Source organism: Lentzea sp. (assembly GCF_035525475.1).
Taxonomy (GTDB): Bacteria; Actinomycetota; Actinomycetes; order Mycobacteriales; family Pseudonocardiaceae; genus Lentzea.
Map to the genome: position 1 here is coordinate 1 of NZ_DATLEC010000068.1, position 45,222 is coordinate 45,222.

At 71.4% G+C, this 45,222-nt stretch carries 25 protein-coding genes; 19 read left to right on the plus strand and 6 right to left on the minus strand.

From position 1 onward, the window contains the following. Positions 1-71: 71 nt before the first annotated feature. From VM306_RS11620 to VM306_RS11635, 4 genes are read left to right on the plus strand one after another with little or no spacing between them, the layout of a single operon-like run. Positions 72-4,772, plus strand: a complete 4,701-nt coding sequence (locus tag VM306_RS11620) for a non-ribosomal peptide synthetase (protein ID WP_325514012.1) — start codon at positions 72-74, stop codon at positions 4,770-4,772. Further along, positions 4,769-17,005 carry a non-ribosomal peptide synthetase gene (locus VM306_RS11625; protein WP_325514014.1) on the plus strand — a complete coding sequence of 4,079 codons (12,237 nt, stop codon included), beginning with the start codon at positions 4,769-4,771 and terminating at the stop codon, positions 17,003-17,005. The genes VM306_RS11620 and VM306_RS11625 overlap by 4 nt, the downstream gene beginning before the upstream one ends. Beyond that, positions 17,002-23,892 carry a non-ribosomal peptide synthetase gene (locus tag VM306_RS11630; RefSeq protein ID WP_325514016.1) on the plus strand — a complete coding sequence of 2,297 codons (6,891 nt, stop codon included), beginning with the start codon at positions 17,002-17,004 and terminating at the stop codon, positions 23,890-23,892. The genes VM306_RS11625 and VM306_RS11630 overlap by 4 nt, the downstream gene beginning before the upstream one ends. Next, positions 23,889-24,260: a nuclear transport factor 2 family protein gene (locus VM306_RS11635; protein WP_325514018.1), complete on the plus strand. Its 372-nt coding sequence runs from the start codon at positions 23,889-23,891 to the stop codon at positions 24,258-24,260. The genes VM306_RS11630 and VM306_RS11635 overlap by 4 nt, the downstream gene beginning before the upstream one ends. A gap of 132 nt (positions 24,261-24,392) precedes the next feature. On the opposite strand, the gene VM306_RS11640 is transcribed toward VM306_RS11635, so the two are convergent. Next, positions 24,393-26,795, minus strand: a complete 2,403-nt coding sequence (locus VM306_RS11640) for a penicillin-binding protein (RefSeq protein ID WP_325514020.1) — start codon at positions 26,793-26,795, stop codon at positions 24,393-24,395. 279 nt (positions 26,796-27,074) lie between these two features. Here VM306_RS11640 and VM306_RS11645 point away from each other — a divergent pair, with 279 nt between their 5' ends. The 11 genes from VM306_RS11645 (at position 27,075) to VM306_RS11695 (ending at position 36,018) form a co-directional block, all read left to right on the plus strand. Next, positions 27,075-27,818, plus strand: coding sequence for a lysozyme (locus VM306_RS11645; protein WP_325514022.1), 744 nt, complete (start codon positions 27,075-27,077; stop codon positions 27,816-27,818). 3 nt (positions 27,819-27,821) lie between these two features. Continuing rightward, positions 27,822-28,211: a hypothetical protein gene (locus tag VM306_RS11650; RefSeq protein WP_325514024.1), complete on the plus strand. Its 390-nt coding sequence runs from the start codon at positions 27,822-27,824 to the stop codon at positions 28,209-28,211. 81 nt (positions 28,212-28,292) lie between these two features. Continuing rightward, complete coding sequence (locus tag VM306_RS11655; RefSeq protein WP_325514026.1) at positions 28,293-28,823, plus strand: hypothetical protein; 531 nt, start codon at positions 28,293-28,295, stop codon at positions 28,821-28,823. A 192-nt stretch (positions 28,824-29,015) separates the two neighbouring features. Beyond that, the gene (locus VM306_RS11660) at positions 29,016-29,756 is read left to right on the plus strand and encodes a pentapeptide repeat-containing protein (RefSeq protein WP_325514028.1); all 741 of its coding nucleotides are present in this window, start codon (positions 29,016-29,018) and stop codon (positions 29,754-29,756) included. Next, positions 29,756-30,478, plus strand: coding sequence for a hypothetical protein (locus tag VM306_RS11665; protein WP_325514030.1), 723 nt, complete (start codon positions 29,756-29,758; stop codon positions 30,476-30,478). Before VM306_RS11660 ends, VM306_RS11665 begins: the two co-directional genes overlap by 1 nt. 15 nt (positions 30,479-30,493) lie before the next feature. Then, a complete protein-coding gene (locus tag VM306_RS11670; protein ID WP_325514032.1) occupies positions 30,494-31,390 on the plus strand; it encodes a DUF3152 domain-containing protein in 897 nt (298 codons plus the stop codon). After that, positions 31,387-32,613: a glycosyltransferase gene (locus tag VM306_RS11675; protein ID WP_325514034.1), complete on the plus strand. Its 1,227-nt coding sequence runs from the start codon at positions 31,387-31,389 to the stop codon at positions 32,611-32,613. The genes VM306_RS11670 and VM306_RS11675 overlap by 4 nt, the downstream gene beginning before the upstream one ends. Before the next feature lie 800 nt (positions 32,614-33,413). Continuing rightward, a complete protein-coding gene (locus VM306_RS11680; RefSeq protein ID WP_325514036.1) occupies positions 33,414-33,653 on the plus strand; it encodes a hypothetical protein in 240 nt (79 codons plus the stop codon). A gap of 133 nt (positions 33,654-33,786) precedes the next feature. Further along, positions 33,787-34,167, plus strand: a complete 381-nt coding sequence (locus VM306_RS11685; protein ID WP_325514038.1) for a hypothetical protein — start codon at positions 33,787-33,789, stop codon at positions 34,165-34,167. 272 nt (positions 34,168-34,439) lie between these two features. Next, positions 34,440-34,610, plus strand: a complete 171-nt coding sequence (locus VM306_RS11690; protein ID WP_325514040.1) for a hypothetical protein — start codon at positions 34,440-34,442, stop codon at positions 34,608-34,610. Next, complete coding sequence (locus VM306_RS11695; protein ID WP_325514042.1) at positions 34,603-36,018, plus strand: serine hydrolase; 1,416 nt, start codon at positions 34,603-34,605, stop codon at positions 36,016-36,018. The genes VM306_RS11690 and VM306_RS11695 overlap by 8 nt, the downstream gene beginning before the upstream one ends. On the opposite strand, the gene VM306_RS11700 is transcribed toward VM306_RS11695, so the two are convergent. The 4 genes from VM306_RS11700 to VM306_RS11715 are packed head-to-tail and all read right to left on the minus strand — an operon-like array spanning position 36,004 to position 39,675. Beyond that, positions 36,004-36,318, minus strand: coding sequence for an NIPSNAP family protein (locus VM306_RS11700; RefSeq protein WP_325514044.1), 315 nt, complete (start codon positions 36,316-36,318; stop codon positions 36,004-36,006). The two genes, VM306_RS11695 and VM306_RS11700, sit on opposite strands and share 15 nt — an antisense overlap. 14 nt (positions 36,319-36,332) lie before the next feature. After that, positions 36,333-36,818: a nuclear transport factor 2 family protein gene (locus VM306_RS11705; RefSeq protein ID WP_325514047.1), complete on the minus strand. Its 486-nt coding sequence runs from the start codon at positions 36,816-36,818 to the stop codon at positions 36,333-36,335. A gap of 2 nt (positions 36,819-36,820) precedes the next feature. Beyond that, on the minus strand, positions 36,821-38,575 hold the full coding sequence (locus VM306_RS11710; RefSeq protein ID WP_325514049.1) for a CocE/NonD family hydrolase: 1,755 nt from the start codon (positions 38,573-38,575) through the stop codon (positions 36,821-36,823). Further along, positions 38,572-39,675 carry an FAD-dependent monooxygenase gene (locus tag VM306_RS11715; protein ID WP_325514052.1) on the minus strand — a complete coding sequence of 368 codons (1,104 nt, stop codon included), beginning with the start codon at positions 39,673-39,675 and terminating at the stop codon, positions 38,572-38,574. The genes VM306_RS11710 and VM306_RS11715 overlap by 4 nt, the downstream gene beginning before the upstream one ends. A gap of 129 nt (positions 39,676-39,804) precedes the next feature. On the opposite strand from VM306_RS11715, the gene VM306_RS11720 reads away from it, so the two are divergent. Next, positions 39,805-40,722 (plus strand): LysR family transcriptional regulator, encoded by a 918-nt coding sequence (locus VM306_RS11720; RefSeq protein ID WP_325514054.1) that lies wholly within the window; start codon positions 39,805-39,807, stop codon positions 40,720-40,722. Here the strand turns inward: VM306_RS11720 and VM306_RS11725 are convergent. After that, positions 40,712-41,338 (minus strand): DedA family protein, encoded by a 627-nt coding sequence (locus tag VM306_RS11725; RefSeq protein WP_325514056.1) that lies wholly within the window; start codon positions 41,336-41,338, stop codon positions 40,712-40,714. The two genes, VM306_RS11720 and VM306_RS11725, sit on opposite strands and share 11 nt — an antisense overlap. Before the next feature lie 482 nt (positions 41,339-41,820). On the opposite strand from VM306_RS11725, the gene VM306_RS11730 reads away from it, so the two are divergent. The 3 genes from VM306_RS11730 to VM306_RS11740 all read left to right on the plus strand — a co-directional run. Further along, positions 41,821-43,335 (plus strand): sugar ABC transporter ATP-binding protein, encoded by a 1,515-nt coding sequence (locus VM306_RS11730; RefSeq protein ID WP_325514058.1) that lies wholly within the window; start codon positions 41,821-41,823, stop codon positions 43,333-43,335. Further along, on the plus strand, positions 43,332-44,363 hold the full coding sequence (locus tag VM306_RS11735; protein ID WP_325514060.1) for an ABC transporter permease: 1,032 nt from the start codon (positions 43,332-43,334) through the stop codon (positions 44,361-44,363). Before VM306_RS11730 ends, VM306_RS11735 begins: the two co-directional genes overlap by 4 nt. A 43-nt stretch (positions 44,364-44,406) precedes the next feature. Then, on the plus strand, positions 44,407-45,222 hold an 816-nt coding region (locus tag VM306_RS11740), incomplete at its 3' end, for a substrate-binding domain-containing protein (RefSeq protein ID WP_325514062.1).

Below are 45,222 nucleotides of genomic sequence, written 5' to 3' on the forward strand. Positions count from 1 at the left end.
ATCCCGGCCGCGCCGATCATCCGGCGTTTCGCGCCGCGGACGGCGCCGTCAGCAGTGCCGAATTCCAGCGCATGGTCGGGGTGCTCGCTGTCGACCTCGCGCGTCACGTCAAAGCCGGAGACAAGGTCGTGTTCCGGATGACGAATTCGGTCGAGTTCGCGGCGGCGTTTCTCGCCTGCATCTGGATCGGCGCGGTTCCGGTTTTGCAGAATTCGCAGCTCGGCCGAAGCGAACTGGAGCATATCGTCAAGCTGTCCGATCCGACGCTGTTCCTGCTCGCCGAGCACATGCGCAACGATCCGGCGACAGACGGGCTCAGCCCCGACGTGCGCCGAATGATCGTCACCGGCAACGGACTCGTGAGCGCCTCGGGGGAAACAGCGGCGGCTGCAACGCTCCTGCCTGCCGCCTTCGAAACCAGCCACGACACACCGGCCTTCATCGTCTTCACCTCCGGCACCACCGGCAAGCCCAAGGGCGTCGTGATCACCCACCGCGGCATCCTCCGGCGGATGGCCGACGTCCAGGCGCACTACCGCCTGGGACCGGGCGACCGCGTGCTGCAGAAGACGCCGTCGGGGTTCGACCCGTCCGTCATCGAGTTCTTCCTGACCCTGGCAGCCGGGGCGACGCTGGTGATGGCCCGTCCCGGCGGCCACCGGGACCCGGCGTACCTGGCCGGGACCGTGCGCGCCGAGCGGATCACCATGATCCGCTTCGTCGCGTCGATGATCCCGCTGTTCCTGGACGAGTACCTGCGCCGCGGCGCCGACGGCCCGTTGCGGCTGGTGGCGTCCGAGGGCGAGGGGCTGCCGATCGCGGTCGCCTCCCGGTTCCGGTCGAGCCTGGACGTGGCCCTGTACAACGAGTACGGGCCGACCGAGGTGTCCGTCGGCGTCACGTGCCTGCCGTGCCGGGAGGTCGACGGCGGTGGGCTGATGCCCATCGGCCGTCCCACTCCCGGCGCGGGGATCCGGGTCCTCGACGCCTCGTTGAGGCCGGTGCCGGCGGGCGAGGTCGGCGAGCTGTACCTGACCGGTGTCCAGCTCGCCCGCGGGTACCTCGGACGGCCGGGGGAGACGGCGGTCCGGTTCGTCGCCGACCCGTCCGGCGCGCCGGGGGACCGCATGTACCGCACCGGCGACCTGGGCCGGCTGCGGCCCGACGGCGACCTCGACTTCGCCGGCAGGACCGACGACCAGGTGAAGATCCGCGGCTTCCGGATCGAACCGGCCGAGGTGGCGGGCGTGGTCGCGGCGCACCCTTCGGTCGGTCAGGCGGCGGTGACCGTGCTGACGAGCGCCACGGGCGAGAAGTCGCTGGTGGCCTACGCGGTTGCCGACGGTCCGGTGCCCACCGAGGCCGAGGTGCGCGAGCACTGCTCGTCGATCCTCCCCGCCTACATGGTGCCGTCTGACGTGCTGTTCCTCGACGCGTTGCCGTTGACTCCCAACGGGAAGCTCGACCGGCGTGCCCTTCCGGCGCCGGTCCGGGAGCACGTCCCGTCGGGCGGCCGGCCCCGCACCCCGGCGGAAGAGACGCTGTGCGCGTTGTTCGCCGAGGTGCTGGGCGTCTCGCCGATCGGTGTGGACGACGACTTCTTCGCGCTGGGCGGGCACTCGCTCGCGGCGGCACGGCTGGTCGGCAGGCTGCGGACGGTCGCAGGGATCGAGGTGCCCGCACCCGCGGTGTTCGAGGCGTCCACGCCCGCGTCGCTGGCGGCGGTGATGGACACGGCCGGCGCCGCGCGATCCGGTCCGGTGCCGGTGGCGCAGCCCGAACGTCCCGCCCTCTCGGCCGCGCAGCGGCGGATGTGGTTCGTGCAGCAGTCGGAACGCGGGCACGCCTACAACGTGCCGATCGCGATGCGCCTGCGCGGGCCGTTGGACGTCCCCGCCCTGACCGAGGCGCTGGCCGACGTCGTGGCGCGGCACGAGCCGTTGCGCACGATCTTCCCGGTGTTCGACGACGAGCCTTGCCAACGGGTTCTCGACGTGCCCGCGCTGCGACTGTCCACTGCGGACGACCTGGTGTCCCGGCCCTTCGACCTGGAGACGGAGATACCGATCCGTGCGCAGCTGATCGAGGAGGGGGAGGACGAGCACCTGCTGGTCCTCGTCGTGCACCACATCGCGGTGGACGGGTGGTCGATCACGCCGCTGTGGCGCGACCTCGCCCGTGCGTACGCCGCACGGCTCGACGGTCGTGCGCCGGACTGGGACCCGTTGCCGGTGCGGTACCTGGACTTCACCAGCTGGCACCGCGACCGGCTCCTCTCCGAGGACGCACTGCTGGCGTTCTGGAAGGCCGAGCTCGCCGGGATGCCCGAGGAGATCGCACTGCCCGCCGACCGGTCGGTCAGGTCGGCCGGTGTCCGTGAGGCGGGCGCGGTGGAGGTGCGTCTGGGCGGCTCGGTGCACGCCGCGCTGGTGGCGCTGGCCCGCGAGTCGAGGGCCACGCTGTTCATGGTGCTCCGCGCCGCGCTGGCCGGGCTGCTGTCGCGGGTCGGCGCGGGGGAGGACGTGCCTGTCGGCGGGATCGTGGCCGGCCGTGAGGACGAGTCGCTGACGGATCTCGTCGGATGCTTCGTCAACACCGTCGTCCTGCGCACCGACGTGTCCGGACAGCCCACGTTCCGCGAGCTGCTGGCCAGGGTGCGGGAACAGGACGGCGCCGCGCACCTCCACGGCGAACTGCCGTTCGACCGGCTGGTCGAGGCCCTGCAGCCGGCCCGCTCGCAGGGCCTGCACCCGTTGTGCCAGACGTTGCTCGTGCTCCAGCCGCCCGCGACCGCGCCGGAGTTCCCCGGACTGTCCTGTGAGGACGTTCCCCTCGATGCCGGTGCCGCCAAGGCCGACCTGGTGTTCGACTTCACCGAGGGCGACGGGCTGCGCGGCACGGTGAAGTACGCCACGGATCTGTTCGACGGTGCTACCGCCCGTGCCCTGGCCGCTCGGATGGTCCGGTTCCTGGAAGCCGTCGCGGAGGCGCCGGACACGTCGGTCGCGGACGTGGATCTGCTGCTGCCCGGCGAAGGTGCGGTCGTCAGCGCCCCGATCACGCGCCCAGCCGACACCGTGCACGGCTTGATTTCGCGCATCGCCAACGCCACCCCGTTCGCGATCGCTTTGATCTCCGGCGACTCCACAGTGGACTGCACCGAGCTGAACGGCCGGGCGAACCACCTGGCGCACCAGCTGGTCGCCGAGGGCGTCCGCCGGGGTGACGTGGTCGGCGTGCGCCTGCAACGCGGCATCCCGCTCGTCGTGGCGATCCTCGCGGTGCTCAAGGCCGGAGCCGCGTACACGGTGCTCGACGTCGCCTTCCCGGCCGCCAGGCTGGAGGCGGTGACCGCGCTCGCGGGTGTCCGCACCGTGATCACGACCGTCCCGGACGGCACCGCGGACGCCCCGCCCGATGTCCTCGTGACCCCGGCGGACTCGGCGTGCGTCATGTTCACCTCCGGCTCCACCGGACGGCCCAAGGGCGTGCTGACCTCGCATGGCGCGCTGGTCGGCACGCTCACCGGCCAGGACTACGTCGAGTTCGGCGCGGACGAGGTGTGGCTGCAGTGCTCGCCGGTGTCGTGGGACGCGTTCGCGCTGGAACTGTTCGGCGCGTTGCTGTCCGGTGCGACCTGCGTGCTGCAACCCGGCCAGTCGCCCGAGCCCGAGCGGATCGCGGACCTGATCGCCGCGCACCGCATCACGACCGTGCACGTGTCCGCGAGCTTGTTGAACTACATGCTCGACGAGCACCCGGACGCGTTCACCGGCGTCCGGCAGCTGATGACCGGCGGCGAGGCGGCCTCACCGGCGCACGTGCGGACGGCGTTGGAACGCCATCCGGGCCTCCGCCTGGTCAACGGCTACTCACCGGTCGAGAACACGATTTTCACGCTCTGCCACCGCATCGCCGTCGAGGACACCGCACGGCGCAGCGTCCCGGTAGGCCGGGTGCTCGCGGGCAAGCAGGTCTTCGTGCTGGACGGGTGGCTGCGACCGGTGCCGCCGGGGACGGCCGGCGAGCTCTACATGGCGGGCGACGGACTGGCGCACGGCTATCTCGGCCAAGGGGCCGCGACGGCCCAGCGGTTCGTCGCGAACCCCTTCGGCGGTGGACGGATGTACCGCACGGGTGACCTGGCGCGCCAGGACGCCGACGGGACCGTCGAGTTCCTGGGCCGCGCGGACGACCAGGTGAAGATCCGCGGCTTCCGCGTCGAGCCGGGCGAGGTTCGTGCCGTGCTCGCGGAGCACCCGGACGTGCGGCAGGTCGAGGTCGTGGTGCGGGAGGACCGGCCCGGCGACAAACGGCTCGTCGCCTACGTCGTCGGTGACGCCCAAGGGTTGCGCGACTTCGCCCGCGCACGGCTGCCCGAGCACCTGGTGCCGTCGGCGTTCGTGGTGCTGGAAGCGTTGCCCCGCACGGACACCGGCAAGCTCGACCGTCGCGCGCTTCCGGCACCCGACGCCGTTGTCGTGCGGGGCCGCTCCCCGCGCACCGCGAACGAACGCGCGTTGTGCTCGCTGTTCGCCGAAGTCCTGGGCGTGCCGTCGGTGTCGATCGACGACGACTTCTTCCGGCTGGGCGGTCACTCGCTGCTGGTGATGCGGCTGCTCGGCCGGATCCGCCGGGAACTGCACGCCGAACTGTCCGTCGCCACCGTGTTCGACGGACCCACCGTGGCCGATCTGGCCGACCGACTCGTACTCGCGAAGAAGGCCAGACCCGCGCTGCGGGCACGGGCCCGTCAGAAGGAGACGTTGTGAGCCCCCTGTCCTTCGCCCAGCGGCGGCTGTGGCTGCTGCACCGGCTAGACCCGGCCGGCGCGCTCTACAACGCCACCCACCTGCTGAGGCTGCGCGGTCCGCTCGACGTGACCGCACTGGAGTCCGCACTGGCCGACGTGGCTCACCGGCACGAGACGCTGCGTACGGTGTTCCCGGACGTGGACGGCGAGCCGCACCAGCTGCTGCTCGACACCGTTCCGGCGCTGACCCAGCTCTCCGTCTCGGACGCGGACCTGTGGGACGCGATGACCGAGGCGTCCGGGTACGAGTTCGACCTGGCGGCCGAACACCCCTGGCGGCCCACGCTCCTCCGGGTGTCCTCGACCGACCACGTGCTGCTCTTCGTGATGCACCACATCGCCACCGACGGCTGGTCGTGGGGACCTTTGACCCGCGATCTCTCCACCGCCTACACCGCGCGGCTGGCGGGGGAGACGCCGGACTGGGAACCGCTGCCCGTCCAGTACACCGACTACACGGTGTGGCAGCAGGAGGTGCTGGGGTCGGACGACGACCCGGACAGCGAGATCACCGAACAGCTCGCGTACTGGCGGAATGCCCTCGCCGATCTGCCCGAGCAGGTCGTCCTGCCCACGGACCGCCCCCGACCGGCCGCGGCAACGCATCGCGGTGCGGCGGTCGAGGTTGCGGTGGACTCCGAGGTGCACCACAGGCTCACGGCCCTCGCCGCGGAGACCGGCTCGACCCTGTTCATGGTGCTGCAGGCCGGTTTGACGGCGTTGCTGTCACGCCTGGGCGCCGGAACCGACGTCCCGGTGGGCACCGCGGTGGCCGGCCGGACCGACGAGGCCCTGGACGACCTGGTCGGGTTCTTCGTCAACACGCTGGTGCTGCGCACCGACCTGTCCGGCGACCCGACGCTCCGCGACCTGCTGCGCCGGGTCCGGGAGACGGACCTCGCCGCCTACGCCCACCAGGACCTGCCGTTCGAGCGGCTGGTGGAGGAGCTCAACCCGGAACGCTCGCGGTCGCGGCACCCGCTGTTCCAGACGATGCTCGTGCTGCAGAACGCCCCGGAGGACGCGCCGGAGTTCCCCGGCCTGGCCGTGGAGACCGGTTCGGTCGAGCTGCACCCGGCCAAGTTCGACCTCACCGTCGACCTCGCCGAGACGGCCGACGGCGTGCGCGGCTGGCTCACCTACGCGCTGGACCTGTGGGACGAGCCGTCTGCGGTCCTGCTGTCGCGGCGGTTCACGGCGCTGCTGGCCGCTTGGTCGTCGCAGCCGGATCTGCCGTTGTCGCGGGTCGGCTTGTTGTTGCCTGAGGAGCAGGTCGCGTTGGGGGAGTGGAACTCCACCTGCGTCGACTACCCGCGCGATCGGACTTTGGCCGAGTTGTTCGAGGAGCGGGTGGACGCGGATCCGGACTCCGTGGCGCTGGTGTTCGAGGACGTGGCGGTGTCGGCCGCGGAGCTGGACGCTCGGGCGAACCAGGTCGCGCACCGGTTGATCGCTCGTGGTGTCGGGCGTGGGGACCTCGTGGGTGTGCTGGTGCGGCGGTCGCCGGACTTCGTGGCGGCGATCCTCGGGGTGGTGAAGGCGGGGGCGGCGTACGTGCCGCTGGACCCCGGGCATCCGGACGACCGGATCGCGTCCGTGGTGGAGCAGGCGCGGCTGGAGCTGGTGGTGACCGACGATCCCGGCCGCTTGCCGACTGGGGTGGGCGACGAGTTCCCGAGCCGGTCCCGCGTGGCGGTGCCCGCCGGCCCCGGAGACGAGCCCACCACCCGGCCCGCCGTGGCCATCACCGCGGACGACGTGGCGTGCGTGCTGTTCACGTCCGGCTCGTCGGGTGTCCCCAAGGGCGCGATGTCCTCGCACCGGGCCACGGTCCGGACGTTCTTCGGTCAGTCCTACGTGGACTTCGGCGGCGTGTGGCTGCAGTCCGCCCCGGTCTCGTGGGACGGGTTGACGCTCGAGATGTGGCCGCCCCTGCTGCACGGCGGCACCTGCGTGCTCGCCCCCGGCCAGGTGCCCGACCCCGCGGTGATCGGGCGGCTGGTGGTCCGGCACGGCGTCACCACGCTGTGGATGTCGGCGGGGCTGTTCGCGGCCGTGCTGGACACCCGGCCCGAGGTGTTCGGCGTCGTCCGGCAGGTGATGACCGGTGGCGAGAGCCCTTCGGTCGCGCACCTCGCCAGGGTCGTGCGGGAGTTCCCGGACGTGCGGCTGGTGCACGGTTACGGGCCCGTCGAGAGCATGGTGTTCGCCACCACGCACCAGATCACCGCGGTCGACGGGCCGGTGCCGGTCGGCGGGCCGATCGCGAACACCACCGTGCATCTGCTCGACGGCGACCTGAACCCGGTGCCGCCCGGTGTCGCCGCCGAGATCTACCTCGCCGGTGACGGACTCGCGCACGGGTACCTGAACCGGCCCGGCACCACCGCCGAGCGGTTCGTGGCCTGTGCGGGCGGCCAGAGGATGTACCGCACGGGCGACGTGGGCCGGTGGACCGCGGACGGGACCGTCGAGTTCCTGGGCCGCGCCGACGACCAGGTCAAGATCCGCGGTTACCGGGTCGAGCCCGGTGAGGTCGAGGCCGCGCTGCTCACCCATCCCGGTGTCGAGCGCGCGGCGGTCGAGGTGCGGGCGGACGGGAGCACCGGCAAGCGGCTCGTCGCCTACGTCGTCGGGGACGCCGAAGGCCTGCGGGAGTACCTGGTCGCACGGCTGCCCGACTACATGGTGCCGGCGGCTTTCGTGCGCCTCGACGCGTTCCCGTTGACGCCCAACGGGAAGCTCGACAGGCGCGCGTTGCCCGAGCCCGAGCGCGTCCAGAGCCGGGGACGGGTGCCCCGGACCGCACGGCAGGAGGTGCTCTGCGGGATCTTCGCGGACCTCCTCGGCGTCGGGAAGGTGTCGCTGGACGACGACTTCTTCGCACTGGGCGGGCATTCCCTGCTCGCGGCGCGGCTGGTCGCCAGGGCGCGCACCGCGTTCGGCGTCGAGATGGCGCTGCGGGACGTGTTCGACCGGCCGACCCCGGCCGCGCTGGACGCGGTGCTCGACTCGCTCAGTCACGCGCGAGCCGCCGTGGCGCCGAGGCCGCGTCCGGAACGGATGCCGCTGTCCCACGCGCAGCACCGGTTGTGGCTGCTGGAGGACGTGCACGGTCCGAGCGCCGCCTACAACATCCCGATCGCCCTGCGCCTCGACGGACCACTCGACCGCGACGCACTGCGCATGGCCCTGGTCGACCTCGTGGAACGACACGAACCACTACGCACGGTCTTTCCCGCGGCAGAGGGCGAGCCGTATCAGGTCACACTGCCCGCGAACGTCGACCTCCTCCCGCTGGACCCCGGAACGCTGGAGGAAACGGCGACCCGGCCGTTCGACCTGCGCACCGAACCGCCGTTGCGGGCGTACCTGGCTGAGGAAGAACCCGACCGGCACGTGTTGTTGCTGGTACTGCACCACATCGCCGCCGACGGCTGGTCGGTCGCGCCGCTGCTGCGTGACCTGTCCACGGCGTATGCCGCGCGGCTCGACAATGTCGCACCGCAGTGGAAAGCCCTGCCCGTCGAGTACGCCGACCACGTGCTGTGGCAGCACGACCAGGACTTCACCGAGCAGCTCGGTCACTGGCGCACGGCCCTGGCCGGTCTGCCCGACGAGGCGAGCCCGCCCGCGGACTTCCTCCGGCCCGCCACCCCCAGCCACCGCGGCGGCCTGGTGACCGCGCACGCCGACGCCGACGTCGCCGGACTCGCGCGGTCCGGCCAGGCGACGCGGGCGATGGTCGTGCAGGCCGCGTTCGCCGCCCTGCTGTCCCGGCTCGGCGCGGGCACGGACATCCCGGTGGGCGTGCCGGTCGCCGGACGCGGCGACGAGGCGCTGGACGACCTCGTCGGGCTCTTCGTCAACACGGTGGTGCTGCGCAACGACGTATCGGGCGACCCGACGTTCCGCGAGCTCCTCGACCGGGTGCGCGAGACCGGGCTGGCCGGCTACGCGAACGCCGACGTGCCGTTCGACCGGGTCGTCGAGCAGCTCAACCCGGCGCGCACCCTGGCCAGGCACCCGCTGTTCCAGGTGATGGTCGTGCTGCAGAACAACGCCGGGGGCGAGGCCGTGTTCCCCGGCTGCGTGGCCGAGACCGTCGAGGTCGAGCGGCACACGGCCAAGTTCGACCTCACGCTGACCCTGCACGAGACCGGCGACGGCCTGACCTGCCACCTGGAGTACGCGACCGACCTGTTCACCGGCCGCACGGCCACCGCGATCCTCGACCGCTACGCGCGGTTCCTCACCGCCGTGGCGGAGAACCCGGACCTGCGAGTGTCCGAAGTGGACCTGCTGACGCCGGCGGAACGGCACAGGGTCGCCGTGGAGTGGAACGACACGGGTGACGTCGACACCGACGAGTGCGTGCACGAGATCTTCGCCGGTCATGCGAAGAAGACCCCGGGCGCGACCGCGTTGATCCACGAGAACGGACGCACCACCTACGCCGAACTGGACGCCCACGCCAACCGGCTCGCGCGGCACATCGACGCCGACGGGGGCGCGCTCGTCGCGATCTGCCTGCCCAGGGGACCGGAGCTGGTCGCGGCCGTGCTCGCGGTGCTCAAGCTCGGCGCGGCCTACCTCCTGCTCGACCCCGACCACCCGGCCGAACGGCTCGCAGCGCTGGTGCGGCAGGCGAATCCGGCGCTGACGGTGGTGAACGCGCCGACGTCCCTCCCCGGCCGGCTCGTCGACATCCGCACCACTCCGGAGCCCGGCGCCGAGCAGGTGAACCGCCGGGTCCGGCCGGACGACGCGATGTGCGTGATGTTCACGTCGGGGTCGACCGGCAGGCCCAAGGGCGTGCTGACCTCGCACCGCGCGGTCGTCGCCACCATGACCGGCCAGGAGTTCGTGGAGTTCGGCGCGGACGAGGTGTGGCTGCAGTGCGCACCGGTCTCGTGGGACGCGTTCGCGCTCGAACTGTTCGGCGCGCTGCTCTCCGGCGCGGCCTGCGTGCTGCAACCCGGTCAGTCGCCCGAACCCGCGCGGATCGTCGAGCTGATCGCCACCCACGGCGTCACTACCGTGCACGTCTCCGCGAGCCTGCTCAACTTCCTCCTGGACGAGTACCCGGACGCCTTCCGGGGTGTCCGGCAGGTGATGACCGGCGGTGAGGCGGCGTCGAAGGCCCACGTGCGGGCGCTGCTCGAACGCCACCCGGACCTGCGGCTGGTCAACGGCTACTCGCCGTTGGAGAACACCATCTTCACGCTGTGCCACCGGATCCTGCCGCAGGACGCGGAACGCCGCAGCATCCCCGTCGGCCGTCCGCTCGCGGGCAAGCAGGTCTACGTGCTGGACGAGCACCTGCGACTGGTTCCGCCGGGCACCCCCGGTGAGCTGTACATGGCGGGCGCCGGCCTCGCGCACGGCTACCTCGGCCAGGGTGCCGCGACCGCCGATCGGTTCGTGGCCAGCCCGTTCGGCGGCCGGATGTACCGGACCGGCGACCTGGTGCGCCAGGACGCCACCGGCACCGTCGAGTTCCTGGGGCGCGCGGACGACCAGGTGAAGATCCGCGGGTTCCGGGTGGAGCCGGGCGAGGTGGCGGCCGTGCTGACCGCGCACCCGGACGTCCGGCAGGCGGAGGTCGTGGTGCTCGACGGGCCGCGGCTGGCGGCGTACGTCGTCGGAACGGCCGATCCGGCCGCGCTGCGCGGGTTCGCCTCGACCAGGCTGCCGGACCACCTCGTGCCGTCGGCCTTCGTCGTGCTCGACGAGCTGCCCCGCACCGCCAACGGCAAGCTCGACCGGGCCGCGCTGCCCGTTCCCGAGGCGACGGCTTCCACCGGTGACGCCGCCAGGACGCCGCGCCAGCAGATCCTCTGCGGCATCTTCGCCGGCCTGCTCGGCCTGCCCGAGGTGTCGCTGGACGACGACTTCTTCGCACTGGGCGGGCATTCGCTGCTCGCCGCACGGCTGGTCAGCAGGGTGCGGACCGCCCTGAACGTGGAACTGGCGATGCGCGAGGTCTTCCGCACGCCGACCGTGCGGGGTCTGGACGCCCGCGTCGACTCCCTCGCCGTGGCCAGGCCGTCCGTGCGCGTGACCGAGCGACCCGACCGCGTTCCGCTGTCAGCGGCCCAACGCCGGCTCTGGTTCCTCAACGGCCTGGAGCAGGGGGCGACCTACCACGTGCCGATCGCCCGACGGCTGCGCGGACCGCTCGACGTCACCGCGCTGCAGACCGCACTCGGTGACGTCGTCGCACGGCACGAAGTCCTGCGCACGGTGTTCCCCGACCGCGACGGAGTGCCCGAGCAGCTCGTCCTGCCGCACGCCGAGTGCGCGCTGGAGATCACGACGTGCGACGAGACCGACCTGGACGCCCTGCTGGCCGCCGAGTCGGCCGGGCCGTTCGACCTCGTCCACGACCTTCCCCTGCGCGCCAAGCTGATCCGACTGTCCGAAGAGGACCATGTTCTGCTGGTGGTCATGCACCACATCGTCACCGACGGGTGGTCCTGGGGACCGCTGCTGCGTGACCTCGGTGCCGCCTACGACGCACGCCGCGCCGGTGGAGAACCTGACCTGCCGCCGTTGGAGGTGCAGTACGCGGACTACGCGCTGTGGCAACAAGAGCTTGACACCGAAGCCCAGGCCGAGCACTGGCGAACGGCGCTCGCCGGCCTGCCGGGGGAGATCGCGCTGCCCGCCGACCGGCCCCGGCCGGAGACCCCGAGCCACCGCGGCGAACAGCTGCACGTCTCGCTCGGCGCCGAAGCGCATCGCAGGCTGCTGGCCCTGGCCCGCGACTGCGACGCGACGCTGTTCATGGTGGTGCAGGCCGCGCTGGCGTTGATGCTGTCGCGGCTGGGAGCGGGCAAGGACATCCCGCTGGGCACGGCGGTGGCCGGCCGGACCGACGAGGCGCTGGACGACCTGGTCGGGTTCTTCGTCAACACGCTGGTGCTGCGGACCGACCTGTCCGGCGACCCGACCTTCCGCGAGCTCCTCGCCCGCGTCCGGGAGACCGACCTGGCCGCCTACCACCACCAGGACCTGCCGTTCGACCAGGTCGTCGAGGAGCTGAACCCGGTCCGCTCACCCGCGCGGCACCCGTTGTTCCAGGTGTTCGTCACCGTCCAGCCCGCGACCCCCGCCACCGGACTGTCTGGAATGGACAGTGAACCGGTGGAGATCGCGGTGACCTCGGCCAAGTTCGACCTGGCGTTGATGCTGAACGAAACCGTGGACGACGACGGCCACCCGGCCGGGATCACCGGCACGCTGGAGTACGCGGCGGACCTGTTCGACCCCGCGACGGCCCGGTCGCTGATCGCGCGGTTCGAACGCGTCGCGGCCGGGATCGACCCGGAGGCTCGGCTCTCCCAGACCGAAGTGCTGTCGGCTGAGGAACGCGACCGGCTCGCCGAGTGGAACGACACGGCCGCCGACTACCCGCGCGACCGGTCGTTGGTGGACCTGTTCGAGGAGCAGGCGGAAGCCCGCCCGGAGACGGTGGCCCTGGTCTTCGGCGACGAACGGCTGACGTACGCCGAGGTCGACGCGTGGGCCAACCAGGTGGCGCACAAGGTGCTCGAACACGGCGTCGGCCGTGGCGACCTCGTCGGTGTGCTGGTGGAGCGGTCACCGGCGTTCGTGGTGGCACTGCTGGGTGTGTTGAAGACCGGAGCGGCGTACGTCCCGCTGGACCCGACGCACCCGGTCGAGCGCATCGTGGACGAGGCCGGACTGGACCTGGCGGTGAGCCACCCGTCCGTCGTCGGCCTGCTGCCGGACCACGTCGACGTCGTGCGGGTGGACGACGTCGGAGGCGAAAGCCCCACCAGGCCGGGATTTCCGGTCGGCGGCGGTGACGTGGCGTGCGTGATGTTCACGTCCGGGTCGTCGGGTGTGCCGAAGGGTGTCGTCACGACGCACCGAGCGGCCGTGCGGATGCACTTCGGCCAACGGTTCGCCAGCACGGGCGGAACGTGGCTGCAGGCGGCGCCCGTGGCGTGGGACGCGGCCGCGTTGGAGCTGTGGCAGCCGCTGCTGCACGGCACGACCTGCGTGCTCGCACCGGGCCAGGTGCCCGATCCGGCGCTGGTCGCCGAGCAGGTGGCACGGCACGGCGTCGACAGGCTGTGGCTGTCGGCGGGCCTGTTCGCCGCGGTGGTGGACACGCACCCCGAGGTGTTCGGTCAGGTCCGCGAGGTTCTCACCGGTGGTGACGCCGCCTCGCCCGCGCACATCGCCCGGGTGCTGCGCGACCACCCGGACGTCCGGCTGGTCAACGGGTACGGGCCGGTGGAGAGCATGGTGTTCGCGACCACGCACCAGATCACCGAGGTGGACGGCCCGGTGCCGATCGGGTCGCCGATCGCCCACACCACCGTGCACCTGCTGGACGGCGACCTCGCCCCGGTGCCGCCCGGTGTCGCGGGGGAGATCTACGTCGGCGGCGACGGGCTCGCACTCGGCTACCTCAACCGGCCGGGCGCGACCGCCGAACGGTTCGTCGCCTGTGCGGGCGGACGTCTCTACCGGACCGGTGACCTGGGCCGGTGGCGTGCGGACGGGGTGATCGAGTTCCTCGGCCGGGCGGACCACCAGGTGAAGATCCGGGGCTTCCGGGTCGAGCCGGGGGAGGTCGAGGCGGCGCTCACCCGTCACGAACGCATCGCCGGCGCGGTCGTCGTCGTGCACGACGACCCGGCGACCGGCAAGCGTCTCGTCGCCTACGTCGTGCCGGCGGGAGGCCAGGTCACGGCCGAGGAGGCTCGGGAACACGTGGGCGCGCTCCTCCCGGCGTTCATGGTGCCCGCCGTCGTCGTGGTGCTCGACGCGCTTCCGTTGACGCAGAACGGCAAGGTCGACCGCCGGGCACTGCCCGCGCCGGCCGTCACGACGGGAACGACCGCTCCGCGCACCGCCCGTCAGGAGGTGCTGTGCGGGATCTTCGCGGACCTGCTGGGCACACCGAAGGTGGGTGTGCACGACGACTTCTTCGCGCTCGGCGGGCATTCGTTGCTCGCCGCCCGGCTGGTGGCGCGGATCCGTTCCGCGTTCGACACCGAGATCGCGCTGCGCGAGGTGTTCGACGCGCCGACCGTCGCCGCGCTGGAGGCACGTCTGGACGGAGGACGCCGCGCCAGGGACCGGATCGTGCCGGTCGAACGGCCTGAGCTGGTGCCGCTCTCCTCGGCACAGCAACGGTTGTGGACGGTCGAACAGGTCCAGCAGCCCGGTGCCGCCTACCACGTCCCGATCGCTCTGCGGCTGACCGGTGATCTCGACGTGACCGCACTCCGGCCGGCTCTCGAGGACGTCGTGCGGCGGCACGAGGCGTTGCGGACGGTGTTCCGCCAGCGGGATGGACAAGTGTGCCAGGAGGTCCTGCCGGCGGTGGTCGACTTCGCCGAGTCGCGGAGCACCGTCGCCGAGGAGTCCCGCCGGCCGTTCGACCTCACCGAAAGCCCGTTGAGGGTGCGGCTCTTCCGCACCGGTGAACGCGAGCACGTGCTGCTGGTCGTGGTGCACCACATCGCCGCCGACGGCTGGTCGATGCGACCGTTGCTGACCGACCTCGCCGATGCCTACGCCGCACGCATCCGCGGCGAGGCGCCTGTGTGGACGCCGCTGCCGGTCCAGTACGCGGACTACACCCTGTGGCAGCAACGGTTCCTGGACGACGACGCCCAGCTCGCGCACTGGCGTGGAGCTCTCGCCGGCCTGCCGGAGGAGGCGACGCTGCCGTCCGATCGTCCTCGCCCTGCGCGGCCCGCCCACGAGGGCGATGTCGTGCCGTTCACCGTCGGCGCGGACGTGCACCAGGGCCTCACGGCTCTGGCACGAGCCGCCGGTGCCACGCCGTTCATGGTGCTGCGCACCGCTTTCGCCGCCCTGCTGTCACGGCTCGGCGCGGGAACGGACGTCCCGCTCGGCACGCCGGTCGCGGGACGAGCCGACGAGGCGCTGGACGACCTGGTCGGGTTCTTCGTCAACACCCTCGTGCTGCGGACCGACCTGTCCGGCGACCCGACGTTCTCCGAGCTGCTCGACCGGGTCCGCGAGACCGACCTGGCCGCCTACGACCACCAGGACCTGCCCTTCGAACGGCTGGTGGAGGAGCTCAACCCGGCCCGCACCGCGGCCAGGCACCCGCTCTTCCAGGTGATGGTCGTGCTGCAGAACAACGCCGAGGGCGAACTGGCGCTGCCGGGCCTGGAGGTCGAGACGCTGCCCGCCCCCACCGGTGCGGCGAAGTTCGACCTCACCCTCGGTCTGCGGGAGTCGTTCGCGCAGGACGGCACACCCGCCGGCCTGACCGGGGAGCTGGAGTACGCCACCGAGCTCTACGACCGCGCGACGGCCGAGGCCGTGGTGACCCGGCTGGGCCGCCTGCTGGCCGCCGTCGCCGAGAACCCCGGCCAGCCTTTGTCCACAGTGGACATACTAGACGCGGACGAGCTGCGCACGATCACGGGGGAGTGGAGCTCTTCCGGGGACAGCACGCACCGGGACACCACACTGCCGGAGCTGATCGCCGCAGGAAGGCCGGATGCCGTGGCGTTGGTCGACGACCGCGAGGCCGTCACGTACGCCGAGCTGCACGCTCGTGCCAACCGGCTCGCCAGGAGGCTGGCGGCGCAGGGTGCCGAGGCCGGGGACACGGTCGCGGTGTGCCTGCCGCGCGGCGTGGACCTCGTCGTCGCCATCCTCGCCGTGCTGAAGGCGGGCGCGGCGTACGTCCTGCTCGACCCCGACCACCCGGCCGACCGCAGGCAGGCGCTGCTCGACCAGGCCGGGCCGGTGTTCGTGCTGGAGGACGTGGAGGGTGGTCATCACTCCTCGGACGACTTCACCCGCGTGATCACCGCGGACAGCCCGGCGTGCGTCATGTTCACCTCGGGCTCCACGGGCCGCCCCAAGGGCGTCGTCGTGTCGCACCGCGCGCTGGTCACGACGCTGACCGGTCAGGACTACGCCGGGTTCGCGCCGGACGCGGTCTGGCTGCAGTGCTCGCCGGTGTCCTGGGACGCGTTCGCGCTGGAACTGTTCGGACCGCTGCTGTCCGGCGCCACCTGCGTGCTGCAACCCGGCCAGACCCCGGACCCGGGGCAGATCGCCCGCCTGATCGGGAAGCACGGCGTGACCACCGTGCACGTGTCGGCCAGCCTGCTCAACTTCCTGGTCGACGAGACGCCCGAGGTGTTCGACGGCGTCCGCGAGGTGATGACCGGCGGCGAACCCGCCTCCATCCCGCACTTGCGCGGTTTGCTCAACCGGTACCCCGGCTTGCGGGTGGTGAACGGCTACTCGCCGCTGGAGAACACCATCTTCACGCTGTGCCACACCGTCGAGCCGCGTGATCTCGACCGGGTCAGCGTTCCGGTCGGCCGCCCGGTGGCGGGCAAGCGGGTGTTCGTGCTCGACCGGTGGCTGCGACCGGTGCCGCCGGGCACCCCCGGCGAGCTGTACATGGCCGGCGACGGCCTCGCGCACGGCTACCTGGGACAGACCGCCGCGACCGCGCAACGGTTCGCCGCCAACCCGTACGGCGCCGCCGGGGAACGGATGTACCGCACAGGCGACCTGGTGCGCCAGGACCACGAGGGCGTCGTGCACTTCCTCGGCCGCGCCGACGACCAGGTCAAGATCCGCGGCTTCCGGGTGGAGCCCGGCGAGGTGCGCGCGGTGCTGGCCCGCCATCCGGGCGTGCGGCAGGTCGAGGTCGTCGTCCGCGAGGACAACCCCGGCGACAAGCGTCTCGTCGCGTACGTCGTCGGTGCGGCGGAAGGTCTGCGGGAGTTCGCCGCGAAGTCCCTGCCCGACTACCTCGTGCCGGCCGCGGTCGTCGCGCTGGAGTTCCTGCCGCGCACGCCCAACGGGAAACTCGACCGCTCCGCACTGCCGGTTCCCGACGCTCGACGCGCCGAGGGCCGTGGACCGCAGACCCCGCACGAGGAACTGCTCTGCGGCCTGTTCGCCGAGCTGCTCGACGTGCCCGAGGTGACCGTCGACGACGACTTCTTCGCGCTGGGCGGCCATTCGATCCTGGTGATGCGCCTCGTCAGCCGCGTCCGGTCGGTCTTCGGCGCGGAACTGGGCATGCGGACCGTGTTCGAGAACCCGACGGTCGCGGGCCTGGCCGCTCACCTGCCGGTGGCCGCCCGCCCCGCTCCACGGCCCGTGCTGCGGGCCCGTCCGAGGTCCAAGGAGACGTTGTGATCCCCCTGTCGTTCGCCCAGCAGCGGCTGTGGTTCCTCGATCGGCACGAGGGAACCGGTGCCGCGTACAACATCCCGCTCGCCGTGCGGTTGCGCGGCGAGCTCGACCCCGAGGCACTGGAGCTCGCGCTCACCGACGTGGCAGGCCGGCACGAGGCGCTGCGGACCACGTTCCCCAGCCGCGACGGACAGCCGCGCCAGGAGGTCCTGGAGGACGCGAAGGTCGTGCTGGCCGCGCTCGAACCGGGTGACCCGGCGGTCGTGCTGGCCCGCGCCGCGAGGGAGGCGTTCGACCTCGCCGCCGACCCGCCGTTCCGGGCGCACCTGCTCGAACGAGGGCCGCGGGACCACGTGCTGCTGCTGGTGATGCACCACATCGTCAGCGACGGCTGGTCGCTCGGACCGCTGCTGCGCGACCTCACCACCGCCTACACCGCGAGGCTGGCGGGGGAAGCGCCGGACTGGGAGCCGCTGCCGGTCCAGTACGCGGACTACACGCTGTGGCAACAGGACCTGCTCGGCTCCGCTGATGATCCGGACAGCGTGCTCAGCGCCCAGCTGGCGTACTGGCGCGCGAAGCTCGCCGGTCTGCCCGAGGAGATCGCGCTGCCGGTCGACCGCCCACGTGACGCGGACACCGGCACGGCGGGGTCTTCCGTGACCGCGGTTCTTCCCGGCGGCACGGCACGTGCGCTGGCCGCGCTGGCGGAGGAGTCCGGCGCGACGCTGTTCATGGTCGCGCAGGCCGCGTTCGCCGCGTTGCTGGCGCGCAGCGGTTCCGGCGACGACGTCCCGATCGGCACGGTCGTGACCGGCCGCGGCGAGGAGGCGCTGGAGGACCTGGTCGGGTTCTTCGTGAACACGCTGGTGCTGCGGGTGGACGTGTCCGGCGACCCGTCGTTCCGCGACCTGCTGGCCAGGGTGCGCGAGGAGTCGCTCGACGCTTACAGCCACCAGGACCTGCCGTTCGACCGCCTCGTGGAGGAGCTCAACCCGGTGCGCGCGCCGGGCAGGCACCCGTTGTTCCAGGTCATGGTGCTGGCCGGCGCGGACGACTCCGGCGCGCTGTCGCTGCCGGGTCTCACCGCCACCGCCGAGCCCATCGGAGCGGGCGAGGCGAAGTTCGACCTCACCCTGTCGTTGCGCGAAGGCCGGGACGGGGTGACGTGCTCACTCGAGTACCTCACCGGCCTCTTCGACGAGGCCACCGCCGAGATGCTGCTGGCACGCCTGGTCCGGCTGCTGGACCAGGCCGCGGCCGACCCCGGCCGGTCCGTGTGGGACCTGGACGTGCTGTCCGCGGACGAACGCGCGGCGGTGCTCGCCACCACGGAGACGCCCGCGCCCGCTGTCACGGTGCACGAGCTGGTCGCACTGCAAGCCGCCCGCACTCCGGATGCCGTCGCTCTCGTCTCGGGCGACACCGAGGTCACCTACTCGCGGCTGGACGCAGAGGCCGACGACCTCGCTGGTTTCCTGACTTCACAGGGAGTTCGGCGCGGTGACGTCGTGGGTGTCCACATCGGACGCGGTGTGGAGATGGCGACCGCGTTGCTGGCCGTCCTCAAGGCGGGCGCGGCCTATCTGATGCTCGACGTCGACTTCCCGCCTGCCCGGCTGGCGTCGATGATCGAGTCCCTGCCGGTGCGGCTCGTCCTCACCGACCGCCCGTTCGACGCGGACGTGCCCGTGGTCGCGCTCGACGACGTCACATCGATGCCCTTCACCGCACCGGAAACCGGTCCCGAAGACCTGGCGTGCGTCATGTTCACGTCCGGTTCCACCGGTGCCGCGAAGGCCGCCGGCGCACCGCACCGCGCCCTGACCGGCACGCTCGTCGGCCAGCGGTACGCGGGGTTCGGGCCCGGCGAGGTGTGGCTGCAGTGCGCGTCGGTGTCGTGGGACGCCTTCGCGACCCAGCTGTTCGGCCCGTTGCTGGCGGGTGGCGCGTCCGTGCTGTACCCCGGTCAACGGCCGGAGCCCGCGGTCATCGCGCAGCTGGTGGTGAGCCACGGCGTGACGGTGCTGGACGCGTCGGCCAGCCTGTTCAACCACCTCTGGGACACCTACCCGGACATCTTCGCCGGGCTGCGCTGGGCGCTGACCGGGGGCGAGGCCGCTTCCGCCACCCACGTGCGCGCGGTGTCGGCCGCCGTGCCGGGCATCCGCGTGGTCAACGGCTACGGACCCGTCGAGAGCATGGGGTTCACCACCTCGTTCACCGTGCCGCCGGGCTGGGACGGCGCGGCCGTGCCGATCGGAACTCCCCTGGCGGGCAAGGGCGCCGTGGTGCTCGACCACCGGCTGTCACCCGTTCCCACCGGTGCGGTGGGGGAGCTGTACGTCTCCGGAGCGGGGCTCGCGCACGGCTACCTCGGCAGGCCGGGGCTGACCGCCGAACGGTTCGTCGCCTCGCCGTTCGCCGCCGGGGCGCGGCTGTACCGGACCGGTGACCTGGTCCGCCGCCGCGCCGACGGCACGCTGACCTACCTGGGCCGCGCCGACGACCAGGTGAAGATCCGCGGCTTCCGGGTCGAGCCCGCCGAGGTCGAGGCGGCGCTGACCGCGCATCCGGACGTGACAGCGGCGGCTGTGGTGGCGCGCGAGGACGGGCCCGGCGGCAAGCGGCTCGTCGCCTACGTGGTCGGCGTCGCGGGCGGCCTGCGGGACTTCGCCCGGGAGCGCCTGCCCGAGCACATGGTGCCGGCCGCCTTCGTCGAGCTCGACGCGTTCCCGTTGACGCCCAACGGAAAGCTGGACCGCCGTGCATTGCCCGCGCCGTCGTACGCCGTCGGCGACAGCCAGCCGCGCACGCCCCGGCAGGAGATCCTCTGCGGGCTGTTCGCCAAGGTGCTCGGGCTCGGCGCGGTCGGCCTCGACGACGGGTTCTTCGACCTCGGCGGCCACTCGCTGCTCGCGGCCAGGCTGCTGGCCTCGATCCGCACGGTGTTCGGCGTCGAGCTGGGCATCCGCGTCCTGTTCCGCGACCCCACGCCCCGCGGCCTCGACGGTCACCTGGGCGCCACCACGCCGGTGCGCGCCCTGGCCCGTCCAGGACACCGGCCACAGCGGGTGCCGCTGTCGTCGGCCCAGCTCGGCGTGCGGCTCGCGATGGAGGTCGCCGACCACGCCTACACCGCGCCGCACGCCATGCGGTTGCACGGCGACCTGGACCTGACGGCGTTGCGGACGGCGTCGCTCGACGTGGTGGAACGGCACGAGGCGCTGCGGACGGTGTTCCCCGAGGACGTCGCCGGATGGCACCAGGTCGTGCTGCCGGCGGACGAGCTGGTGTTCGACGTCGCCGACTGCGCCGAGGAAGCGCTCGACGACACCGTGGCCGCGTTGGTGGCACGCCCGTTCGACCTCGCCGCGGACATCCCGTTGCGGGTGCACGTGCTGCGCATCGGCGAACGCGACCACGTGGTGTTGCTGGCACTGCACCACATCGCCACCGACGGCTGGTCGACCGGCGTGCTGCTGCGCGACCTCGCCGAGGCCTACCGGGCCCGTTGCCGTGGTGGGGCACCGGACTGGCGGCCGCTCCCGATCCAGTACGCCGACCACAGCCTGCGGCAGCAGGAGCTGCTGGGCGCGTCCGGCGATCCGCTCGCGTTCTGGGCGGAGACCCTGGACGGCGCTCCGGACGAGCTGCGGCTGCCTGCCGACCGGCCGCGTCCGGTGGTGTCGAGCAACGTCGGCGACGAGGTCCGTGCGCATGTCGACGCTGATGCGCACCGCGGGCTGGTCGCGTTGGCACGGGCCAACAACGCGACCGTCTTCATGGCGTTGCACGCGGCCGTGGCCACGTTGCTGGCCAAGCTGGGCGCGGGGACGGACATCGTGCTCGGCACCGTGGTCGCCGGCCGAGGCGCCGAGGACCTGGACGACCTGGTCGGCCTGTTCGTGAACACGCTCGCGTTGCGCGTGGACCTGTCCGGCGACCCGGACTTCACCACGGTCCTGCACCGGGTGCGCGAGGCCGACCTGGCCGCGTACACGCACCAGGACGTGCCGTTCGACCGCGTCGTCGAGCGGGTCAACCCGGAGCGCTCCAGCACCCGGCACCCGCTCTTCCAGGTGTCGCTGGCCCTGCAGGACGGTGTGGACGGCGTCGAGGACGACGCACTGGACCTGCCCGGCCTGGAAGTGCGGACCATGAGGACCACGACGGGCGGGGCGAAGCTCGACCTGTCGCTGGGCTTCGGACAGACACCGGCCGGGCTCGAGGTGTGCCTGGAGTACGCCGTCGACCTGTGGGACCGCGGCACCGCCGAGAACCTGCTGGCCCGGCTCGTCCGGCTGATCGGCACGCTCGTCGCCGACCCCTCGGCGCCGTTGAGCCGGGTCGAGGTGCTGACCGCGGACGAGCGGGAATCCGTTCTGCGCCGGTGGAACGACACGGCCGTCCCTCACGACGACCGTCCCGTGCACGTCCTGATCGCCGAGGTAGCCGCGCGCACGCCGGACGCACCGGCAGTCGTCGCGCACGACGGCACGCTCACCTATCGGGAGCTGGACGAACGGGCCAACCGGCTCGCGCACCACCTGATCGGGCTCGGCGCGCGCCGCGGCACCGTCGTCGGGGTCTGCACGGACCGGGACACCAGCGGCGTCGTGGCGTTGCTGGCGGTGCTCAGGACCGGCGCGGCGTACCTGCCCGTCGACCCGACCTACCCGCCGGAGCGGCTGGTCTACATGCTGGCCGACGCGGACGCCCCGGTCGTCGTCACGCAGCCGGGCCTGGCGCACCTGGTCGCGTCCAGTGACGCGGCGAAGGTGGTGCTGGAGGTTCCGGAAGGTCCGGCGACCCCGCCGGAGGTGCCGACGCATCCCCGTGACGCCGCGTACGTCATCTACACCTCCGGCTCCACCGGCCGTCCCAAGGGCGTCGTGGTCGAACACCACGCGCTCGCGAGCCAGACGGCCTGGCTGGTCCCCGCACTCGGCCTCGTGCCGTCCGACCGGTCCAGCCACCTGTCCGCGCAGGGTTTCGACGCGGCGGTGGCGGAGATCTGGCCGACGCTCGTGTCCGGTGCGGCGTTGCACATGCCGTCGCAGCAGGTGATGGAGGACACCGAGGCGCTGGCCGAGTGGATCGCGGACAGCCGGATCACGGTGTCCTCGCTCGCCACGCCACGGCTGGAGGCCATGCTGGACGAACCGGCGCTGGCCGCGTCCTCCGTGCGGGTCATGCACACCGGTGGCGACGTGCTGCGCCGCCGCCCGCCCGCCGGGATGCCGTTCGAGCTCTACAACACCTACGGCCCCACCGAGTGCACGGTGAACTCGACGTGCGGCCTGGTTCCACCCGGCCAGGACGCCGACCTGCCGTCGATCGGCACACCGGTCGACAACTACCTGACCTACGTGCTGGACGAGCACCTGCGGCCCGTGGCGCCCGGTGTGGTCGGCGAGCTGTACGTGGCGGGCGCCGGCCTGGCCCGCGGCTACCTGGGCAGCCCGGGTCTCACCGCGACCCGGTTCGTCGCCTGTCCCGCCGGCGGCCGGATGTACCGGACCGGCGACCTCGTCCGCTGGCTCCCGGACGGACGGCTCGCGTTCCACGGCCGCGCCGACCAGCAGGTGCAGCTCCGCGGCCTGCGGATCGAGACGGGGGAGGTCGAGGTGGCGCTGTGCGGCCTGCCGGAGATCACGCGGGCGGCCGTGGTCGTCCGCGACGACCGGCTGGTCGCCTACCTCGTCGCGCCGGACGGGATCGACTCGACGGCGGTGCGGCGCGAGCTGGCCGCGTTCCTGCCCCGGTACATGGTGCCCGAGGCGTTCGTCGTGCTGCCCGCGTTGCCGCTGACCCCCAACGACAAGCTGGACCGGCGCGCGCTGCCCGCCCCGGAAGCGGTGTCGGCCGCGGAGCGTCCACCCGCGACGCCACTGGAGGCGACGCTCTGCGCGTTGTTCGCCGAGGTGCTCGGCCTGGACTCGGTCGGCCCGGACGACGGCTTCTTCGACCGGGGCGGCCACTCGCTGCTGGCGGCGAAGCTCGTGTCGCGGATCCGGGCGGAGCTGGGCGTGCGGCCGGAGCTGCGCCTCCTGTTCGACGCGCCGACCCCCGCGACCCTGGCCGAACGACTCGGCACCTCGGCCGCCGGCGACCCGCTGGACGTGCTGATCCCGTTGCGCACCGGCGGCGACCTGGCCCCGTTGTTCTGCGTCCACCCCGGCGCGGGCATCGGCTGGGAGTACTTCGGCCTGCTGCCGCACGTGGACCCGCGCCGCCCGGTCTACGCCCTGCAGGCACGCGGCCTCACCGGTCCGTCCGCGATGCCGCGGACCGTCGAGGAGATGGCCGCCGACTACCTGGACCAGATCAGGACCGTCCAGCCGGAGGGTCCGTACCACCTGCTCGGCTGGTCGTTCGGCGCCGTGGTCGTCCACGCGATGGCCCAGCTGCTGCGCCCGTCCGACATCGGCCTGCTGGCCCTGCTGGACGGCTACCCCGAGACCGGGGAGCACGAGCCGGTCTCACCGGACGACCCGGACCTGCTCACCCCGCTGCTGCAGTCCCTGGGCTACGAGCTGGACCACCCGGTCAGCACGCGTGCCGAGTTCGACGAGGCCATCCGCGCCCACGCCGGCCCGCTGGCGGGCTTCACCCAGGCCGCGCTGCCCGAGGTGTTCGCGTCGAACGTCAACCTCCACAACAGCTACCACCCCTCACCACTGGCCGCGGACGCGCACATCTTCGAGGCCACACGGGGCAAGACCCCGTCCGACCCCACCCCGGCCTCGTGGCTGCCGCACATCACCGGCCACGTCGAGGTCCACCGGATCGACAGCACCCACGGCGGCCTGACCGCCCGGCACCACCTGGCGTCCATCGGCGCCGTCCTGACCACCCAACTCGCAGGCGAGGAGCCCCGCTCATGACCACCACGCTGCAGAACACCCACGTCACCTCCGTCCACCGCTACTACGAGCTCGTCGACGCCGGGGACGTGACAGGCCTGGTCTCGATGTTCAGCCCGGACGCCACCTACCGCCGTCCCGGCTACGAACCGATGGTCGGCCACCAGGAGATGAGCGCCTTCTACGGCGGCGCCCGCGTGATCCGCTCTGGCCGCCACACCATCGACAAGGTGGTGGAGAGTGAGGAGGAAGTGGCGGTCTACGGGACTTTCGCCGGTGTTTTGCACGACGGTCGCAGCGTGGACCTGAGGTTCTCCGACTTCTTCGAGTTCACCGACGACGGCCACTTCGCTCGCCGGGACACGTTCTTCTTCGCACCGCTGGTGTGACGACCCGTCCCCGGCCCTCCGGCGGTCTGCGCCGGAGGGCCGGGGACGGCTCAGTGGGTCGTGGTGACCGGCACTCCCGGGGAGTGGTGCGCACCTCGCTGCGTGCTCCATCGCACGTCCACTTCGGACGCGTCAGGTCGTCGGCGGTGACGACACCGCCGCCGGTGATACCGACGTCACGGGGTTCGGCTTCGGCGCCGCGGGTGGGCCGCTGCTCACCGAGAGCGTGACGGAGCTGCCCTTGGGCGCCATGCCCTGCGGGGACTGGGACACCACGGAACCCGCCGGCTGCGGCGAGGAGACGCGCACGGTGGTCACCTGGTAACCCGCCTGGCGCAGCATGTCCGTGGCCTTCGTCAGGTCGGAACCGACCACGTCGGGGACCTTCATGTTGCCGTTGCCGTGGATGTCGCGTTCCTCCGCCTGCGGCAGGGGCTTCTCCGGCAGGTCCGCGTGCGCCTTCATCATCGTGTCGAACCAGGTGGCGGCGGGGATGGTGCCGCCGTAGATGTTGCCCTCGGGGCACAGGCGGGGCGCACCCTCGCCGATGCAGATGCCCTGGGGCGAGGTGCTGTCGTTGAACGCCTGCACCGCGGCGGCGTAGTCCGGGGTGGCTCCCAGGTACGCGGCGGACTTGTACTCCTCGGTCGTGCCGGTCTTGCCCATCATCGGGCGCGTCCAGCCCGCCTTGCGCGCCGAGGTGGCGGCGGTGCCGATTCCCTTGCTGTCCTCGCTGAGGCCGTTGGCGAGCGCGTTGGCCAGCGGTTCGGGCACCGCCTGCTCGCAGGGCGGCTGCTTCAGGTCGACGGGGTTGCCGTTGCGGTCGAGGACCCGGCGCACCGGCGTGGGCTCGCACCACGTGCCGCCGCTGATGATCGTCGCGGCGACGTTCGCGAGCTCCAGGGTGCTCGACGGCGCCGGCCCGAGCGTGAAGGAGGCGTTGCCGTTGGACTTGTAGTACTCGGCCTGGGAGACGCGGAGCTCCTTCTCCGCCTTCGGGTCCGGCTTCACGCCCGCGATGTTCGTGGCCATCGTCCTGCGCATGCCGAGCCGGGACGCCATGTCCACGACGGAGTCGAGCCCCGCCCGTTCCTCCAGCATCACGAACGCCGTGTTGGGGGAGGTGGCGAGCGCCTGCTTCAGCGGCATCTGCGGCGGGTAGTTGTTGTTGTGGTTGGACAGGCAGTACCAGTAGGTGTTCGGCTCACCGGTGGCCGGGCAGGACGCGGCGCCGCCCTTGAACACCTTCGAGGTGTAGGTGTTGGGGGAGGGGATCACGGTCTCGATGCCGATGCCCTTCTCCAGCGCGGCGGCCGCGGTGAAGACCTTGTAGACGGACCCGGTGCCGAACTTGTTCTCCACCCCGCTCGGCAGGTCGAACTGGGTCTGGAACTGCTCCTTGTCGAGGCCGTAGTCGCGGTTCGCCACCAGCGCCACGACCTCGTGCTTGTCCTTGCCGGGCCGCACGATCGCCATGGTGTTGGCGACGCCGGGCGTGTTCTTCGGCGCCTGCGCCTCGACGGCCTGCTTCGCGTAGTCGGTGATCTTCGGGTCCAGCGTGGTCTCGATCCGGTAGCCGCCGATCTTCAGCTCCTCCAGGTTGAACCCCGCCTCTTCGAGGTGCTGCACCAAGAATGAGCAGAAGAACCCGTACGACGTCCCGGCGCCGACGCAGCCGGTCTGCAGTGGATGGACGGGTTCGCTGAGGCCCAGCGGTGCGGCCTTGTGGCGGTCCGCCTCCTCGTGCGTGATCTTCCCGTCCGACGCCATGCCGTCGATCACGAGGTTCCTGCGCTCGATCGCCTTGTCCGGTCGCGCCTCGGGGTCCAGTGCCGTCGGGCTGTTCACCATGCCCGCGAGCGTCGCGGCCTGCGTGACGGTCAGCTTGTCCGGCGTGGTCTCGAAGTAGGCCTGCGCTGCGGCGGCGACACCGAAGATCGTCGAACCGAACGGCACGAGGTCCAGGTACCGCGAGAGGATCTCGTCCTTGCTCAGCGCCGTTTCCAGGCCCAGGGCGATACGTGCCTCGCGCAGCTTGCGGGTGACGCTCTGTTCCTGCGCGTCGCCCTGCGCGCTCTTGTTGTTGCGGCCGATCACGTGCACGAGGTAGTTCTTCACGTACTGCTGGGTGAGCGTGGACGCACCCTGCTGCACCGACCCGCTGGAGTTGTTGCGCGCCAACGCACGCGCGGTCGCGATCCAGTCGACGCCGTGGTGTTCGTAGAAACGGCGGTCCTCGATCGCGAGCAGCGCGTCCTTCATGTGCGGCGAGAGCTTGTCCGGTGGCGTCCGCACCCGGTACTGGTCGTACAGGTGCGCGATCGGCGCCCCGTCCCTGTCCGTCACCGTCGTCATCAACGGCGGGTCTGTTTTCAGCATGAGGGCCAGGGTCGACTTCACCTGGTCGCTGAGCGTGTTGGAGAACGCCCCGAGTGTCACCGTGGCGGGAAGGAGGAGCCCGGCCACCAGGACGCCCGCGAGCAGGCAGTACCCGGTGAGCTTGGCGGCGCAGCGCGAGATCGGCTTGCGGTTCACTGGTCGGACTCCTCTCATTGAAAGCGGCTTTCGACGGTTACCCGTCGAAACGGGGATCAGGCGACCTCATCGAATGAACCGGTTCCCGGAAATCGTCACCTACTGTGCAGGAAGCCCGTTTCAGTCACCCTGTCGTGTCAACAAATCGGTGTCCGGTTTTTCCGTTCCTGCGACGGGTAGCTGGCCACCAGAACCATTCACGTACGGGGAGGAAATCCAATGCAGCCGCGATCACGCGCCGGCCAGACCGTCATTCGCACCGCAGCGATCGCGTTGGTCATGAGCATTCTGAGCCCGGTGACCGCCGGTGCGGAAGAAGGACCGGGAGACCACCCCGCGGGCTCCCAGATCGCCAAGCACGAGGGCACCGCGGAGATGCTGCTGACCCCGCCGCAGCTCGAGGCGGGGCAGGTGGAGGGCATCGACGTCAGCAGTCACCAGGGCAACGTCGACTGGGGGCACTGGTGGCGTTCCGGCAAGCGGTTCGCCTACGTCAAGGCCACCGAGGGCACCGACTACACGAACCCGAACTTCACCCAGCAGTACAACGGTTCGGCGGCCGCGGGCATGACCAGGGGCTCCTACCACTTCGCCCTGCCGAACCGGTCCGACGGCGCGACGCAGGCCCGGTTCTTCGTGGCGAACGGGGGAGGCTGGTCGCGTGACGGACGGACGCTGCCCGGCACGCTCGACATCGAGTACAACCCGTACGGCGAGGCCTGCTACGGGATGAACCACGGCGCGATGGTGAAATGGATCCTCAGCTTCAGCGACACCTACCACGCGCTCACCGGGCGCTGGCCGGTGATCTACACGTCCGCGGCGTGGTGGGACAGGTGCACCGGCCGCACCGGCGACTTCAGCTCGACGAACCCGCTGTGGCTCGCCAGGTACGCGCCCGCGGTGGGGCCGATGCCGTACCGCTGGCCGGTTCACACGATCTGGCAGTACACGTCGTCGCCGATCGACCAGAACGTGTTCAACGGCGGTGCCGACCGGCTTGCGGCCCTGGCCTCGGGATGACCGATGCGTTCCTCGCCCCGCAGGTCGGAGGTAGTCCTGCTCGCCTTCCTCGCCGTGGTGTTCGCGGTGTCGGCGACCGTCGTGATCGGCTCGGTGGTGCACATCGAACGAGCCGGCCTGACCGTCGAGGGCATCGAGGACGGTGCGGTCGTGATGTCCACGGACGTGCCGGACATCAGCGTCACGGCCGGTGACCCGGAGATCCTCGACCAGGTCGAGGTCCTCATCGACGACACCGCGATCGCCACCCACCGCGACAGCGGCAGGGTGACCCTCCAGGACTTCGACCTGGCGGAGGGGAACCACACCTTGCTCGCACGGGTTCGCAATGCCACTCCGCTGTTGCTGGACGCCAAAGTCGAACACGCGTTCACCATCACTCGATGCGGTTGACATCGCCGAGCCGAGTGCTTTTCACACACCACCTGGGTATGAGCCGGTCGACTGCTCGGCCCGGATTCTCAGGAGGACCACATGAAGAAGAGGACGACCGCACTGGCCGCGTTGTTCGCGGCGATTCCGCTGGTGCTCGCTCCCGCAGCCGCCAATGCGGTCGCATGCCTCGGGAATTTCAGCGACACCGTGGGCATGCTCACGGAGATCACGCGTGAGGAGTTCATGTCCCGGGTCTGCGCCGCGAACCTCCAACCGGGAACAGACGGTGAGGACGCGCAGGAGCTCAAGGACGTCGTCCTCCCCCAGGCGGTGGCCGGGCTCGGCGGGATGGACCAGATCTACAAGCGCGGTAAGCCCGTTCTCGACGCCGTCGTGGAGAAGTGCTACTCGCCGGACGACTACTGCGGCCCCGACGCCGTCGGCCGGGCGACCAGGTGCATGAGGGACGAGCTCCCCGACATGGCCATGACGGCGCTCGGGCCCGACGCGCTCGCGGCCGGTTGTGAGGGGGTGAAGGCCGCCGCTGCGACGGATCCGCAGGCGCTGCGCGAGCGCGCGCGTGTCGCGGCCGAGTCGTACATCAGCTTCCTGAGGAGCGAACGGGGCTGACCCGAGCACGAACGAAGGCGCGCCGGTGCACGAACCGGCGCGCCTTCGTCGTTTTCGCGTCGATTCGCAGGTGATGACGCTCCGTGAGGAATTCACTAGACAGAGTGCTTACCTGGTCGGGAGCGACTGACGGTCCGCCATACGGGTATTGCCACGTCGACACCACCGCCCACGTTCAGGAAGGACACGGGCATGGAATTCGACGAACTCCTGGACGAGGGCCCCTCCGCGTTCAGGACCCGCTGGCTCGGCTACGACCGGAACCAGGTCGACGAGGAGTACGCGCGGCTCGAAATGCTTCTAGAGACCGCGTGCGCCGACCGCGATGCCGCGCTCGCCACGGCGGAGGACCTCGCCACGCACCTGGAGGCAGCCAGGGCGGAGCTCGCCGAGTACCGGATGATCCACGCGGGGTACAGCAAGGACAACGCTGTCTCCGGCTGCATCAGGTACCTCATGCACGTCGCGAAGCGCAAGGCGGAGGACATCGAGACCGAGGCGCGCGCCCGTGCCCAGCAGGCCGTCAGCCGGACGGAGGAGGCCGCTGCCCGGCAGGCCCGGCTCCTCGACGAGACCGAGCAGGAGACCCAGCGCCGGTTGGCCGAGGCGAGCCAGCGCGCTCGCGAGATCGTCGGCGAGGCGCTGGAGAACTCGCGCGGCCTGCTCGCCGAATTGGCCGAGCGGCAGCAGCTGCTGGACCAGTGGTACTCCGAGATCGCCACGACGCCGGACCTGCCGTTGCCCAGGCAGGCCGAGCTCTCCCAGTCCGAAGTCTCCCAGGCCGAGCTTTCGCAGGCCGAGCTTTCTCAGGCCGAGCTTTCGCAGACCCAGCTTTCTCAGGCCGAGATCCCCCAGGTCGAGATCCCGCAGCCCGAGATCCCGCAGGCCGACGGGGCCGGGAAGACACGCGCCGACATGCCGGGCGTGGCGTGATGACCGCGCTCGCACCGGAACCCGTCGGCATAGACGCCACCTGCGTGGTCGTCGACGTCGACGAGTGCGGTGTCGCCGGCGTCCGGTGGGCGGCGGCGTGCGCCGACGCGCTCGGCGTCGGCTTGGTCCTGCGCTCGGCCCCGGACGAGGACGCGGAGAACGATCCGGTGCACGCCGACGTCGAGGCTTTGCTCGCCGGGCTCCCGCATCTGTCCGTCCACATCGAACACCGCGGTCGTGCGGCTGTCTGCCGCGAGGGCGCGCTGGTCGTCATCTCACGGGCTTCCGCCCTGGCCGCACCACCTCTGGCGTGCCGCGACCGCCACGACGTGGTGGTGCTCTGCGGTTCGCGTGCCGCTCTCTCCGGCTGTTTCGGCGTCGTGACCGCGGTGATCGACCCCGTCGGGGGTGAAGGTGTCCTGCGGCGTGCGGTCGCGCTGTGCCGTGCGCGGCGGGCGACCCGGCTCCGGGTGCTGGCCCGCCCGTACTGGGCGGTGTGCGACCTGCCCGATGCCATCGCCGACGTCGTCCACGCCGCGTGCCCCGACGTGATCGTCGAACTGGTGCGGGAGGTCAGGTCCGTGCAGGAGGAGGCGCGGCTGTTCCCGAGCGACCTGCTCGTGGTGTCCGGCCGGGAGCGCGGCCCGGCGGAAGGCCTGCAACCGGCGGCGAGGACGGCGCTGCACCAAGCGGCCTGCCCGGTGCTGCTCAGCTGTTCGTGACAGGGGAGTGACAACATGACCGTCGGCAGGATCGTCGTGTACGTCTTCGCCGCGATGCTGGCCGGGGTGACGATCGGTCTGCTGAGGATCTGGCCGGTGCCGGAGTCGGCCCGCCACGCCGCGGAGCCGCAGGCTCCGGCCGTGGCGAGCATCTCGGTGAAGACGCCGCCTCCGCCGTCCCCCTCCACGCCGCCCTCGTCCGGTCAGTCCCCGGCGCCGCCCACCGGCTCGGAGGAACCCGCGGCGGTGGCCGCCCAGGCGCTGCCCCGGCTGGGGCCCGGCCCCGAGCTGCCGCCGGGTGTCCCGGTGCGCGCCTGGGGCGAGGGCTGGTGGCGCACCGTCGAGGGCACGACCGCCCAGGTCGGCACCGGGCAGGTGCACACCTACTCCGTCGAGGTCGAGCAGGGCGCGGTGCTCCCGAGCGTGCACAGGTCCTTCGCGGCGACCGTGGACGCGGCCCTCGCGGACCCGCGCGGGTGGACCGCCTCGGGCGACGTGGCCTTCCGCCGGGTGGACGTGGAGGAGCCGGACGTGCGGATCCGGCTCACCGCGACCGAGACCGCACGGGCCATCTGCGGGTTCCAGCTGCCCTACGACACGTCGTGCTACGCCGAGGGCGTCGTCTACGTGAGCGCGCCGCGGTGGTTCCGGGGCGCCCAGTCGTTCGGCCGCGATCTGGAGGGCTACCGCAGGTACGTCGTCAACCACGAGATCGGGCACTTCCTGGGGCACGGCCACGAGTTCTGCCCCGCGAACGGCGTCCCGGCGCCCGTGATGATGCAGCAGACCTTCTCGGTCTCCAACGACAGGCTGGCCGACATCACCGCCTCCACACCGCAGGGTCCCGCCGTTCCCCGGGACGGCAGGACGTGCGCCCCCAACCCGTGGCCCCACCCGGAGGTGACCAGGTGAAGATCGCGATGATCTCGTTGCGGGACAACCCGCTGACCGCGTTGAACGACACGGACTCCGCAGGCGGGCGCCGGCACGTCGCCGAGCTGTCGCAGGAGCTGCGGAAGCTCGGACACGAGCTGACCGTCTACACGCGCCAGACCGACCGTCGGCTGCCGGACCGGATGCGGGTGGACCGCGGCTTCGACGTCGTGCACGTCGCGGCAGGCCCCGCGGAGAAGCTCGGCGATGACGACGTCGTGCCCCACATCGGGGAGTTCGCGCGGTCGTTGAGCGCCCGGTGGGCGGACGACGCCCCGGACGTCATCCACGCCCACCACTGGACGTCAGGCCTGGGCGCGGTGCTCAGCGCGCGCCGCACCGCGATCCCGATCGTGCAGAGCTACCACGGACTCGTGGGCGGTGCCTCCACCGAGATCGAACGGCTGGTCGGCCGCGGCGCGGCGGGCGTCATCGCCACGTCCGGCCAGGAGGCGGACGAGCTCGCGCGACTGGGCGTGCGCCGGTCCAGGATCTCGACCGTGCCGTGGGGCGTGGACACCGAGACGTTCACGCCGACCGGCCCGGCCACGGCGCGCACGGGGAGGCTCCGCGTCCTCGCCGCCGCTCAGCTGGCCCCGGACGACGGTCTCGACGACCTGGTCCTCGCGCTCACCGCGGTGAGCAACACCGAGCTGGTGGTGGGCGGTGGTCCTGCCCGGCGCTTCCTGCGCGGCAACGCGGAGTACGAGCGCCTGACCGACCTGGCGACCCGGCACGCCGTCGCGGACAGGGTCAGCTTCCTCGGGCACGTGCCGCACTCGGAGATGCCGGCGTTGATCCGGTCCGCGGACGTCGTGGCGTGTCCCCAGCGGCAGATGTCCTTCGGAGTCGTGGCGCTCGAGGCGATGGCCTGCGGCGTGCCGGTGGTGGCGACGGCGGTCGGCGGCCTCGCCGAGTCCGTGGTGCACCAGGTGACCGGCCTGCTCGTCCCGCCGCACAACCCCGCGATGCTGGCGCGGGCACTGCGGGCGCTCCTGGTGGACGAGGTCCGGCGCCAGCAGCTGGGAGCGGCGGGCCAGGACCGCGTGCACATCCGGTACGCGTGGGACCGCGTGGCGCTCGACGTGGAACGGGCCTACCACCGCGCGGCCGGCCCCGAGCTGATCACGGCCCAGCGCACGCCCGCGCAGGTCTACGCGCGACTGCGCCAGGCCCTCACCCGCGACGAGCCGAGCGTCTGACGACGTGCCGGGAGCGTCGCGGGCCGCCGGTCGTCCCCGGCCGGGCCGGAGACCCGCGACGCGTCCCGCACCGAGGCGCACCACGCGGGCGGTCTCGTGCCCTTCGTGGACCAGGACCGCTCGCGTTGCTTCACGTCCAGTCACGGCGCGCACCTGGTGGCGTGGCTCGGAACGTCCGAGAACGCGGTCGCGGGCGGTGATGCCGGAAGGACTCCGCCGTCGTCCATTGTGGACAGAATGCCGCTGACGGCCTCGGAGAGGCGCCATCGGGGAACAGGTCCGCGAGAACGCGGGCCGGCCCGCGGAAACGTGCACGGCGTCGTAGCCGGCTGCGCATTCGCGTTCGCCCCCGGCCGCATCCGGGCTCTCGACCGCGTGGTCGCCGGTGCCCGCCTTCGAAACCGGAGACGGTGCGCCACGACGCCGGAGTTCGGCTCGATCGGCATAATGGCTGTTCAAGGCGGTAGCGTGCCTTTTCCGTCCTCGGCACCGCCTTTCTTCGTGTGGTCGTGGTGATGCCTACCAGACTCGGGGCGCGGTACCGGTGACAACTTTTCACCCCAAAGTAAGATGCGACTTGCGGCATTCACTGATCTCCCCTGCTCAGGGGTGGTGAAATCGCGAAACGCCAGTGATCAAGTATCACCTGAAAGTGTGATTGAAGACCGTCCTGACCACGCCATCGCGTGGTAGGCGATTTGGCTTGCCTTGGCCATTTGGATACGGTCCCCTCGGACTTGCGAACGGCGGGAATCGTCGGCGTAATCCGTTCTAGAACTGATTCGAACAAGGAGATTTCTGTGCTGAAGAAGGCAGGGGCGGCCGTCGCTATCGCGGGCGCTTTCCTCGGTATTGGTTCCACGGCGATGGCCGATGCCCCTGAGCTGGACATCACGGACCAGGTCGGCCTCGTCGACCTCGACGAGTCCGAGGTCGCCAGCGACCTGAACGTCTGCTTCATCGACGTCAACGTCATCGCGGTGCCGGTGCTGTCCGACAACGACAGCGGCCTCTGCGCCAACCCCGACGAAGACGAGTGATGCGGAACGGCGCCCGCTGTGGCGGTGCGCCGTTCCCCCGGTGGAGGAACGGAGGTCCGGCAGGGGTGCCGGCTCCGGTCCTCCCCTCGTTGCACGTGCAGATCACAACGACTGGTTCGTGAGGAGAAATCGCATGCTGAAGAAGGCTTTCGCCGCGGCTGCCGTTGGCGCCGGTTTCCTGATGATGGGCTCGCCCGCGTTCGCGACGCAGGGTGGCGCCATGGACGACATGGTGGACCTCGCCTCGAGGTACGACCACACCCACCAGGTGGGCCTCGTGAACATGGAAGACTCCGAGCTGCTCAGCGACATCAACATCTGCCACGTCGACGTGAACGTCATCGCGGTGCCGGTCCTCTCCAACAACGACAGTGGCTCGTGCATCAACCCCGACCTCGAGGTCGAGTACGTCTACGTGCACGACCACGACCACGGGCACGACCACGGCCACGGCCACGACCACGAGCACGAGGGCGAGCACGAGGGCGAGCACGAGGGCGACTGGGACCGCTGACTCGCGGCACCATCGCGTGAGGCCGTCGACGCAGTGGCACCTACCGGTTGATCGCTTCGGGGGCCGGTACGCCCGGAGCGGATGACGATCGCGTTGGTTCCTGTGCACGACCACGGAGCGCCCGGCTGGAACCTTCCAGCCGGGCGCTTCGTCGCGTTCCGGAGTTGTTCTTGTGCCCCAACGGTTTACGAACGGGTGTACACATCACCTGATCCGGCGATTTAGGCCCCTTCATGCCGGATTTGTGATCTCTTCTGATCACCATTGTGCGCATGACCAGGACGCCCATCTTCGACGAGCTCTACGCCAAGTACGTGGCCGGAGCTCCTGCGAGAGATGCCGCGGCACCGATGGTGACCGCACCGCACGAATCGTGGCCCGACCCCGTCGCTTCCCAGTACACGGGAAGGCACCAGACGCCGGAGTGGCCGAGCAGTGACTGATCGGGCGCTCCGGGCAGGGCTCGAGCGGATGAGCGCGTTCTGCACGGCACTCGCGGTGGTGGCGGCCTCCACGGCGCCGGTGGTCCGCGCGGAGGGCCAGCCGCTGGCGGAGCGGCTGCGCGAGGCGGTCGTGGCGCAGCACTTCCAGGACGTCATCGACCTGACGCCGCCGGATCCCGCCGAGCTACCGGTGGACCGTCGGGAGACCTACGACCCCTCGCCGGCCGAGCTGGTGGACCGGCCCCGGCCGCGGACCGACGGCAGGCCGTTGCACCAGACGCCCAACCTGGACGCGGCGGTCATCGCGCTCGACCCGGCGGGCCGGCCGGTGGCCGTGGCGAACGTGCTGCTCAGCCCGCAGCACCCGAGCGGCGTGGTCGTGCCGGTCAAGCCGGGGACGCTGTCCACCGACCAGGTCCGCTACCGGTGGTGGGACGACACCGAGTGGGACCTCAACGGCGGCAAGGGAACCCGGGACGTGCTCCCGGGCAGGGAGAACGCGCCGATCGACTTCTCCTCGCCCTACCCGGCGTCGGTGCTGAAGCTGATGGTGGGCTTCGGCGTCCTGCGCCTGGCGGACCAGGGCAGGGTCGACCTCGACGCCGACTACGTCTACGACCCGAACCCCGCGCGCGGCGTGTGCGGCGAGAAGTCGGTGAAGAAGGTCCGGCAGCTCTTCGACGAGATGATCACCAAGTCGCAGAACGAGTCCACCTGCGCACTGGTCAAGCTGATCCACGACCTGAACGCCTGGGACCAGGTCAACCAGACGTTCACCGACCTGGGGATGCCGACGCTGATGGTCACCGGCACGCTCCCCGGCAACGGTGGCGCCTGGGGCGGTTCGAACATGAGCGGCCTCGACGCCGCGAAGCTGCTGTTGCTGGTCAACGGCGGCCCGGACGTGCTGTGGACGACGGACGCCGGCAAGCCCGTCACCGCCGCCGAGCTCTCCGCACCGTCGCGGAAGCTCTTCCTGGAGACGCTGGCGGGCCAGGGCCACAACGAGATGCTGTCCACTCCGAACTGGTGCGGGCGCGACTACCCGGTACAGGGCATCCCGCAGCAGGTGCCGGCGCGCTGGATCCAGCCCGACGGCACCGTGGCGGTCGGCGACGCGCTGTACGACCGCGATGTGCGCCCGTGCAACGCGACCGCCGAGGTGGAGTTCGCGCACAAGACCGGCTGGACGAACACGTCGGGTGCCGACGCGGGCATCGTGAGGTCGTTGCCCGGCAAGGCCGGGCGCCACTACGTCGTCGTCGTGTTCGGCAACCTGGGCATGGACTACGTCGACGCCGGCCGCCCCGCCGACCCGCCCAGCGTGTTCCCGGTGCTGTACACCCAGAAGTACGCGCAGCTCGGCAAGGCGATCGACGCCGTCATGGCGGCCTCAGCGCAGCCCTGACCCGGAGGTCGGTTCCCACCGGACCGTCGACGCCTTCCTGCCCACCAGCGCGGACACCGTGTCGGCCACGGCCGCGCACCGGGGGTGGCTGTGCACGGCGTCCAGGACGCGGTCGCGGTCCGCGTCGTCCTCGAAGCGCCGGACCCAGACGAAGGCGTCCTCGTCACCGGCCACGGTGAAGGACCCCGCCACCGTCATCCCCCTCTCCTGGTGCAGGGGGATGACTGTCTCGTCCATGTACCGGGCCAGCTCGGGGCCGAGGCCGGGGCGGGCGTGTTCCGTGCGGATCTCGTAGTACACCGGGCTCTCCTCGGTCAGGAAGCGGAGGCGACGCGTTCGGCGGCGAGCGCGTAGACGTCCGGTGACCCTTCCCACGGGCAGGTGCGCAGCACGGCCCAGTGGGTGATCAGCCAGCGCCCGCCGGTCTCGCGGAGCCGGAGCCGCCAGAGGCCTCGCATCGTGCAGTGGTCGACGACACCGGGGTCCGCGAGGACGTGGTGGTAGGCGACGACGTGCACGCGGCACTCCGCCTCGCCGCCCGACAGCCGCACCTGGAGGTTCGAGGTGGCGTGGTGGGTGGAGTCGAAGCCTTCGAGCGTTCTCCTCGCCAGCTCTACCAGGTCGGCGGCCGTCGTGGTGGCCGGTGGCGTGCCGAAGTGGTGGGTCGAGAGGTCCAGCAGGACCTCGTCGGCGAACAGCCGCCGCAGCGCGGGCCAGTCCTGGTCGTCCTGCGCGTGGGCGAGACCGGCGACGGCGTCGGCGACGGCCGCCCTGCCGGTCAGTTCCTCCGGTGTGGTCACGGTCAGTCCTCCGTCGGGCGTTCGATCAGGGGCAGCACCAGACGGCTGGGACGTGCCGGTCCGTGGTGGACCCGGTTGACCGCGACGGTCAGGTCGTCCTCGGTGTCGGCGGCGATCGTCCCGCCGGTGTTGGTGTTGCGGTCGTAGCGGGGGAAGTTGCTGCTGGACACCTCGAGCCGGATGCGGTGCCCCGGCAGGAAGACGTTCGAGGTGACGGACATGTCGACGGTCAGCTCGTGCACGGTGCCGGGCTCCAGGGGAACCGGCGCGGTGAGCGAGTCGCGGTAGCGGGCGCGCTGGACGCCCTCGCACAGCAGGATCGCCCTGCCGTCGGGGTGCACGTCGACGAGCTTGCCGGTGAAGTCGGTGTCCGGGGCCGAGCTGGAGACGTGCAGCACGAGGGTGACGTGACCGGTCACCTCGACCGGGCGGTCCAGGACGGCGGTGGTGAAGCACAGCACGTCCTCGCGTGCCTCGACCGCCGCCTGGTCGGCCGGTCCCGGATAGGCGCCGGACGCACCGGCCAGCACCGTGCCGCCCACGGTCGGGACCGGGCGGCGCGGGTCGTAGAGGAAGGTGTCCACGGCCTCGACGGGCGCGGTGTCGCGGCTCAGGACGCCGTCACCGGAGGCGGTGTTGGCGCGGCCCTGCCCGGACAGGAAGAAGTCGGTGTGACGGGTGTCCGGCAGCGGCCAGTCGAGCTCGTCGCGCCACCGGTCGACGCCCATGACGAAGATCCGGACCCGGTGGGGGTCGTCGGGGACGTCCGTCCTGCCGCGCACCCAGCGGTCGAAGAACCGCAGGTGCTCGCCGGTGACGTCGGCGGACTTGATGCTGGCCGCGAGCCCGAACGACCGGTCGGGGAACGTCCCGAGGTCGGTGCCGTCGGCGTGTGCCCATGGACCGATGAGCAGTCGCTGACCGTCCCGGGCCGCGGCACTGCCGCCGTGGCGGCGCATCGTCGTGTACGACCGCACGGTCTCGCCGATGAACACGTCGTACCAGCCGCCGACCTGGAGCGCGGGGACGGTGATGCCGCCGCAGTGGTCGATCGCGGCGACCTCCTGCCAGAACGAGTCGCGTCCGGGGTGGTCGAGCACCTCGCCGAACCACGGCAGGTTGCGCGTCACCGCGTCACGCCCGGTGAGCGGCAGCGGTTCGTGCAGCAGCCGCGGGTCGTCCACACTGGACAGCAGAGCCGCGGCGTCGGCCGGATCGGCCTCCGCGGGCTCCCGGCGCAGGTTGCGCAGGGCCGAGAGCGTGCTCCACGTCAGGACGGCGTCCTGGGACAAGGCGCCGCCGGGGGAGTACCACGGTGCCCGGTACAGGTCGGCGGAGCTCATCACGGGCGCGATCGCGCGCAACACCGGTGCGGCGTCCACGGCCGCGAGCCACTGCGTGAACCCCATGTAGGACCCGCCCCACATGCCGGCCGTGCCGTCGCACCACGGCTGCTCGGCCAGCCACGTGAGCGTGTCGGCGCCGTCGTCGCCCTCGTGGGTGCCCGGGGTGAACGTCCCGGGCGAACGGGAGGTGCCGCGGACGTCCTGCGCCACCACCGCGTACCCGGCTTCCACGAAGGCGAACACGTCCGGCAGCTTCGGGTTGCCGAACGTCCCCGCGTCGTCCTTGCCGTACGGGGTGCGGACCAGCAGCACGGGGAACGGTCCCGGCCCCTCCGGCCGCCACACGTTGGTGGCCAGGGCGATGCCGTCCCGCATCGGCACCGCCACGTCCACGTCCACGACGAACCTCATGCCTGCCCCTGGCCGGAGTGCTCGCTGACCATCCAGTGGCTGAAGGCGGCGTAGTGCCGCGCGAACTCCTGCGGCGTGGGCGAGTGCTCGACCGCCGCGGACAGCTCGGCGACGCGGGCGTACCGCGGGATCCGGTCGGCCTCGTAGGCGGCCAGCGCGGCGGGCACGTCGGCGTCGGGGCCCAGCAGGCGGCCGAGCAGGGCGGCGTCCTCGATGCCCAGCGTCGCGCCCGCGGTGATGTGCGGCGACATCGCGTGCGCGGCGTCCCCGGCGAGCGCGACCCGCGCGGACACCCAGTGCGGCAGCGGCGGCACGAGCATGACCTGGTTGTGCAGGATCAGCTCCTCCGGCGTCGCGGCGATCAGTTCTGCCAGCACGCCGTCCCCGCCCTCCTCCAGGCGGTGGGCCCTGTCCAGCGCCTGCTGCTTGCGGGTGCCGGTCAGCGGCGGTGACTGGAACTGGTTCACCAGCCAGTAGACGTTGCCGTCGTGGGTGCGCACGTACCCGCCGCGGCATCCGCCGGTGCCCAGGATCAGGCGGTTGCCGGACACGGCGGTGCCGGCGGTCGGGATGACCGCGCGCCAGGCGTGGTGGCCGGGGTGCTCCTGCGCGGGAGCGCCCGGCACCAGCTGAGCGCGCACGGCGGAGTAGGCGCCGTCCGCACCGATGAGCAGGTCGGCCTTGTCGTCGCCTCCGTCGGACAACCGGGCGGTGACGTGGTTCTCGTGCTCCTCGTACTCCCGGAACCCGGTGTCCAGGCGGATGTTCTCGCGTCCCACCGCGTCGGCGAGCAGGTCGTTGAGCTTCGCCCGGTGCACCAACAGGTACCGGTGGTCCTCCACGCCGAACTCCGGGGTCTCGAGCAGCCGCCCGGCCGGGTCGTGGAAGTACATCTCGCTGGGCCTGCCGATGGCGCGCACCTGCTCGCCGATGCCGAGGTCGTCGAACACCGCCAGCGCGTTGGCCCAGATACCCAGCCCGGCCCCGGCCGCCCGGATCTCCGGCGCGTGCTCGTAGACCACCACGTCGATCCCGGCCCGGCGCAGGGCGATTCCCGTCGTCAGCCCGACGATCCCGGCACCGATCACCACAGCCCGCATCACAGTCGTCTTCCCGTCATGTCCTTGTTTCCCATCAGTTCCCGCTGTCTTCTCCGACGCTAGGAGCGGAGGCCGATTAACTCCAGTGCAACTCTGGTACGGCAATCTTTCGGATGTGATAATCGGTGGGTGGACTACATCGATCTGAACCTGATCGAGGCGTTGGACGCGTTGCTCGCCGAGAACAGCGTCACCAAGGCCGCGGCCCGGCTGCACACCTCGGCACCGGCGATGAGCCGCGCCCTGGCCCGGTTGCGGCGCGCCTTCGACGACCCGCTGCTCGTGCGGGCCGGTCGCGATCTCGTGCCCACACCCAGGGCTCTGGAGCTGCGGGGGGAGGTGCACGCGGTCGCCACCCGAGCGCGCGCACTGTTCGCGCCGTCCACCACGGCCGATCCGCGGACCGCGGTGCGCATGTTCGACCTCCAGGTCACCGACATGCTCTCCACGACGTTCATCCCGTCGCTCATCGACGACCTGCGGGTGCAGGCTCCCGGCATCTCCCTGCGCCTGCGGCCGGAGACCCTGGAGGACGTGCCCGCCCTGCGCGAAGGACTGGTGGACCTGGAGATCGGCAGCATCCGCCTCGCCGATCCGGAGATCCGCACGGAGACGCTCGTCACCGAGACGTTGATCGGCGCGGTGCGTTCGGAGCATCCACTGGCCGGAGTGAAGACGGTGACGCCGCGGCAGTTCGCGGAGACCGACCACATCGTCGTGTCCCGGCGCGGCCGGGCCCACGGCCCCATCGACGAGCAACTGGCGGACCTGGGCCTGCGCAGGCGCGTGGTGGCCGTCGTGCCCACGTTCGCGAGCGCGCTGTTCCTCGCCTCCGAGACCGATGTCGTCTGCGTCGCCCCGGCCAGGCTGGCGCGACGGATGCTGGAGACGCTCGGGCTGCGCACGTTCCCGATCCCGTTCACGCTGCCGTCCGTGACGGTCGGCATGGCGTGGCATCCGCGCAACCACCACGACCGCACGCACCAGCTGCTGCGCGAGCGCACTCGTCACATCATGGCGATCGCCGCGGACGGCGTCAGTCGGTGACCGTCTCCACCGGTGCGTTCTCCGAGCGACGGCGACGCACGTGGCGCACGGCTTCGATGACGCCCGTGACCACGAACGCGAGCCCGATTCCGACGGCCATCCCCAGGAGGGTGTTCTCCTGGAACACGACGCCACCGAGGTAGCCGGTGAACGCGGTGTAGGCGCTCCACGAGGCCGTGGCGAACCCGACGAACATCATGTACTTGCCCAGCGGGAAGTCGACGAGCCCCGTGGACAGCGTGGCGATGTAGCGCCCGACCGGGATGAACCGCGTGGTCACCAGGATGAAGCCGCCGCGGGCCTCCAGTTCGCGGGTGAACCAGTCGTGCGCGGCGCGGCGTTTGGTGCCGGGCGGCAGTCTCCTGAGCACTTTCGCGCCGAACAGGCGTCCCACCGCGTAGGGGACCATGTCACCGAGGAAGGCGCCGAGTGTCGTGGCCGCGATGACGAGCAGGATGTCGGTCTGCCCTGTGGCGGCGTAGACGCCCGCGACGATCACGACCGGTTCGCTCGGGATCAGGGGCAGGAACGAGTCCAGGAAGGACACCGCGGCGAGCACGGCGTACAGCCACGGTGAGGAGATGAGCGACTCGGCGAGCCGCAGCCAGTCGATCACGGGCCGCCCCCTGCCGCCGGGTTCGGACGGGTCATCGTGAGGAGCCCCTTCGGGAGTGGTCGTGCAGCGTGATGACGATCTCCGAGACACGGGCCGCGATGCACGGAGCACTCGTGAACATGGTGACGGGCAAGGCTTTCCGCAGTTCTGCCGCCATCCGTGACGGCGCTCGCCCGTGCCCTCGAACCTAGGGACGTGCCGGTGGGACGACAAGTGCGTTCTCGGCAAGGGAGTGTTCGCCCTGGCGCAATCGGCGGGAACCGCGTCGCCCGGCAGGCTCACGCGGGCCCTCCGGTCAAGCGGAAAAGTTGGCCTACATGTGCCACCTGCCGACCTTGACCAGGCGAAACGCGGCTCGTTAACTTTGACACCGCAAGTCGGAATTCCTTCTGGCACAACGGTTGCCAGGCCCCGGAGGACTCAATGGTGAGCTCGCCCGCGCGTGGTCGCGCGCTCGAACGGCGGTGGACGGGAGTGACCGGATGACGGACCCGGCCGCGGCGCTGCTGTCGGTCAGGGGAGTGGTGAAGCGGTTCCCCGGCGTGACGGCCCTGCAGGGTGTGGACTTCGACGTCCGCGCGGGTGAGGTGCACTGCCTGCTCGGGCAGAACGGCGCGGGCAAGTCGACGCTGATCAAGGTGCTGTCCGGCGCGCACCGCCCTGACGAGGGCGAGATCCGCTGGCGAGGCGAGGTCGTGTCGTTCGGCGACCCGACCGCCGCGATGCGCAGCGGGGTGGCCGCCATCTACCAGGAGCTGGACCTCGTGGCGGGGTTGTCGGTGGCCGACAACGTGTTCCTCGGCCACGAGCTGTCGACGGCGGGCTTCAGCCGGCGCGCGGAGGCGCATCGCAGGACCCGCGCGCTGCTCGACCGCCTGGGACACCCCGACATCGCGCCCGACCGCGACGTCGGCCGGTTGTCGGTGGCGCACCAGCAGATCGTCAGCATGGCGCGGGCGCTGTCGCTGGACGGCCAGCTGCTGATCATGGACGAGCCGTCGGCCGTGCTGGACCCGGACGAGGTGCGGGTCCTGTTCGGGATCATCAGGGAGCTCACCGCCCAGGGCGTGGCGGTCATCTACATCTCCCACCGGCTCGCGGAGATCAGGGAGATCGGCGACCGCGTGACCGTCCTCAAGGACGGCAGCACGGTCGCGACGGGCCTGCCCGCGCGCGACGTGAAGACCTCGGACCTGATCGCGTTGATGACCGGGCGGGTGCTGGAGAACGTGTTCCCGCAACGGAAACCGGTCGCCGCGGACGCACCCGAGGTCCTGAAGGTGCGCGGGCTGACCGACGGCGCCCGCTTCGAGGAAGTGGGCTTCACGGTCCGCGCCGGTGAGGTCGTCGGCCTCGCGGGTCTCGTCGGATCGGGTCGTTCGGAGATCCTGGAGACCGTGTACGGCGCGCGCAAGGCGGCCGGCGGGACCGTCGAGGTCGACGGCAGGAAGCTGCGGCGCGGAAGTGTCGGCGCGGCCGTGCGCGCGGGAATGGGCCTGTGCCCGGAAGAACGCAAGAGCCAGGGTCTGCTGCTCGACCAGGCCGTGTACCGCAACATCACCGTCTCGTCGCTGTCGGCGTTCGCCAAGTTCGGGTTTCTGGACGACCGGGCGGAACGCGACCGCTCGACCCGGCTCACCGAGGCCCTGGACGTCCGGCCGGCCGGTGTCGACCGGATGGTGCGCGGCCTGTCAGGAGGCAACCAGCAGAAGGTCGTGCTCGCGCGGTGGCTGCTGCGGGAGTGCCGGGTGCTGCTGCTGGACGAACCCACCCGCGGCGTGGACGTGGGTGCGCGCAGCGAGATCTACGACCTCGTCCGCGAACTGGCGGAACGGGGTGTGGCCGTCGTCGTCGTGTCGAGCGACGTCGAGGAGGTCCTGGGCCTGGCCGACCGGGTCCTGGTGGTGCGCGAGGGCCGGGTGGTCCACGAGGGTCCGGCCGACGAGATCGACGAGTCCCGGGTCCTCGACCTGGTCATGGAAGGACACGCCGCATGAGCGAGGACACCGCCGCCGTGCCCGCGCAGCAACAGCGGAGAGCCCCGGTCGTGAAGGAGTCCGGCGTCTCGGCGCTGCTCGCCTCCCCCGCCGGGCGCAACACCGGTCTCGTGGTCGCCCTGGTCCTGTTGTGCCTGGGCGGCGTCGTCACCGCGGGCGACCGCTTCGCCGACGTCGACAACATGCTCACCATCCTGCGGCTGGCCGCGGTGATCGGTGTCGTGAGCGTCGGCATGACGTTCGTGATCACCGGCGGCGGGATCGACCTGTCGGTGGGCGCGATCGTCGCGCTGTCGTCGGTGTGGGCGACAACCCTGGCCACGCAGGGGATCGCCAACGACACGCACTGGATCGTCATCGTGTTCACCGCGTTGCTGGTGGGCGGGGCGTGCGGTCTGGTCAACGGCGCGCTCATCGCCTACGGACGGGTCGTGGCGTTCATCGCGACCCTGGCGAGCCTGGCCGCCGCACGCGGTCTCGCCGAGATCCTCTCCAACCGCAAGACGCAGATCGTGAACGTTCCCGGCTTCACCGCGTTCTTCGACGCATCGGTGCTGGGGGTACCGGTGCTCGTGGTGATCTTCGTGGTGGTCGCCGCCGGCGGGTGGGTGCTGCTCAACCGCACCACCTTCGGGCGCAGGACGTTCGCGGTCGGCGGCAACCCGGAGGCGGCGCGGCTGGCCGGCATCGACGTGCGGCGCCACACCGTGATGCTCTACACGCTGCTGGGCCTGTGCTGCGGGCTCGCTGCCGTCATGCTCGTCGCCCGCACCACCACCGGCAGCGCGACGCACGGCGGTCTGTACGAGCTCGACGCGATCGCCGCGGTCGTGATCGGCGGAACGCTGCTGACCGGCGGCCGCGGCACGATCGCGGGCACCGTCTTCGGCGTCCTGATCTTCACCACGCTGTCGAACGTCTTCACCCTCAACAACCTCTCCATCTCCGCCCAGGCCGTCGCGAAGGGAGCGATCATCGTGGTCGCCGTCCTCCTCCAGCAGCGGCTCGCCCGACGCAGCGGCGCTTGACGCCGCACCCACGACCGCTGCCACCCGAGGGAGACACGAACCCATGCCACACAAGAGAACCGCGCTTCTCGCCACCGTCCTGACGCTGGGCCTCGCGCTCACCGCGTGCACGGGCAACACGCCGCAGAACAACCAGAACGGCGGCAACCAGGGCGGCGTGAAGGTCGCCAACGACGAACCGGGCGAGAAGGTCGTCATCGGCTTCTCCGCGCCGGCCGCCGACCACGGCTGGATGGCCGCGATCACCAACGCCGCCAAGACAGAGGCCGGTAAGTACTCCGACGTGGAGCTGCGCGTCGTCGAGGGCACCAACGACGTCAACCTCCAGATCAGCCAGGTGGAGACGTTCATCAACGACAAGGTGGACGCGATCGTGCTGCTGCCCTTCGACGGCGCGGCGCTCACCCCTGTCGCGCTCAAGGCGATGAAGGCGGGCATCACGGTGATCAACGTGGACCGCGAGTTCGGCAGCCCGTTCGCCGCGCGCTCCACGGTGCTGGGTGACAACCACGGCATGGGCGTCTCCGCCGGCACGTACATCTGCGAGAAGCTCAAGGGCAAGACCGACGCCGTGGTCGCGGAGATCGCAGGCATCGACTCGCTGCCGCTGACCCAGGACCGGAGCAAGGGCTTCGCCGAGGCGCTCGCCGACTGCGGGCTGAAGGTGAGCAACCGCGTGGCGGCCGAGTTCACAGTGGAGAGCGGCGAGAAGGCCGCCGCGAACCTGCTCCAGGCCGCGCGGCGGATCGACGCCATCTGGAACCACGACGACGACCAGGGCGTCGGTGTCACGGCCGCCATCAAGAACTCCGGCCGCAGCGAGTTCTTCATGGTCGGTGGCGCCGGATCGGCCAACGTG

What these genes read in the sequence shown, in the direction of transcription:
- VM306_RS11620 (WP_325514012.1), top strand. Translation starts at nt 72, where the DNA reads ATGGTCGGGGTGCTCGCTGTCGACCTCGCGCGTCACGTCAAAGCCGGA.
- VM306_RS11635 (WP_325514018.1), top strand. Translation starts at nt 23,889, where the DNA reads ATGACCACCACGCTGCAGAACACCCACGTCACCTCCGTCCACCGCTAC.
- VM306_RS11645 (WP_325514022.1), top strand. Translation starts at nt 27,075, where the DNA reads ATGAGCATTCTGAGCCCGGTGACCGCCGGTGCGGAAGAAGGACCGGGA.
- VM306_RS11650 (WP_325514024.1), top strand. Translation starts at nt 27,822, where the DNA reads ATGCGTTCCTCGCCCCGCAGGTCGGAGGTAGTCCTGCTCGCCTTCCTC.
- VM306_RS11655 (WP_325514026.1), top strand. Translation starts at nt 28,293, where the DNA reads ATGAAGAAGAGGACGACCGCACTGGCCGCGTTGTTCGCGGCGATTCCG.
- VM306_RS11660 (WP_325514028.1), top strand. Translation starts at nt 29,016, where the DNA reads ATGGAATTCGACGAACTCCTGGACGAGGGCCCCTCCGCGTTCAGGACC.
- VM306_RS11665 (WP_325514030.1), top strand. Translation starts at nt 29,756, where the DNA reads ATGACCGCGCTCGCACCGGAACCCGTCGGCATAGACGCCACCTGCGTG.
- VM306_RS11670 (WP_325514032.1), top strand. Translation starts at nt 30,494, where the DNA reads ATGACCGTCGGCAGGATCGTCGTGTACGTCTTCGCCGCGATGCTGGCC.
- VM306_RS11685 (WP_325514038.1), top strand. Translation starts at nt 33,787, where the DNA reads ATGCTGAAGAAGGCTTTCGCCGCGGCTGCCGTTGGCGCCGGTTTCCTG.
- VM306_RS11690 (WP_325514040.1), top strand. Translation starts at nt 34,440, where the DNA reads ATGACCAGGACGCCCATCTTCGACGAGCTCTACGCCAAGTACGTGGCC.
- VM306_RS11710 (WP_325514049.1), bottom strand. Translation starts at nt 38,575, where the DNA reads ATGAGGTTCGTCGTGGACGTGGACGTGGCGGTGCCGATGCGGGACGGC.
- VM306_RS11715 (WP_325514052.1), bottom strand. Translation starts at nt 39,675, where the DNA reads ATGCGGGCTGTGGTGATCGGTGCCGGGATCGTCGGGCTGACGACGGGA.
- VM306_RS11730 (WP_325514058.1), top strand. Translation starts at nt 41,821, where the DNA reads ATGACGGACCCGGCCGCGGCGCTGCTGTCGGTCAGGGGAGTGGTGAAG.
- VM306_RS11735 (WP_325514060.1), top strand. Translation starts at nt 43,332, where the DNA reads ATGAGCGAGGACACCGCCGCCGTGCCCGCGCAGCAACAGCGGAGAGCC.